This is a genomic window from Acinetobacter sp. GG23 (assembly GCF_057766365.1).
Map to the genome: position 1 here is coordinate 574,199 of NZ_JBYMDJ010000002.1, position 44,706 is coordinate 618,904.

Here is a 44,706-nt window from a genome sequence, read left to right on the forward strand (position 1 = left end):
CGGTTTGGTCAATTTGGGCTTCGGTTAAAGTACCGCAGTAATGAGTTCGCATCATAGCGTAAAAAATCCAACTATATGGGTTAAGGTCAGCGTATACGTAAACAGCGCACCGCTTTTGAATAGTGAATTATGCCTCTTTGAGGATTTTGTCACAAGAACAAGATCAAGAATCATCACAATTTCAATGCTGAGATTGCTTGATCTGGATAATATTCTTTAACTTCTCATCGTTTATTTATCTAGATGGTGGTTTCTGTCTAAAAATAGAAAGAGCACACAACCTAAGCTAAAAGTAATTAAAAATACGCTTGAAAATTGATTTACCGAGCGACCGATAAATGAATAGAGGTCGGTTGACCAAGGATTTGATCCCAGTGTCTTTAAAAATTGCAGATAATAAAAACCAGCAGCGAGCAATGAGGTCAGCAGAATAAAGAAGCTAGAGATCTTGATTTTAGTTCCAACAAAATCCGCCTGTTTATGTTTTAGATAATAATGCCTGCCCATCCATGCCATAAACGGTAAAGCCAGGATGGAGGTGCCAATCTGCAACACACGATGCATTGGATAGATATGATCAAACAATGAAACCGGTCGATTTAAAAATTGATCAAAAGCAAAGGTCCTAAAGTCTGAATGGGTCAGACCATCCCAAATTAAATGGCTAGAAATTCCAACGAGCAAAGCAAGGATGACACAGAGAATAAATCCCGTCATTTTATCGAAGGAACCATAATCGATTGGCTTGACTAGCCCAATCCATCGAAAAATCACCGGTCGATAAAGACCATACCACAGCAAGCAAAAACTTAAACCAATCAATAGATTTGGAACTATTAAGCCTTGCCATTGGTGTGATATATCGTAAGTTTCTGAAGTAAACAGGCGGTAAAGGTCAGGCGTCATAGTGCCAATGGCAAGTGCCGAGATGGGCAAACGATAGCCTGTGAGTTTGGCAAGGGGAGGGGCTAAAACAGCATGTGAGATCGTAAAGGGCATCTAAAAACTTTAAAATTTACTTATCTGTGAGCAAAACTGAAATCCAGTCTATCTGAAGATAGAGAAAGGAAATGTTTTTTATTGCAAAAATAATGAAATGTTATATTATAACATTATTCAAAAATCAAAGCCTTGAGCCAGTTCCATGTCTTTTCATAAAAATTTAATTCCCCTCTCTATTTTTGCCGTTATTGCACCTGCTGTCTTTGCAGAGAACCCGAGCCAAGACCAACAATTAGAAACGATTAAATTGCAGGCTCATCCCTTGGTGCAGTCGGCAGCCGATTTTGCAGTTGCAGATCAGGTGATTGATCATAAAAAGCTTGCACAAGGTGGCGTCACCATTGGGGATGCATTGGCGGGTGAGCTTGGCGTATCTTCAAACCAGTATGGTGCAGGCTCAAGCCGTCCAGTGATTCGTGGGCAAGATGGGCCACGTGTTAAAGTTTTACAACATGCTTCTGAAACTGCTGATGTCTCAACACTTTCACCAGACCATGCAGTAACAGTTGATCCTATTTTAGCCAAACAAGTTGAAATTATTCGTGGTCCATCGACCTTGCTGTATAGCGCAGGTACAGTGGGCGGATTGGTCAATGTTACCGACAATAAAATTCCGACCCAAATGCCGGAAAAAGGTTATGAAGGGCAAGTCGGCTTACGCTACAACTCGGGCAGTGATGAAAAATTAGCCAGTGCAGGGGCGACCGTTGCTTTAACTGATCAGGTGGCTTTACGTGTTGAAGGTTCGAAACGTGATGCCAACAGCTATATTGCGCCTGATTATGTTCATGAAGGTGAAAAAGAGCGTCGTGTAGACAATACCTTTGCAAAAGGCGAAACGGTAAATGTCGGTTTATCCTGGATTCACGACCGAGGCTTCAGCGGTATTTCATATAGTAATCGTCAAGATCAGTATGGTTTACCCGGACATAGCCATGAATATGAAGACTGTCATCCGCATGACAATGAACTTTTTTGTGGCGATCATACAGGTCATGCGTTGAACCATGATGGACATGATCATGATGAAGAGCATGATCACGTTGCTGGGCCGTGGGTCGATTTAAAATCAGAGCGCTATGATTTCCGTACCGAACTCAGCGATCCTTTTTCTGGTTTTCAAAAGCTGCGTGCTCATGCCAGTTATACTGACTATAAGCATGATGAAATTGAAGAAAATTCAGTCATGACCAATTTTAAAAGTCAGGGTTATGATGCACGCTTGGAATTGGTTCATAACCCTGTTGCGAATTGGGAAGGGGTAATCGGTGCTCAATATAACCAGCAAAAGCTGAATATTACGGGCGAAGAATCTTTATTGGATCCGACCAAAACACAAAAGTGGAGCCTGTTTGCTTTAGAACATAAACAGTTTAATGATGTTCATGTTGAACTGGGCGCACGTTTAGATCAGCAGAAAATTCAGATTGATTCCAATAAAAAAGATTTTGATGATTACGGTTTTTCCTATTCTGGCGCTGTGAACTGGGCATTTGCACCGAGTTATAAATTATCGCTGGTTGGCTCTCATCAAGAACGTTTACCTTTGGCGCAAGAACTATATGCCAATGGTAAACATTTCGCGACCAATACTTATGAACGCGGAAATGAAAATTTAAGCGCAGAAAAATCCAATAATCTGGAGCTTGGCTTGCATTATGAAAATGGCCCACTGGACTATCATGTGCATGTCTATCACAACTGGTTTGACAACTACATTTATGCGGCAACGACAGATCGCTATGAAAACTTTCGTCTGGTCGATTACACCCAAGATAAAGCCAAGTTTTATGGTACAGAAGCACAAGTCTCTTATGCTTTAAACGATACTTATAAAGTGGGGCTATTTGGTGATTATGTACGTGGCAAGATTGAGGGTGAAAATGCACCCCGTGTCCCAGCCGGTCGTTTAGGAACCAAAGTGGATGCAAGTTTTGATGACCATTGGTCAGGTCTGGCCGAATATTACCATGTGTTTAATCAGGACAAAATCACAAGTTATGAGCAGGAAACTGATGGTTATAACATGCTGAATGTTGGTGTCTCTTATGCTGGAAAATATGCCAAGAATAATGATTATCGGGTGTATTTTAAAGCCAATAACTTGCTGGATGAACAGGTTTATTCACATGCTTCATTCCTGTCGAATATTCCGCAAGTCGGACGTAATTTTAGTGTCGGTTTAGAATTCGGTTTCTAGGCAAAAGTTGGATTAGATGAATTTGTTCAGGATAGAGTCACAGAAATCCTCTTGAAAAATAAAGCAAAAAAACCTAGTCTGATGCCATTGGACTAGGTTTTTTGTTATGCGTATTTTTCAACGAATTCATCAGAAATTGAATTGGTCACGCCGTCGTTATGTGGGCGTGATGATCAGTTTATTGGCTTTGGGATATCTCTCATCTGCAATTTATCACACTTATAAACCCCTGCCGGAGGGTTTGTATTTCACAGGTAAGTTGCGTCATGCCGAGGTGAAGTTTTTAGCAGATCAAACCTATATTGATGCCAGTGGCAAACAACAACAAAATCAGGTCATTTTTAATGAAATGTTAAAAATGATTGATGAGGCACAAACGACCATTGTGCTGGATATGTTTTTATTCAATAAGGAAGTGGGGGAATCGACCTTAGCGCATCGTCCACTCGCGCAACAGTTAACCGATGCCTTAATTGCAAAACGTGGCGTTCAGCCAAATATTGATATTAAAGTCATTACTGACCCGATTAATTCAGTCTATGGCGGTGTTGCACCCGAACATTATCGCCAGCTACGTTCAGCCGGTATTGATGTCATTGAAACCGATTTAAGACCGTTACGCGCATCCAATCCTTTATGGTCAGGCCTTTGGTATATCTGTTGTCAGGATGCAGGCAATAATCCTGAAAGAGGCTGGCTTTCTAATCCATTTGGTCATGAAAAAATCACCCTGCGTAGTTATTTCAGCCTGTTTAATTTCAAAGCCAATCACCGTAAAACTTTGGTGGTCGATACGGCTCAGGGTTGGAAAGCTTTAGTCACTTCTGCAAATCCTCATGATGGCAGCTCACGTCATTCCAACGTGGCATTGGTCGTTTCAGGCAATACCGCAGTCGATGTGTTAAAAACCGAACAGGCTGTGGGACGAATGTCCAAAGGTGATATTCCGATGGTGATTGTCGGTGAGTTTGAAGAGGAAAAGTCTTTACCTCAAGTGCAGGTACTGACTGAAAAAGCCATTTTTGATGAAACATTAAAATTAATTGAAACTGCAAAACCGCAAGAGCAGATTGATCTGGCGATGTTCTATTTGTCTGAACGGCATATTGTGAAGGCCTTAATTGCCGCGCATGAACGTGGGGTAAGACTTCGTGTATTGCTTGATCCAAATAAAGATGCTTTTGGTCGCCAGAAGAATGGTATTCCCAATCGTCAAGTGGCCTCTGAATTGAATGCTGCGGGTGTGCCTGTGCGCTGGTGCAATACCCAAGGGGAGCAGTGTCACAGCAAGATGATTGTGAAACGTAATACACAGAACTCGGAATTGATTTTAGGTTCTGCGAATTTCACTGCACGTAATATTAAAAATTATAATTTGGAAACCAATTTACGCGTGCTGGGTGCATCACAGGCTCAAGTCTTTACAGAGGCCAATCAATATTTTGATACCGCCTGGTCAAACCTGGATGGCAAAAATATGAGTGTGGATTACAGTCAATATGCAGATGAATCGAAACTCAAATATGGCATTTACCGCTTTATGGAATGGAGTGGGTTGTCTACTTTCTAATGCTCCTCCCTTTTTTAAAGGGTGAGAAACATTGTTTTGCAAGGGAGGTATTTATCTCTTCCTAACAGAGTAGTGCTTCTCATCTCTTTGCGTGTTAGGGAAATTAAATCTGTTAAAGATAAAAAAGCGCATAATGCGCTTTTTTTTGACTCAAGATATTATTGTGGATTCGGCGGAACTAATTTATCCAGATCGGCATCTTTCATTTTATCCAGTTCTTTTAAATCGGTTTTAATTATCCACTGGCTTTCATCTTCAACCGGTTGCGGTAAACGCGCTTCTAACCAGTCGCAAACCACATCGGGTGAGAAGTCAGGATGATTGCATTGAATTACCCAAGCCAAAAATTCTTTCGCTTCACCATTCATATAGGGCGGTGGTGAAACAGGTAAGAACTGGGTTGGAAGACGTTCATTTTTGGAAATGTAATTCAGTACATGACCCAATTCCTGAACAGTTTGCCATGCCAGAGGGTGTTCGACATTAATTTGAAATTTAAACCACCATGCATGTTGACCATCTGAACCATAAGCATCAATCAATGCTTCTTGTACGCTCGGTACTTTACAAAAAAATTGATGTAGGCGGTCAAAACTTAAATCAGTCACTCTGTTTGATCCAGTAACAAAAAAGAATATCTTAGCATAAACATAACAACTGCCTAGATGCACTAAAGCATCAAATTAACCGGCTATTTAATTTACAAAACATTGCATTAGATGGTTTTTTATTCATTTTTTAGCCTAAACTAGGGACTAAAATAGGCTTTATAAACTATATACGATGAATGTCGTTCGGAGGCTCTGATGAAAGTGGCAGTTATTTGTACTCTGGGTGGCATGGTGCTTTTGGGAGCTGCTGCAACTACGCAAGCAGAAAACAAGTGGTCTAATTATCGTGGAGTAGATACCAGCAAGTATCAGCATCGGCCTAGTTACCCTCAAACTAGCTATCCACAAAATAATTATCCACAGCAGCATCCTGGCTATTCACAAAATAACCATCCATATAATCGTTATCCGCAAAATAATTACCCGCAAAATCACCCCAATTACCAGCATTATTCATCACGTCCGCCACATGGCGGATATCCGCCGATACAAAATGGCATTAGTATTCAGTATCAGGCACCAACGACCATTACCCAGAATTCACGAAGTTATAGTTGGGTAAATGGCGATCCAAATACAGCAAGAATTGAAAGTTCAAACTATACTTTAATCACCGATTGGCACCGTATAGGATTACCTGCTCCGCCGAATGGAACGTACTGGATCTTTGAAAATGGGCGCTATGTGTTAGTACCGAATCGCTAGAATAAAGATTAAAAAAGCAGGCATAGGCCTGCTTTTATTTTGCCTTTATATTCAAATTGGAATTTGGCCTCTCCCGGATGAAGCATAGATATATTCAGAAAATCCGCATTTCATGGAAGCAGGGTGAATAAAGAATATTAAGCCAACTCATCATCTTGCGGACGTGGCGTTTTACCTTCTGGCAAGGAGTTTTCACTATGTTTGTCACGAATGACAGAAGGATAAGTCCAGGAGGCATAACGCACCACCAAGATTGCAAAAGCTAAAATCAAAATCGAACCAGTAATAATCACTAAGTCCATATCTGCTTTATGGTCATGTTGAATGTCAGATATAAGCAGGCGGGTCAGGGCAGTGATGGCAATATAAATTAGAAAGCGCACCGGCATATGATTGGTCTTGAAATAAATGCCCACCATCGCACCCAGTTCAAGATAGATAAATAACAGAAGAATATCATCAATGGTGGCGAATTGTTTCACGGTAAGAATGTGAAATACGGTATGACCCGCAGACCAGATCACCATACAGCCAATAATAAATAGCGCAATATAATGAAAACTTTCTACGGCAAGATTTCCAAAACGGTCGAGGAGGGTTTCAATTTTTTCAACTTTGGCATCAGGTTTTGGCATGTTTTTCCTCCTTGTATATTAGATGAGTATTTGCATGAAACTGGTATTAAAAACTATGCAAGTTTCATGCACATTAACACTCAAGACAGTTGAATGTTATAAATAATTCAATGGGCTGTATTTTTTTTATACTGAATTGATATATTGTGTAGGTGGTTATTTCATTAATCAAGGAAACGAAAATGTTAGAAACAATTCAAACAAAAATTAATAGTTTACAAAATGGTAAAAAACTCATTTTAGGTTCGGGTATTAAAGGTGATGAAATGCAGAAGCTGATTGCCTTATGTGAAAATTTACAATCTGAAGGGATAATTAAGATTTTGAAACATCAGCAAGATGCCCAAAGCAGTAAAAAAATCTCAGATTCTATTATTATTGAAAAGATTTAATTAATTCTAGATGAAAAAAACGCCTGACAATGCAGGCGTTTTTTAAATTTGATTTAAATTAAGATTGGCTGGTAAAGTAATCTGCACTAAAGTTCATGATCACTTCAGAACCTGCTTTTACTTTGGTGATACGCAGTGCAAGTTCAGGCAAAATGCGTTGCACGAAGTATTGAGCCAGTGCCAATTTGTTTTGATAGAACTCGCCATCTTTCGCTTTCGCCGCATTGGCAATTTTTGCGAACATGTAAGAGAAGCTTAAAAGACCGACAGCATGCAGGTAATCTACCGCAGCAGAGTTCGAAAATTCAACATTTTCACGTGCAGCTTCAATCACGTATTGAGTCACAGATTCAACTTCAGTAGCTGCATCTAGGGTTGCATCTTTAATGAAGTTAAGATCAGCATCTAAATTGTTGGCAAAGTCACGAATTTCCTGAATATATTCAGCAATAAACTCGCCGTTACATTTAATGGTTTTACGACCAATCAAATCTTGAGATTGAACACCGTTAGTGCCTTCATAAATTTGTGCAATACGTAAGTCACGTACGCACTGTTCCATACCCCATTCACGAATGAAGCCATGTCCACCAAACACCATTTGCGCATCAATCACTGCATCAAAAGCAGTATCTGTTAAATATGCTTTCGCAACTGGAGTGAGCAGTGCCACGCGATTATTGGCTGCTTTTACAGCTTCAGGATCGGTAGAGAACTTGGTAATATCCAGTTGTTGCCCCACGTAAACTGCAAATGCGCGCGAAGCTTCGTTATTTGCACGTGCATTGAGTAGCATACGACGTACATCACCATGTACCAAAATGCTGTCCGCAGCTTTGGCAGGCGATTGAATGCCAGAAGCGCTACGTCCTTGAATACGGTCAGTCGCATATTGCGCCGCATTTTGATAAGCAAATTCAGATGCACCCAAGCCTTGTAGACCCATGGATAAACGTTCGTAATTCATCATCACAAACATGGCTGCAAGACCTTCGTTTTCTTTGCCCACCAGATAACCTTTGGCACCGTCGAAGTTCATCACGCAAGTTGCAGAGGCTTTAATCCCCATTTTATGTTCAATTGAACCTGGGCCTGCGGCATTACGTTCACCTACAGTACCATCTTCATTCACCACGAATTTAGGCACGATGAATAATGAAATACCCCGTGAACCTGCCGGTGCATCTGGGGTTTTAGCTAAAACTAAATGGATGATATTTTCTGCTAAGTCGTGGTCACCGCCAGTAATAAAGATTTTAGTACCAGTAATATTATAGGTACCATCTTCATTGCGTTCAGCTTTGGTTTTAATAATACCTAAGTCTGTACCTGCATGTGGCTCAGTTAAGCACATGGTACCTGACCATTCGCCAGAGTAAATTTTAGGTAAATACGTTTCTTTTTGCTCTTGAGATGCGTAACTGTTTAACGCCATACCCGCACCCACAGAAAGCAACGGATAAAGCAGGAATGATGGATTGGTGGCGAATAGCATTTCATCCGCAAGCACCGTCAGCATTTTTGGCATGCCTTGACCGCCCCATTCCTCGTCTGCACCTAAACCAATCCAGCCGCCATCTGCATATTGTTTGAAGGCTTCTTTGAAGCCAGCAGGTGTAGTTACCTTGCCATTTTCATACTTTGCGCCTTCTTCATCACCCGTGCGGTTGAGCGGATGCGTAACGTTTTGCGCAAATTTTGCCATTTCTTCAAGAATGGCTTCTGCAGTTGCAGCATCAACGTGGGCAAGATTTTCATTGGCTTGCCAGAATTGCTCGGCATTAAAAACATCATTCAGGATGAATTTCATATCTGCAAGTGGGGCATTATAAATTGGCATGTTCGTTCACCTGTTTATTGTTTGAATCTCTGTAGACTTAGGGCAGCTTAATTACCAACAAAGAATGTTGTCAGATGACCCAAGCGAAATAACGCTCTATTTATAAAGAAAAAGGACTGTCAAAGCTATGACCGTCCTTTCTCTATTTCTGTACTCAGGAGTACAACTTTTCAAATATCGAATTAGATATTCAGCTTAGAATGCAAAGTGCTCTGCATCTAATGCCAGTAACGGTTCTACGCCGCCGGCAATCACGTCTACGTGTGAACGTACGCGTGGCAGGATTTTTTTAAAGTAGAAACGTGCAGTCGTTACTTTGGCATTGTAGAAATCAACGTCAGTTGTACCGGCAGCCAATGTTTCTTGAGCGAGAAGCGCCATACGTGCCCATAAGTAAGCAAGAGTGACATAACCAGAGAAGTAGAGGTAGTCAACCGCAGCTGCACCGACTTCATCCGGGTTTTGCATTGCACGCATACCAATCTGCATCGTTAAATCACCCCACTCTTTATTCAGAGCAGCAAGCGGTTCAACGAACTCTTTCATTGCAGCATTATCTTTGTTTGCTTCAGTAAATTTGTGAATGATCTTGGTGAAGTCTTTCAACATTGCACCTTGAGTACCCAAAACTTTACGACCTAACAAGTCAAGTGCCTGAATTTCAGTGGTTCCTTCGTACAAGCAAGCAATACGTGTATCACGAACAATCTGTTCCATACCATGTTCAGAAATGAAGCCATGACCACCGAACACCTGAACACCATGTTTCGCAGATTCAGAACCGGTTTCAGTCAAGAATGCTTTTGCGATAGGGGTAAGAAGAGACAACATGTTGTCCGCAGATTTGCGTTCTTCTTCAGTTGTAGCGTGTTCAACTACATCGGCGTATTGAGCCAATAAGTAAACCAGTGCACGACCACTTTCTGCATATGCTTTTTGAGTTAAAAGCATGTTACGTACAGCAGGATGAACAATAATCGGATCAGCTTCTTTTTCTGGCGCTTTAACACCTGAAAGAGAACGCATCGCTAAACGATCTTTGGCATAGGCAAGTGCACCTTGGAAAGACGCTTCAGAAGCTGCAAGACCTTGTACAGCGGTACCAATACGTGCAGTGTTCATGAATGTGAACATGCAGTTTAGACCACGGTTTTCAGGACCAATCAAGAAACCTTGTGCTTTATCAAAGTTAATTACACACGTTGCGTTACCGTGGATCCCCATTTTGTGTTCAATTGAACCACAACGTACTGCATTACGTTCACCCACTGAACCGTCAGTATTGACATTGAATTTAGGGACAATAAATAACGAGATGCCTTTAGTGCCTTTTGGTGCGCCAGGAAGACGAGCAAGAACGATATGAATGATGTTGTCCGCCATGTCGTGTTCACCAGCAGAGATAAAGATTTTCTCGCCAGAGATTGCATAGCTGCCATCAGCATTTGGTTCAGCTTTGGTACGGATAATGCCTAAGTCAGAACCTGCATGAGATTCAGTCAAGCACATAGTGCCTGTCCATTCACCTGAAACAAGTTTAGGCAGGTAAGTGTCTTTTTGTTCTTGAGAACCATGGTGTTCCAAAGTACGTACCGCACCATGAGAAAGACCCGGATACATGCCCCAAGACCAGTTTGCAGTACCGACCATTTCAGAAATGGTAATGCCTAAAGAATTTGGTAAAGCTTGACCGCCATATTGTTCTTCAGCAGAAAGAGACGGGAAGCCCAGTTCGATATATTTTTTGTATGCTTCTTTAAAGCCAGTTGGTGTTGTTACTACACCGTCATTCCAAGTACAACCTTCACGGTCGCCGACTTGGTTAAGAGGAGAAAGTTCATTTTCACAGAAGTCAGCAGCGGCTTCCAAATATTGATCAACCAACTCACGGCTTACGGTTTCCTGAAATGCAGGGAGTTTTGCATAATGTTGTTCAGCATTTAATAATTCATGTAGAACGAATTGCATATCACGTAAGGGCGCTTTGTATTGTGGCATATCGTTTTCCTCAATACTGGTTTAACCAGCTTATAATCCTAATAAACATTGAAACGTGCCTTTTATGACACATATTTCTATGGCTTAATCCTGCAACATCTTCTTGCTGGGTACAAGCGTTTACATGCTTTTTCTTGGTGACTGTAAAGTCAAAGATTTCTGGCTTGAAATTGCTAAGTGTCTTGCGTGTAAATACTTTTAGAGTTTATTTGATGGCATAAATAGTCAAATTGGTCATTTTTTATCATCCATAAAAAAGACGCCCGAAAGCGCCTTTTTAAATTTTGAACAGGGTTTTATGCAGCAGATTTTACCGGTGCTGGAGTCACAGTAACTGGCGCTTTAGGCTGGAAGCGAATTTCACACTTGCCATCGATACTTTGAGCACCAACTTTAAGCTGAACTGCCTTACCATTGGCTTGACCTTGGCAGGCTTTTAACATGGCTTGCTGCTTGGCTTGACGTTCAGCCAGGCGTTGATCGAATTGTCTGGTCAATTCTGCACGTTTGACATCTGTCAGCAGTTCACCGTGTTGCATATGCATGCCTTTCATTTCACCACGCAGTGGGCGATGTTCACCTTTCATTTGCTGCTGTTCAGCACGCATTTTTTTCATTGCTTGATGGTCAGCTTTAAAGGTCATGACGCAAGTACCATCAATGGTTTTATCGTTTGCCTTAATTTGCACTGCTGTACCGGCCGCTTTGCTATCACACGCTTTTTGAATTTGTTCAACCAGTTGTTTACGTTCAGTACGTGCTTGCTGGAACTGCTGACGTTGTTCTGGTGTCATTTTACGCTCATGCTTTTGATGATGGCCGTGCATCATGCGAGCTTGGTCGTTATCTTTATCTTTTACTGTATTGTTCGATTGACAGGCGCTCAATGCACCCATGCTCAGAATACTTGCACTTACTAAAGCTATTTTTGCCATGGAATTCATTGTTGTTATCTCCAATGAAAAATAATATAAATTTGATGGTTTAAGAATAAATAATAATGATGAAGAAACAATGGAGAGTTTTTTGAGACAGTGTTGGTTACAATCATAAATTGAGAAGAAAATATTGAGACTTTGCTTTTGAATATTCGCCGCGTTCCGATCGCCTTACGCTTATTTTTGACCGTATTACTCACGACTTTAGTGATTACGACTGTCAGCCTGGGTGTTTTGCACTGGACCATGCAAAAGAATTTTGCCAGATATGTGGCGGATGTCGAAATGCAGAAACTCGATCATGTCATCAGCAATTTGGCAGGGGTATATACGGTTTATCATGACTGGGGCAACGCGATTCAGGCGCAAATTTTGCAGATTGAGGGCAAGGCCGATCCCGATGATTATGACAAGTTGTCACGCTGGTGGTTACGTCGTCAGTATGACATTGCCTTGCAACAGCGCTATTTTCAGGAAAATACCTTAATCAATACTTCATCCAGTTTAGAAAAACCGGGGCAAAGCAAACCGATTATAGATGAAGAAGAACTACGCATGATGGAACAGAATTTACCTTCTGAATATCAGCCTTTTGAAGGGCTTAAATTTCCCCTGAGTTCTAATCAAAATATATTTCGCACGGATAAAAAGAAAGAAGAGGCACAGACAGATTCAAGCCAAAATCAAACCAAGAAAAAGCAGTTTATTTCAATGCCCGACCGTTTGGGTTTAAGTTCCCGATTATCCTTATATGATGCCAACAAACAGTTTGTGGTCGGTGAACCCTCTGATATTCCTGTTTCATATCGCCCGATTATGGTAAATGATAAAGTTGTCGGCTATTTGGGTTTGAAACCGGTGCTGGATCAGGATGATGCTTTAAGTATCAATTTCTTTAGTAATCAAAAACGCTATTTATTACTGGTGTATGGCTTAACTTTCCTGAGCAGTTTAATTGCCGCTTTATTATTGGCAACCTATTTTAAAAAGCCGATTCAACGCTTGCTCAATGCAACCCGTGAATTGACCAAAGGACATTACCAGCATCAGGTGAAAATCAACCGCAATGACGAGTTGGGTGATTTATCGAATGAGATTAACCAATTGGCGGTGATTTTAGATCAGCATGAACAGTCGCGCCGTCAGTGGGTGGCAGATACTTCACATGAATTAAAAACACCATTGGCGGTACTGCAAGCGCAAATTGAGGCGATGCAGGACGGGATTCGTAAACCGACGCCGGAACATTTTGAATCCATGCTTCGCCAGGTTAACAGCTTGAAAAAACTGACTCAGGATCTAGCCGATTTGGCTCAAGCTGAAGCACAGCAGCTAACCTGCTATATGGCTGAGGTGAACCCTTGGCATGTAGTACTGCAAGAAGTTGAAAACTTCAAACCTAAATTTGCCCAAGCTGATCTGTCTATTTCGGTACAAGGTGAAGGGGCGAATTTACAATTAGATATAGATCGTTTTAAACAAATTATGGTCAACTTACTCGGCAACAGTATTCGCTATACTGAAGCTGGTGGTGAAGTTCGTGTGCATACTGAACAATCGGCGACGCATTGGAGCGTGATTGTGGATGACAGCCCGCTTGGATTAAATGATGAACAATTGGCACGTTTGGGTGAGCGGTTTTATCGTGTTGATGATTCGCGTACCCGTAGTACTGGCGGTACAGGTTTAGGTTTGGCATTATCTGGTAAAATTGCGCAGGCATTGGGTGGGAAGTTGAGTTTTGAACATTCTCCATTAGGTGGGTTGCGTTGCAAATTAACTTTTCCAAAACAGTTAAATAAATAAAGGATGAGATTCATGAAACATGTCATGCTGGTTGAAGATGAAGTTGAACTTGCACAACTGGTGCGAGACTATCTGGAAGCGGCTGGTTTTGAAGTCAGTATGTTTCATGATGGGCAAGAAGCGTATGACAGCTTTACTCAGCGTAAACCAAGTTTGATGATTTTGGACTTGATGGTTCCACGCATGGATGGTTTGACCATTTGCCGTAAAGTACGTGAACAGTCTGATTTGCCGATTATTATGGTGACTGCACGAACCGAAGAAATCGACCGTGTTCTGGGTTTAAACATGGGCGCAGATGACTATATTTGTAAACCTTTTAGTCCGAAAGAACTGGTGGCTCGTGTACAAGCAGTGTTGCGTCGTTTGGAGCGTCATGCAGAACCTGAACAGAACAGCTTGTTCCGTATGGATAAAGCACAGCAAAGAATCTGGTATCAACAAAAAACCTTGAACTTGACGCCTACTGAATTCCGTTTGTTGGAGTTATTTTTGGAGCATGTAGGACAGGTTTACTCACGTGCGCAATTACTCGATCATATTAACCCTGACAGTTTTGATGTAGCAGACCGCGTGATTGACAGCCATATTAAAAACCTGCGCCGTAAGATTTCGGATGCTGCTGAAACGGGTAACCGTCATGAGTGGATTCAAGCGGTGTATGGGATAGGATACCGTTTTGAATATCCTGAAGATTAACTTGGGTAGAAGCAAAAAAGCGAATCAGAGATGGTTCGCTTTTTCATATGCTAAAAACAATAAATTAAAAAATAAATTTTAATCTAAATTAATCAAAAGCTTATATGTTTATTTAAGTATAAGCAGAAAAATACTTTAAATAAAAGCGTATGGATTTAATTCGGCAGGCTAGGTCATAGCGCACGAAGCATTTACAATTCAGTTTTTATTGATGATGAGAGTGTGTTTTGGACAGCGAGACGCCTAAACTTCAGCGCCGTTTAAAGAATCGTCATATCCAATTGATCGCTATGGGCGGGGCAATTGGTACAGGATTATTCTTGGGTTCAGCACATATTATTCAATCAGCAGGCCCATCGATTATTTTGGGCTACCTGATTGGTGGTTTGATTGCGTTCCTGATTATGCGCCAATTGGGTGAGATGATTGTGCATGAACCTGTAACAGGGTCATTCAGTTATTTTGCCTTTAAATATTGGGGTAAATTTCCAGGATTTTTAACTGGTTGGAATTATTGGATTTTATATATTTTAGTGGCGATGACTGAGCTGACCGCCATTGGAAAATATGTGAATTATTGGTGGCCAGACATTCCAGCATGGGTTTCGGTTTTATTCTTCTTTGTTCTTGTCACTGTCATGAATCTTGCCAATGTGAAGATTTATGGTGAATCTGAATTTTGGCTGTCGATGATTAAAGTCCTTGCAATTATCGCAATGATCATCTTTGGCGTGTATTTGCTGTTTACCGCAGATGCAGCTTCTACGGTATCCATCAGCAACTTGTGGATGCATGGTGGATTTTTCCCACATGGATTTGAAGGCCTATTTTATATGTTAGCCTTTATGATGTTTGCGTTTGGTGGGATTGAGCTGATCAGTATGGCGGCGGCTGAAACTGAAGATCCGGAAAAGAATATACCTAAAGCGGTGAATCAGACAGTTATTCGCATATTTCTGTTCTATATCTGTTCTTTAGCCATCCTTTTGTCTTTGGTGCCTTGGAATCAACTAGATTTGGGTGGGCTGGATAAAAGCCCTTTTGTGATTATTTTTAAACAAATCGGCATAGATTGGGCGGCACATTTACTGAATTTTATTATTCTGACAGCATCATTATCTGTTTGTAATAGCGGGATGTATGCCAATAGTCGAATGTTGTTGGGGCTAGCAGAGCAGGGTAATGCACCGAAAGTATTTCAACAGGTCAATCAACACGGGATTCCAGTTCCTGCAGTGCTGTTTTCTGCTTTACTGATTTTTAGCTGTGTCTTGCTGAACTACTTCGTGCCTGAAAAAGCTCTGAGTTATCTGATTTATATTGTGGTCAGTGCAGCGGTATTAAATTGGATGATGATCAGTCTGATTCATCTAAAATTTAAGAAAGCCATGAGAAAAGAAGGCATTCATACTAAGTTTCCGGCTTTATTTGCACCGTTTACGAATTATTTTGTTTTAGCGTTTATGTTGATAATCCTGTATGTGATGTGGAATCAAGGCCTTATATTATCCGTATTGATGCTTCCAGTGTGGATTGCGGTGCTGTTCGGATTGTTTAAAATGCTGCATAAAAAGAATGTATAAAATTTGAAATGGACTCGAGAGAGTCCATTTTTTGTATAAATCTTTAGTGGAATTAGTCATGTCCGAGAGGCTTATTTCACGACTTTAAGCAGCTCAATCCGTTGCTGTTGCAGTTTATTTAATTTACCTACCACTAATTGATAAGAATTCTTTATCAAATCCTGAACCAAGGATTCATCCAAATTTTCATCTTCAAACACCGAAATCCAGTGCTGTTTATTCATATGCCAGCCGGCACGGATATAGGAATAAATATCCCGTAACATTGCACCATCATCCGGGATAACTTTTAAGTTAATAGCTGCTTTACCTTCTAAATGAAAACTTAACATAAAGACTTTATCTATGACTTTAAATACATCACAGCCATCGCCAAAAGGCTGGGTACAGGTCACTTCAGGCAATTGAAGGGCAGTTTGGCTGGCAAGACGATGTAAGGACATAGTCGATCTCTTGATTTTATAATTTTATTTTTAAATAACACTGTGGATAATGCTGAAATTATCCACAGTTCGCAAGTCATCTGTTGATCAATCTTAAGATGAACAACTCACCATCACTTCCGGCACGTCACTAGGTAACGGTGCTAAATCTTCAGGTTTTTCTATGTCTGTTTGCTTGGTATAAGGCTGACTGAGTAATTTAAACAGGCGATCTACTTCGGAAAAATCATCCCTTTCCGCCAACTCAATCGCTTTTTGTGCCATGTGATTACGTAAAATATATTGAGGATTGGCTTTGGCCATTTCAGCATCCAATTCATCAGTATTTTGATATGCCCGAATATTTTCATATTGAGTCAAGAAGCTTTCAAACTGACGACGGTCTAAGCAATCATCTTTAATCACTTCAAATTCTTTGTTCTGAAGTCGAATAAAGCTTTGGGTGTAGTCGAGCTGTTCGCTTTGCAGAACTCGAAGGAAAGCCATACCGCAATCAAAACCATCTTTATGAAAACTTGGCAAGCCCATTTTCTGGTTTAAACCATGTTTATAGTGCTCTAAGAATGTTGGCTCATAGTGCTCTAAACATGCTACCAAATCCTGTTTCCATTGCTCTTTACCATAGTCTGTAGGGCAGAGCGGAACCAGGTTATTCAGCCAGTTCCATAAATTCCAATGACCAATACTCGGTTGCTGCTGATAGGTATAACGTCCTTGATAATCCGAGTGGTTGTTAATCCAGTTCGGACGGAAACGCTCCATAAAACCATAAGGGCCGAAGTCCAAAGTTGAACCGGTGATATTCAGATTATCCGTATTCATCACACCATGGGCAAATCCGACCAGTTGCCATTTTGCGATCATTACCGCAGTACGTTGGATAACTTGGGTAGCAAAAGCCAAAACAGGCTGTTCAGCCTCGAGACATTCTGGATAATGCCACTCGATACATTTCTGTACAAAGTCGGGTAAAAGCTCAGGCTGATACTGGTTGATCCATTCAAAATGACCAAAACGGATATGGCAGTCTGAAGTACGCAACATCATGGCACCAGGTTCCATTGTTTCGCGCTGTATGCCTTGCGTTGAGGAAGTAAACCCAACAGCATTACTTGAAGTAATACCCAAAGCATTAAGTGCATGACCTGCCAGATATTCACGAATCACGGAGCGTAAAACTGCACGACCATCACCCATACGGGAGTAAGGTGTTGAACCTGCACCCTTTAAATGCAGGTCAATGGTTTGATTTGTTTTATCTAAAATTTGTGCAATCAGTAAACCGCGCCCATCACCCAATTGTCCTGCCCATTGTCCAAACTGATGTCCTGCATAAACCATCGCCAGAGGTTCAAATTCAGCAAAAGTTTTTTGCCCACTACAGATTTCAACCCATCGAGCTTTATCTTCATCTGACCATTGTAAGTCATTAGCGAGTGCTTCGTTAAAATGACCCGCTTTGGCTCCTTTTAATGGAACAGGCATTTGATGGTGAAAAAGCTTGGGATTAAGCGAGGGATAACGCGGATTAAATTGCATAGGACAATCTAAATAATGGGGAGAGATGATATCACTATAGCAAATTTAAACGACCAAAATAAATAAAGCCCCAAGAATGGGGCTTTATATTGAATCCGATTTTACTCGGAAATAGTGTTCTTTTTAATATTCCGCATCAGAATTTTTAAGGTATTGCGATGATGGGAAAGACGCTGTTCAACCAATTGAAAATCAACTTTAAGTTTGCTGTCGATTTGGTGAATCTTTTCAGCTACAGAGGCTTTTTTTGCTTGAATCTCTTGTTCTTTCAGTTTTGCCCAGTCATTTAATGTGTGGGTAAACGCTTCATACTCCTGTGCAATACGGAGTTTTGCAGTCGCCATATCTTCGTTGACATTATGGCCATAAACTGCCAAATCCTGTTCAGCATATTTAAAGCGCATCGCCAATTCTGCTTTTTTAATATTAAAGCTTGGAATACGACGCAAGTTTTTGGCTAAACCAAGTTTTGAACATGACCAGATCAGCCATTTCGTTGGATCATACTGCCACCATTTCACGCCATTTCGGTAGTCATACTGGAAGATGTGATGATAGTTATGATAACCCTCACCCCAAGTTGCAATCGCTAAAATGAAATTGTCACGTGCAGTGTTTTCGTCAGTATACGGACGTTTGCCCCACATGTGGCAGAGTGAGTTAATGAAGAAAGTGACGTGATGGCTCAAGATCAGGCGAAGTAAACCACCCAATAACAATACGCCCCACATATCACCCACTGCCCAACCTACCGTAGTAAGGATCACGGCATGTACAGCAATAACCAGAGGAATGTAATACTTGTCCTGAAACATCACCACTTTGTCATTTAACAAATCCGGTGCATTTTTATAGTTTGCTTCTGCTGCTGGATAGTTGCGAAGCATCCATCCAATATGCGCATACCAAAAGCCGTTATTAATTGAGTATGGGTCTTGTTCGATATCATCAACATGACGGTGATGGGTACGGTGACCTGAAGCCCAGAACAAAATACTATTTTGAACCGCAAAAGTACCCATAAGCATTAAAATAATTTTTAATGGCAAGGTTGCTTCATAAGCACGATGTGCCCATAAGCGGTGATAACCCGCAGTAATCCCTAAACTACTCACACCGAGCAGTACAAATAAGCTGATCCATGCGCCTAAGCTAAAATCATGATGATAAGCATATAAAGGGATAGCGATTACAGCCACAATGGGTAAAAGTACCAGTGCGAACACTGCAATCCAGTTAATTGGGGCTTTGGGTAAGGGAGCATTCATCTCCAACAGCACTCCTAGAACCTTTTAAAAGGTAAAGGTAAGGTATAAATGAATCCTTATTCAATACAATTTATAAGGATTAAGACGTTATCAATATTAGCATGAGCGAACAAATCTTCACTAGCATTATTCTACATGTGTATTGTACTAAACAGTAACAGAATACTTGGTAGTCTTTATTGATTTTATCGAAGGCTTGGACATCTTATTTATATATGGACGATAGGACTTAAAAAAACATATGTAAACAATAGAATAAGGGTTTGTTCTGACCAAAATTATTAAATTTATTCATTCTTTTTAACCTATTAAATGACGCCATATCTCAATATTTTTTATATGATCAGGATAAGTGTTGAAGCATCATTTTAGGAAAATCAGTAATCAATCCGTCAATGCCTAAGCTTTGCAGATGCTTCGCTCGTTCAATGTCATTCACCGTCCAGACACTGATTTCTAAATGGGCTTGTTGTGTTGCACGAATGATTTCATCTGTTGCCAGTGAGTTCATCCAGCCTATTTGGCAACAACCGAGTTCTAAAGCCTGTTCAATCGCTTTATGTTGAATGTCATCTTCAACCAGTAAGCCGCGTTTAAAGATCGAGTACTGCTGTTTTAAGGCCTGATGGATTTTTAAATCGAAACTGGTGATCACGGCGGTTTGTTCAAAACTGTGTAATTGTTTTTGTAATTCTAAAACCAGTTTCTCAGCTTCAGCCATAGTTGTAACAGCTTTAACTTCAACTTCAAGATGCTCGAAGTCATGAATAATGCTCAGGGTCTGACGAAGTGTCGGGGTAAGCTGTTTTTTCCAGTCCAGCCAGATATGCGCCTGATTATAGGCTTGAAGCTGATGACTGCTTAATTCATAAAGTTGTTGATCGGTGCCCGTGGTTCTTAAGAAGTTGTCATCGTGCATGATGATGAGTTCACCATCTTTCAGCTGACGGACATCAAACTCGACTGCTCGAATGCCGAGGTCATGAATGTATTGAAAGCCACCAAGTGTATTTTCGGGAGCTTCACCACGTGCGCCACGATGTCCGATGATTCTCATTTCATATTCTCGATATACTTTATTTTAACCAAAGATATTACAGCGGAGTCTTACAGTTTGTAATAGTAGGGAGGGAGCTCATATGTTACTTTTCTTTTGGGAAAAGTAACCAAAACCATTGTCATCCGCAAAACTCGACAACTACTGTCATTTATTACAATCATCGCAGCAACAATTACTTTTTAATGAAGTCTCGCCTCAAACACTTGCGGATGACATTTTCGCGTGTCAAATCTCGCTCTAAGTCCTATTTCTGAATATCAATTTATTATCAAATCGTTTGATTAATATTCTTTTGCCAAAGCACTTCAGATCCACCTTCAGCACGTTGCAAGGTACGAGATGCCACAAATAGCCAGTCGGAAAGGCGGTTGAGGAGTTGCAGTGAAGGAGCTTGAATATTTTGATCTCGAGTATGCACCGACATTAAGCTGCGTTCAGCACGGCGACATACCGAACGAGCTTGATGTGCATAGCTGCATGAAAGTGTCCCTGCAGGTAAAATGAAGTCTTTTAGCATCGGCAGTGCTTCATTCATACGGTCAATTTCATTCTCCAAAAATTCAATTGAAACAGGCAGCACCATATTGTAGTTAGGAATACAGACTTCACCGCCTAAGTCAAATAACCAATGTTGAATCAGGCTAAGCGATTTATCCCAATGAGCTTTTTCTTCTATTGAGCTAATTGCAATTTGTGAACGTAAAATACCGATGCAAGAGTTCAGTTCATCGACATCGCCTAAAGCGGCAATACGTAAATCATCTTTGGCTACACGGGAACCGTCGCCTAGTCCAGTTGTGCCTGAATCGCCTGTACGGGTGTAAATTTTACTTAAACGGTGGCCCATTTGAATTCCTTAAATTTTTGATCTCTGAATGTAAAAAGGATAATGCCATAGGCATGACATTATCCTCAAAGATTTAATCGGGATTAAGTTTGCGATTTAGTATTTCAATGTCACACCAGCAGAAGCTAAACGGCCACCGTTGATGTAGTAACTTCCACTACCAGAAGCTGTACGATATTTTGAATCGCTTACATTTTGGATATTTGCAAAGATATCTATATTTTTATTAACTTTGTATTGTCCATGCATATCTACACGGAAATGTCCTGGGATTTGAACATTGTCAAAGGCACTATTGTCATAATCACCATTTGCCAGCAAAGTCGTCGAGAATGTATAGCGTTCATCTGCCCAACCTGTTGTTAAAGAAACATTTTGGCGAGGGCGACGACTTAGGTCTTCATCAGTCTTTTTATCTTTAGCACGGACATAGTTATAGCTTAAATTTGTAAATAGATTTTCACCTTGCCATTTTACATAAAGCTCACTACCTTCTATTTTGGCTTTTTCAAGATTTGTCATTTGGTTTAGAGCATTATCAAAATCAATTAGATTGTCGACTTCTGTTGTATACAGTGATAAACCCGTTGAAATGTTATAAGCCAGTTTCTGGTCTATACCAACTTCGTATGAAATGCTTTTCTCTGGTTTAAGCTCAGTGTTACCACCATAACCGTACATATCATTCAGTGTCGGTGCTTTGAAGGCAGAACCAACGTTTGCATAAATACTTGTTAATGGTAAAACCTGATAACGAACAGAGCCTTGAGCAACAGTATGTGTATCGAACTTTTCATTATCTTCAACGCGGATACCGATTTGGGTATTTAATCCAGATTGATTGTATTTGTGTTGAATATAATAGCCTGTTGAATCAATATCTTCTTGGTAAGGTGAACCAAATGAAAGGATATCACCATCAATATTTCGCTGGGTCACGCCGACTAAGACATTTTGATGTGGTGTAAAGTCCCATTGGCCATAAATTTCGGATTCTTGGGTTTTGCTATGTACAAAATCGGGTGAATTATTTTGATCTATTTCGTCTTTAAATTGAGAAAAACGAGCATGTAACTCTAGATTTTCAAGAACACTTAAACGCCCTTTGACATTCATGATTTCATTCTTGAAGTCTTGAGAAACGAGAGCACCATAGTTATCGTAATCGCTATAACCTTTATTTTCACTATAATCAGCTGAAGCAGCAAAGCTTTCTTTATCCACACCTACTTTTGCACTATAGCCTTTTTGATCAAATGAGGCATTAGGTGCATTTTTGACATCTTTTACAGGTGTGCCGTCAGTTTCTAAGCGTTGACCCCGAATTTGTGCGTAGAAACCGTTTTCTGCTAAGTCTGCACCAATAACTGATTTATAAGTCTTATCTTCGCCGATTTCAGTAGTGACAAAAGCTGAAGTTTTTTCAGGCGTTTTTGAAATGAGTTGTACAACGCCAGAAATCGCATCAGTACCATATAAGACAGATGCAGGACCTTTTAGTACTTCAATTTGTTTAATATCTGTTGTATCAATAAATGCTAGGGATGCAGTACCAGAGGTTGCTGAATTTAGTCGTACACCATCTCTTAAAACAAGAGTTTGATTTGAATTACCACCACGTAGGAAAATAGAAGCTGTTTGCCCATAACCACCGCTTTGTACCATATTGATAGAAGCATCTGTTTGTAACAGTTGTGGTAAGGAAGCAATGGGTGACTGTTCAAGAATCTTCGGCTCAATAATATTAATTCGCGCAGGAACCTCACTGATTTTTTGCTCTGAACGAGAAGCAGTCACAACCAAGGTTTCTAAAGATGCATTAACAGAAGAATTTGTATTTGCTTGTGCAGATACGGATAAACCCATAGCAATAGTGATTGCGCCCACTAAAGCTGTAGGTTGAAAAAGAGTAGACATGTTTTTAAGCTCCATACATTCACCCCCCGTGAATGATTGAGTTAAAGGAGCAACAAGCAGGTTTCCGGACTTAAATGTAATATCAAATAGTTGATATTTGCATGTCCACCTTCCCACACATTTAGTGCAGTGGCGTCAATCTTAAAAAGATCTCATTGATATGCTTTTCATTTTACCGTTGCGGGGGCAGTGTCGGATTCTCACCAACTTCCCTAAAGCCTGAGCTTAGACTCGTTGCAATTGCGCGAAGTATAAGGTTTGTGTATGCATTAGACAATCTATGTCAATATTATTCCGGATGAACTTTACTCAAGCTTTTAAAATTGCATTACAATGATTCGCCCCCATATTTATAGACTGACTATAAATCGGGCAAAGATTAAGCCAAAAATTAGAGCGAAGTGTATGCGAACCCGTGCCAAAATTTGCGGAATCACACGAATAGAAGATATACATTCAGTTGTGAATGCCGGAGCAGATGCAATTGGTTTTGTATTTTTCTCACCGAGTCCACGCAGTGTTACCCAAGAGCAAGCGAAAGAACTGATTCAGCATGTACCTGCCTATGTGCAGACTGTGGGTTTGTTTGTGAATGCATCGCTTGATGAAATTGCGCAAATTTTAAAACACGCACCAGTCGATATTTTGCAGTTCCATGGTGATGAAACACCTGAACAATGTCAGCACATTTCGAATCAGGTCGGTCGCCGCTGGTATAAAGCAATACAGGTGAAACCTGAGCTAGATGTCATTAATACTATAAAAAGCTACCAAAATGTAGGCGCAAGCGCAGTATTATTGGATGCTTGGCATCCTGAACTGAAGGGCGGAACAGGGCACAGCTTTGACTGGTCAAAATTCCCCAAACTCGATATTCCTTTAATTTTGGCGGGCGGCTTAAAGCCTGACAATATTGAAGACGCTATAAAGACGACCAATGCTTATGCAGTCGATGTCAGCGGAGGCGTAGAGTCCGCAAAAGGTATAAAAGACCAACAACTCATTGAACAGTTTATGCAAGGAGTCCAACGTGGATCAGCAAAATAAAGGTCATAACAGTCAAGTTGACTATACCCAATTCCCCGACGAACGCGGGCATTTCGGTATTCATGGCGGACGTTTTGTCTCAGAAACACTGATGGCGGCTTTAGAAGACTTGGAAAAGCTCTATTTCCGCATGAAAGATGATAAACAGTTTCTGGCAGAATTCGACCGTGATTTAGCCTACTATGTAGGTCGTCCGAGTCCACTTTATCATGCTGAACGATGGTCAAAAGAGTTGGGTGGTGCGCAAATTTACTTAAAACGTGAAGACTTGAATCACACCGGTTCGCACAAAGTCAACAACACTATTGGCCAGGCACTACTTGCTAAACTTTCAGGTAAAAAACGGATTATTGCAGAAACTGGCGCAGGTCAGCATGGCGTAGCAACAGCTACGATCGCTGCACGTTTAGGACTTGAATGTGTGGTGTTCATGGGTGCAGACGATGTTAAACGTCAAGCCATGAATGTATACCGTATGCGTTTACTCGGTGCTACAGTTGTACCGGTAGAAAGCGGTTCAAAAACATTGAAAGATGCCATGAACGAAGCGATGCGTGACTGGGTAACTAATGTTGATTCAACTTATTACGTGATTGGGACAGTTGCAGGTCCGCACCCATATCCGCAACTGGTTCGTGACTTCCAGTCGATTATTGGTCGTGAAGCACGTAAACAGATTCAGGAGCAGGCAGGGCGTTTACCTGATGCCCTGGTTGCCTGTGTCGGCGGTGGTTCAAATGCGATGGGCTTATTCTATCCGTTCCTGAATGATGAAGATGTGAAAATGTACGGTGTTGAAGCAGCAGGTCATGGTATTGAGACTGGTAAGCACTCCGCGCCGCTAAACGCAGGTCATGTTGGTGTACTGCATGGTAACCGTACTTATTTGATGTCGGATGAGCAAGGCCAAATCATTGAAACGCATTCAATTTCTGCCGGTCTGGATTATCCGGGGGTAGGTCCTGAACACAGTTTCTTAAAAGATATGGATCGCGTCAAATATGTGCCAATCAATGATCAGGAAGCGCTGCAAGGCTTCCGCGATTTAACCCAGATTGAAGGGATTATTCCCGCGCTTGAAAGTGCACATGCCATGGCTTATGTGACCAAACTTGCGCCAACGATGTCTAAAGATCAAATTATTATTGCCACTGTTTCAGGTCGTGGTGATAAGGACTTGATGACGGTTGCCCGTATTGATGGCGTGGAAATGGTTGAGATGTAATTTCGCTCTTAAGCCTGTCCCTCTGGGAGAGGTTTGGAGAGGGTGGATATTGAAAAAGATCGTGCCGAAGCAATTCAGCACGATTTTTTTATTACTTAAATCGGTGCTAAATTTAGAATACTTGCTTTAATTTGCAGTTCGGCAAGGCGACATAGATGTAATGTCTGCTCAACAAGATGGTTTTGTTAATTTTTCCGAAACAAAAGTAAGATATTTCCTAACAATGAAAACTCTAGTCAAATTCAATTTTGTGGTTATGAAGATATCTACATTTTGACGGAGTCTTATGGTTTATAACTCAAATGTAAGGAACTCGTAATGTTACTTTAAATAAGCTCAAAGTAACCAAAGGCATTGTCATTCGCAAAACTCGTCTTATACTTTCATGTGATTAATATAGTTGCAAAAACGTCTCTATCGAAATGTGGTCTGCCTCGAACAATTGCGAATGACGTTTCCGTGAATCGCATGATTGCTGTAAAAAATGTGTCAAAAAAGGAAATAGAATGCCCAGTCTTTTTATGGTCATGCTCGGTGGTCGTCATGTACGTGCCAATACAGAAGTTCATGATGTAGTACTTGCAGTGGGAGATTCATTAGAAGAGACCTATCCTCAACTAAAAAATGCCTGGTTTGGTGAACAGAAAGGCTTGCATGTTGATGCTTGGGCACAAATTAATGGCGTGGAATTTGAGGGTGAAAAATATCAAATCCAATTTAGTAACGCCCAGCCGAATTCATCCGAACAAAAGCTATTTTTAATTAATTTGGGTGGTTATGATGCTCGTGAATTTGGTGAATTGCATCGCTATATTTTAGTGGTGGCACAAAATGCTATGCTGGCAAAACAACGTGGTAAAGCTTACTTTGCACAACATTGGCAAAAACAGCATACCGACCGTGTGTTAGAGGTAGATGATTGTATTGCGATCGATCAGGTACATGGTCGTTATGTGCAATTGGTGAAAGGTGAATTTAGCGAAAATAACTGGGAAAATACTTATTTGCTGCTCTCTGGAAACTGATTTATATCTCTTTGATTAATAAATTATATTTATTAAATAACAAACATCTGGGAATAATATACTTTTTTGTATATTTTCGATGAAAAGATGCTTTTTGATACTTTTAAGTTAGATTTATATAGGCATAATAAGATTAAGGATTTGTGATCTCTTAGCTAGATGGAATTTGATAAATGGATTTGATTCAATCAAATGGACAACCGCATTATGGACGTTTTAGTACTCTCCCAAAGACCATCGATTTAAATAAGTACCAGTATAAAACACCTTATGGAAAGGTTTTAACGGGTTGGCGCAAGCGATTAAAATATAAAAAATTTAAATTTTGCTGCATTCAACATGAACATTACACCATTGGTCTGGCAATCGCAGATATTGCATGGGCAGGGCATGGTTTTTTCTATATCTATAATCATCAGCGTGCTGAAGTTTTAGAATGGAACGCAATTAATTTTTTGTCACGCCATACCACTGTTGATGAGCAACCACTTTATAACCAGAGTTTTTTCTCAAAATCACCTTTTCAAATTGATATTCAGCATGCCAATGGCGTGCGTTATATCCATGTGACTAAACATGGGGAAATCAAGCTGAGTGCACGAATCTTTTGCGCGGGGACAGATCCACTGAGTATGTGTAGCCCAACCGGGATTAATGGCTGGACTTATACTCAAAAGCTCACGACTTTGGGTTGTGAAGGTTTCTTTATCAATAAGCAGGGTCAAACCATACAGTTTCATGAAAAAACTTTTGCTTCACTCGATGATACCTGTGGTTTCTTACGCCCAGAAACAGCCTGGTTCTGGTTATCCTGTAATTTTTGGGATTCGCATAATAATCGAATAGGTTTGAATTTGGCTTCAGGCGTGAATGAGAGTTTTGGCAACGAAAACTGTTTGTGGGTGAATGGAGTTTTATATCCAGTAAGTGATGTTTTATTCCAGCATCAGGGTGAAGATCATTGGACCATTCGATCGCTAGATGAAAAACTTCATTTGGATGTCAAAACGGGCTGGCGACGCTATGAAAATCTGAATTTAAGATTGGTCGGCAGTCAGTTCAGTCAATGGCAAGCCAAAATTAGCGGCACCATTCAGCAAGATGACCAGGAAATTGTTTTGTTAAACGAATATGGTTTGTTGGAACAGCACTATGCCAAATGGTAATACATACCGAGCAGAAATAATAAAACCAAGTTCAGATTGATCTGAACTTGGTGAGTCTGAACTGAATAGATATTTAATATTTAGTCTTTCGCTGCCCGCCAAAAAGCCTCTCCAGCCTGAATTGGATCACCTGTATCTTCTAAAGTTTTTACCCACACATCATATTGGGCAATTACCGGATGTTGGCTAGGGTGAAAGTCTTTGTTAAACCAGTCACGATATTGCTTGCTCATTTTGCTCAGCTTGCCGTTTTTACCAAAAAACCAGGGTAAGCCGCGAATGTTCATTTGCAGACGCTGCAAAGGCGTAAAACCATCATATTTTAACATTATGTTGGCGCGGTAAAGGGTAAAACCAAACATTAATGTGGTGGTCCATGCCAGGGTGAATTTGCGTGTGGTTTCAGGCACATTACCCACCTGTTTCATGACATCAAATGCCACATCACGATGTTCCATTTCCTCAATCGCATGCCATGCCAACAGAGCACGGACATAGGGATGTGCATCACGCAAGGTTTCTTGATGACTGTAAAAAGTTTCTGCCATCAGCGCAGTTAAATGCTCAGCTGCCGCCGTCATGGCAATGTTGTATTGAGGTGAGCGTTTTTCCAGTTCGAATTTAAAAATTTTATTTAAACGCTGAATAAATTTCTCCACCGGCATGCCTTGTGCTTTCATAACCTGGTTCATTTTTTCATGCGCGATGCCGTGCTGGGCTTCTTGACGAATAAAGTCTGCGACCCGAAGCTTTAAATCTGGATCGGTAATTTGATCGCGAAACAGACGCACAGACTGAATAAAGTAACGTTCTCCATCGGGAAAGGTCAGGCTGAGAGCATCAAATACCCGAGTGATAAAGGGATCACCTCCAAACCAGAAACGCGGTACTTCATGCAGTTTAAAATCAAGATTGCTGCGAACCACGGGTTCGACTTGGTATTGGGCAATAGCATTCATTTTATTTTACTTAAATCGCCTTGGATAACTACAGTATGTCGGGCTTTTTTAATTTTGTTTTGACAGGACTTGCCATTTTTTATACATTTTACGCCAAAGTGAAAATTTAAAATGTCAAAAAAGCAAGGATAAATTGTGCAAGAACTGCAGATTCCCAATGGTTATTTTCAGCTGCTAAATATGTATTTGCTGCAACAAGGGATGGATATTTTTGCCTTACCATTTCTGGCGCAGCATCAAACCCAATTGCGTCATGTCTTGTCCTTGCCGATTGATTCGCAATCGACCTATTCATTTTTTTTAGAGGTGATAGAACTTACCCGTCAACATTTACATTGCCCAGAACTGGTTCTGGAAATGGCTCGGTTGATTCGTCCTGAACATTTTGGTGTGTTGGGCTATATGGCCTCGCGGAGTAATAGCGTGGCCGAAGCCTTGCACAACATTATTCGTTTTAGCCGTCTGGTGATTGATGGCGCAGCTGTTATTCCTATGCAAATGCTGCATCAGGATAAAAAGATTTATCTCTCTTGGCCGTTACATGATGCACGATATGCAATGATTAATGAGCTGACTTCAGCATGTATGGCACATTTGGCCAAGCAAATTTTCCCCGCATCTTTGCAATTGCTGAGTATGCAGTTTGCACATATACCTCAGATGGCGCGCTATCATTATGAAAAGTTTTTTGGCTGTGAAATTGGCTTTGGTCATGCCCAATATTCTTTTGTAATTAGTTCGGACAGCCTGGATTTAAAATCGGAACTGGCTGACCCTTCTTTAATGCAACTTTTACTGCGCCAGGCAGAAGAAGCCATTGCTTGCAAACCCCGATATGAAAATTTAGATCAGCACATTCATATGAGAGTAGCGGAGTATTTACGTGTGCAAAAGAGTGTGCCCAAAATTGAGCAGATTGCGAATGAATTGCATGTCTCTGCGCGGACATTGCAACGGCAATTGAATGACCTCAACTCCTCTTTTAAGAAGATTGTTGAGATGGAGCGTATGAAGCGCTGTGAACAGTTGCTGCAGCAGGACATACCACTGACCGATATTGCCATGCAATTGGGCTATTCGGATCAGTCTGCCTTGGCACGGGCCTATAAAGCCTATAGCGGACAAACCTTATTGCGCAGAAAGCAACAGTTGAAAGCATCAGCGGAGCCATAAAAAAAGCGACCCGCTCAGGCCGCTTTTAAAATGTCTATTGAAATTAAGCAGGTTTGAATCGGGGGAAGCGAAATGCGATGGCCAAGATCGCCACAATTGCCAATACCCAGCAATAGTAAATGTTCCCGATCAACTCGATAGGTGACAGTTTTGCAATAGAGCAGGCCAGCAGTAATTGCGCACCATATGGAATTATGCCTTGAACTACACAGGAAAAAATATCCAGTAATGCTGCGGCGCGTTTAGGATCTACGCCGTATTCTTTCGCCACTTCACGTGCCATGTCACCAGATAAAATAATCGCAACGGTATTGTTAGCAACGAACAGATTAGCGAATACCACCAGAAAACTCACCCCCAGTTCACCGGCACGCTGGCGTCCAACTTTAAATAAACGGGTAATGCTGTAAATACGTTGGATAAGCCATTGCAGTCCGCCTTCTTTTTGCATAATGGCAGACAGACCGCCTAGGAACATCGAAAGAAGCGCAACCTCGAACATGCCGACAAAACCGTCGTAGATTGCAGTATTTAACTTTAATATGCCAAAATCAGGGCTTACCATAATGCCAGTCAAGCCTGAAAGCAGAACGCCAATAGTTAAAACTGCCAGTACATGTAAACGTGAGAATGCCAAAAAGAATACCGCCACATAAGGCAAAATCAGCCACAGGTTATAAGTTTTGTATGCAATAGTTTGTGAATCATGGCTAACAAATGCATAAATCAGAATAGCGAGCACAGCGGCAGGAACCGCAATCCAGACATTGACTTTAAATTTATCGCGTAGCTGAACTTTTTGACTGCTGGTTGCGGCAATGGTGGTGTCTGAAATCATGGATAAGTTGTCGCCAAACATGGCACCCCCCACCACTGCACCGATGGCATAGACTGCTTCAATATTGGTGACTTGGGAAAAACCAAAAGCAATCGGGGCACAGGCAGCAATGGTACCCATGGAAGTCCCCATCGCTGTTGCAATAAATGCCGAAATAATAAACAGCATCGGAAGCACAAAGGACGGCGGGATAATTGAAAGCCCCAATTGCACCGTCGCATCAACACTGCCAATGGCACTTGTAGTACTGGCAAATGCCCCGGCCAGCATAAACACCATAAACATCAGAATTAAATTGGGATGACTGGCACCTTTTAAAAATTCATCAATGGCGGTATTTAATTTTCCACGGTAAATCAGTACGGCAAGAATAATGGCCGGCAGAGCCGCCACCGGTGCTTTAACCTGATAAAAAGCAAACTCGGTACCAATGATGGAATGATAGAGACCACTGCCTAAAAAAATGGCTAAAAATACAATAAGAGGGAGCAGTGCCAGCGCGCGAGCGTGCACCTCACCTTGGGAGTCGGGAGTCATATAAAATAGGAAAAAGAAAAATCGTGCGTAGTATAGAGCAGGTTTTGCTATTAGATAAAACATTAAACGTAAAAGCTAACTCAATTATTTTTATCAATTTTTTACTAATAAAAATAAGTTTATCTTAACGTTGGATATTTTTTTAAATAGCAAAATTAGGCATCTTTGATCATTGAGAAAAAATCGTAAATATCAGTAAATGGTGTTCTCGGATTGTTCTGAAAAAATGAGATTGTCAGTCTAATGTATCGCGAAATATTTGGACTCTGTTCAATGGGTAAAAAATAGCGTTACAATGCGTTGTCTTGTATTTCTACAAAGCCAACTCCTCAGTTTTTTAATAATTCAAGGAAAGCATAGCCTTATGTCACGTTTAGCCACTCGTTTTGGACAGCTTAAATCTCAGCAGCGTAAAGCGCTGGTTTCTTATGTAATGGCTGGTGACCCTCATCCAGAAGTAACTGTTCCATTGTTACATCAAATGGTTGAGGCAGGGGTAGATGTGATTGAACTTGGTCTTCCATTTTCAGACCCTATGGCAGATGGTCCGGTGATTGCCCTTGCAGCAGAACGTGCATTGGCAGGTGGGACCAATACCCTAGACGCTTTGAACATGGTCAAAGAGTTCCGTCAGAAAGATACAGAAACACCAGTGGTTTTGATGGGGTATTTAAACCCGGTCGAAGTGATTGGTTATGAAAAGTTTGTTTCAGTTGCGAATGAATGTGGTGTAGATGGTGTACTGCTGGTGGATTTACCACCAGAAGAAGCAAAAGATTTAGATGATGTGTTGAAAAAATTCGACATGGATCAAATTTTCTTGCTTGCGCCTACCTCTACTGATCAACGTATTCAGCATGTGGCGAAACAAGCCAGTGGCTTTATCTACTATGTGTCCTTGAAAGGAGTAACTGGTGCAGCAACTTTAGATGTATCTGAAGCTGCAGCCCGTATCCAGAAAATTAAAGCTGTGACTGACGTTCCTGTAGGTGTCGGTTTTGGTATTAGTGATGCTGCCTCTGCGAAAGCCATGGGTGTAGCGGCTGATGCAGTCATTGTCGGCAGTGCTTTTGTTAAACAATTTGCCAACTTAGCGCCAGAACAAGCTGTTTTTGAAACGGTTAATAAAGTCAAGGAGCTTCGAGCCGCGCTCGATGAGTTAGTATGAATCAAGAAGTGAAAATAGGCAAAATTCTAAGCCCAGCGACGCCGTGGACGGAACGTCATGTTCCGGGTATTCACACTCCGGATGAGCAAACAGCCCTTAAGGCAACTTTTACAGAGCCAACCATTGAGTGTCCTGAATGTCACGCACTGGTTACTCGTACAGCCATGTCATTTAACGCTTATGTTTGCCCACAATGCGACGAACATTTGCGTATGAAGGCACGTGATCGCCTAAACTGGTTCTTTGATCAGGTTCAAAATGAACTGGGTCAGGAATTTGTGGCCAAAGACCCACTCAAATTTGTCGACAGCAAGGCATATCCAGACCGTATGTCTGAAGCACAAAAGAAAACCGGGGAAACTGAAGCCTTGGTGGTTATGCAAGGTTTACTGAAAGGCATTCCTTTAATCGCATGTGCATTTGAATTCGACTTTATGGGCGGTTCAATGGGTACTGTGGTCGGTGACCGTTTTGTGCAAGCGGCTGAACGTGCAATTAAAGAGAAACAACCTTTAATTTGCTTCGCGGCATCGGGTGGTGCGCGTATGCAGGAAGGCATGTTGTCGCTTATGCAAATGGCGCGTACTTCAGCAGCGATTCAACGCATGAAAGATGCAGGTTTACCGTACTTAGTGGTATTAACCCATCCAGTATATGGTGGTGTAACCGCTTCGCTTGCAATGTTGGGTGATGTGCATATTGCTGAACCTAAAGCCATGATTGGTTTTGCAGGTAAACGTGTAATTGAGCAAACTGTACGTGAAAAACTGGAAGAACCGTTCCAACGTGCCGAATATTTGCTTGATCATGGTGTAGTCGATCAAATTGTTCATCGTCACGCATTACGTGATACAGTCTCTCGTATTGTCGCGAAACTGATGAATTTGCCTTGAACACAGCACCATTTGCAACAGACTCTTTAACCACATGGCTCGATTATTGGAGCCATGTTCACGTTACGGGGATTGATTTAGGTCTGGAACGCGTCATTCCAGTGGCTGAAAAGTTGGGTGTGACACGTCCACAGGCGAAAGTTATAACCGTAGCGGGAACCAATGGTAAAGGCTCCACCACCACCACTTTAGCTGCCATTTTAAATGCGCAGGGTTATCAAGTGGGATTATATCAATCACCGCATATTTACCGTTTTAACGAGCGGGTGAAATTGTCGGGTATTGAAGTGGATGACCAGACGTTAGTAGATGCGTTTGTGCAAGTGGATCACGCCCGTCGAGCATGTGATTTAAGCCTTTCTTTCTTTGAAGCCACCACACTTGCCGCTTTTGTTATTTTCAAAGCTAAACAATGTGATGTCTGGGTACTTGAAGTCGGACTGGGTGGCCGCTTAGACGTGGTCAATGTGATTGAGCCAGATGTCGCAGTGATTACCAATATTGGCTTAGATCATACCGATTGGCTGGGCGACACAATTGAAAAAATTGCTTTTGAAAAAGCCGGAATTATTCGCCCGAATATTCCTGTAATTTTTGCTGGTGCGCAACACCTTCCACACGCTATCCAAAATAAAGTTAATGAATGTCAGGCCCAATTATTTGCAGTCAATCGTGATTATTTCTACCAATATACGGATGATGGTAAAGCCTGGATGTTTGCTTCTTCAGGTACGACTTTAAAATTACCGACAGGTTTTTTGGCGTTAGAAAATATTTCCACAGCAGTTGCAGCGATTTTGATCAGTGGCCTAAAAGTGACTCAAGATGCCATTGCACAAGGCATTCAAAATGCAAAATTGCCAGGTCGCTTTGAAATTCGCCAGATTCAGGGCAAAACGGTAATCTTTGATGCCGGCCATAACCCGCACGGCGTAGATTTTTTGTTAAATCAGTTGCGAAAATTCCTGGAATACAATAAACAGTACACAGAAGTGATCAGTGTTTTTTCCATGTTAGCAGATAAAGACATCAATTCTGTCACAGAGTTGTTGAAAGATACTGTTTTAACATGGAAAATTGCTCCATTAGCGGTTCCGCGAGCAGCAGCAATCGAACAGCTCGATGAAGCGCTACAGGGCGAAACAGTACAGCATTTCGAAAGTGTTCAATTGGCTTTTAAATCAGCGCTGAATGAAACTAAAAATAATCAGCTGATCTTGGTATGTGGTTCATTTCATACCTTAGAAGCGGTATGGGAGTATTTGGAAGAATGTCAATGAATAGCAAACAACGCTGGATGGGTGGCGTTGTTTTATTAGGGGGTGGTGTTTTATTGGCAGCATTGCTCCTAAAAGGCAAAGAAGAAATATATCAAAACGAACTGAAAACTCCTGAGCTTGCAGCTCAAGTCACGCAGCAAAAGCCTGCTCCAGAAGGCGAAATGGTTCAGCTACAGGCTTTGACGGTCGATGTTGAAACAGAAAAGCGTTTGCTTGAAGAGCAACGTCGCGGGCGTGAAAAAGCAGTCGCAGAACAAGAAGCACGTGCTGCTGAATTTTTAGTGATGCAGCAACAGGCTGAAGCAGATGCTGCACGTAAAGCGGCAGAAGAATATGCGGCTTTAAATGCCCATCGTACTGGTGCACAGCAGAGCTCAGACAATATTCCTCCTGAACTGATTGAGGATGAAAAGGTTAAACAAAAGCGTTTAGCTGAAGAAAAGGTGCTTGCGCAAAAAAAGTTAGATCAGCAGAAAGCTCAACAACAGAGAACTGATGCTGATAAAAAAGCACTTGAAGATCACCGTAAAGTCGAAGCGGATAAAAAATTAGCAGATATCAAAGCGGCTGAAAAGAAAGCGGCAGAGAAAAAAGCAGCTGATGAGAAAGCCAAACAGGCTGCTGAAGTAAAACGTAAGGCAGCTGAAAAGCAGGAAGCAGAGAAGAAAGCCGAGGCTGAACAGAAAGCGCTAGCAGAAAAGAAAAAAGCAGAAGAAAAACGTGAGGCGGATGCCAAAAAAAAGGCAGAGGCTGAAAAAGCACGTGATCTGCTGGAAAATGGCGATAAACAATGGATGGTACAAGTAGCTTTGGCTGCAAATGAAGCCAATGCAGATGCCGTGGCATCTAAGCTACGAGCTAAAGGCTACAAAGTCACCAAAAGCCCAACATCGAAAGGGATTCGCATTATGGTCGGACCCTCTAAAGACCGAGATTCTGCAGATGCTGCACGCAAGAAAATCAACAATGATGCCAGCTTGGGAATGAAGTCTGCATGGGTGATTGAATGGGTGCCTTTAGACAAGCGCTAAATCGAGCCTAAGCTAAAAATTAAGATGGATTCGACAGTTGCTGTTGAATCCATCTTACATTTTCAGGGCTGAATATTTTTTCGATATGCATCCAAACAGGATGAAAGCCATAGCCGCCATATTTCATCTCACTCAATGCATCTTCAATTTTCCAGTTTTCAAAAATAATCCGATACATTGCAATGCTCGCACCGGTGCGGTCTGAACCATGATAACAATGAATCAGTACCTTTTGATTGAGTGCTTTGGCTTGCTGGACCTGTCGCATGACTTGCAATAAGTCTTCACGCGACATGGCCCAAGTATGAATGGGTAAATGAACCAATTTAAAACCGGAAGATGCCAATACATCCAGGTCAGCATTTCTGGATCTTAAATTAATCACCACATTAATGTGATGGGCTTTTAATTGCGGAATCAGTTCAGCCGTGGGTTGTTCACTACGAAACACATGCTCGCTAATCTGATAAAAATTATCTGTTGGATTAAGTACTGTTCCCCAGTGTTGTGGACGCTGTTCCGATGAAAGTGCGGGTGAGGTGATACATCCCCCCAGACTTGAACTAATCATTAAAAGGACAATCACTATTCTTTTATTCATGCAAGATAACGTGCCAATTCAATAGGATCATGGGCACAAATGATTTCAATATTTTTTTTCGTTTGTGCCAGCTGTTGAATCTTATGTAGGTTGTCTAAGCGCATTGAATTATTTTCGGCGAATATGCGCTCCAGTTTATCCAGAGTTCGAAGTTTATTTTTGGGGTCGAGCTGTAAATGTGAATAGTAAGCATCGCCACAGAAGAACAACCAGCCCTCTTTTTGTTTAATGGCAATTCCGCAATGACCTTTGCTATGACCCAAGAGCGGAATCAATAAAATTTCATCTTGAAATAAACGGAAGTCCTGCACCTGATGCAGGTTAAACCAGCCTTCACCTTGTCTGGGTTCGATGAAGTTCCAGTAACGATGCTGGTTAAATTGCTGGGTTTTATAGCGTGCTTTATTTTTCAGTGAGAGTAAGTTTTGCGTTGCATTATATTCACTGGATAACACATGTACGGTGGCATGTGGGAAATCTGAAATTCCCCCGGCATGATCAAAGTCCAGATGTGAAACTAGTATATGCCTGACATCTTGAGGGCTAAAACCTAAGCGCTGGATTTGTGCGATCGCAGTCAGCTCTAAATTGTTTTCGATGCGACCCAGTCGTGAAACCAAATTGCCCAAGCGGGCTTTGGTATGCAGATAATCCTGTATGCCTAATCCTGTATCTACCAGTACCAAGCCTTGATCGGTTTCAAGCAGTAGGCAATGACAAACCACTTTAGCATGTAGGCCTTTTTGCCCAAACAGAGGGCCGCAAACAGGACACATGGTGCCGCAGTGCAAATGGTGAATATTATAAATCACAATATTTATTCTTAAGATGATTAGCCGTATTTATAAACTGCCCGTGAAATAAACACCAACTTGATTGTGTAATTCATAAGTTTAATAGAATAAAAAAAGCCTGTCATAAGACAGGCGCTTGCAGAATCAGGATCAGGCTCGTCATTCTGGTCGTAATTCGCATATTGTGGTTCATCTGATATTGGAACCAAGTATTGCTCGATGATTTCCTCGCACTCGAAGCATAGCTTCTGATCTTTTTGCAGAATATATTCCTCGGAGTGGAACCGTACTCCAATTCTGAAACTACGTGCTTTGCTTGTCTTGAGACAAAATAAGACAGTGTTTTAGTTTTAGCTCGAAGCGTAGCTTCTCCTCCTGCGTTCGGGCAAGGCAGTGCCTTGCTGATCCTCACTCAGGCTGTGGCGTTAAACGCAAATAAGGTTTAACGGCGGTATAACCTTTAGGAAAACGCTGTTTAATTTCTTCTTCATCTTGAAGAGAAGGTACGATCACTACATCTTCACCTTGTTGCCAGTTGGCAGGAGTCGCCACTTTATGGTTATCGGTCAGTTGTAGTGAGTCTACGACACGTAAGATTTCATGAAAATTACGTCCTGTTGAAGCCGGATAGGTAATAATCAAGCGAACCTTTTTGTTTGGGTCAATAATCACCAAAGAACGAACCGTTAACGTTTCGCTCGCATTTGGATGAATGAAATCATAAAGTTTGGACACTTTACGGTCTTTGTCAGCAATGATCGGGAAATTGACCGTAGTATTTTGAGTGTCATTAATGTCGTTAATCCAACCTTTATGTGATTCGACATCATCAACTGATAGGGCAATCGCTTTTACACCGCGTTTATCAAATTCATCTTTCAGCTTTGCAGTATAGCCCAGTTCAGTGGTGCATACCGGAGTGTAGTCGGCAGGATGGGAAAATAAGATTCCCCAACTGTCACCCAGATAATCGTAGAAATTAATTGTGCCTTCACTTGAATCCTGCTCAAAATTCGGTGCAGTGTCGCCTAAACGTAATGTCATTTTTATAGCCTCATATTCTTTGTTATAAACTTTGATGGGATCTAATATGGCGCAATTTTTTTTCCAAGGAAAATAGCCTTTTTGTATTTCTTTATGAGCAAATGGAATATACGTGAGTGATTTGATTTGTAAAATCTGGATAAATGACGGATTTTATGACTATATTGGCTGTTTAAAATTTGTTACATTAATTTTCCTTAGCGGTCATGTGCTAGAACGAATGATCAGAATTTTTTTATCGGTTTTGTGCAAAACCCTTGTACTTCAAATTTCTAGCACCATAATAACGACTGAGAAAAAATTTATTCATTCGACAAGCAAGATTTAGAGAGTCTATTCATGTTGGCAAGTCTGATCGGAGGCATCTTCGGTACCAAAAATGAGCGCGAACTCAAACGCATGTGTAAAATCGTAGATAAGATTAATGCGCTCGAGCCGACGATATCTGCACTAAGCGATGCAGACTTATCTGCAAAAACTGAAGAATTCAAACAACGATATAACAAAGGCGATGGCCTGGATAAATTATTGCCTGAAGCATTTGCGGTTTGTCGTGAGGCGGCAAAACGAATCATGGGGATGCGTCATTACGATGTACAGCTGATTGGTGGTATTACGCTTCACGAAGGTAAAATTGCAGAAATGCGTACCGGTGAAGGTAAGACCCTGATGGGTACCTTGGCATGTTATCTCAATGCCATTAGTGGACAGGGTGTGCATGTCATCACCGTGAACGATTATTTGGCACAACGTGATGCCGAATTAAACCGTCCATTATTTGAATTTTTGGGTTTAAGCATTGGTATTATTTATTCAATGCAAAATCCGACCGAAAAAGCAGAAGCTTATCGTGCCGATATTACGTACGGTACCAACAACGAATTCGGTTTTGACTATCTTCGTGACAACATGGTGTTCTCACTGGCTGAGAAAAAACAGCGTGGTTTAACTTATGCCATTATCGATGAGGTCGATTCGATCTTGATCGATGAAGCACGTACACCATTGATCATTTCTGGTCAAAGCGATGACTCTTCACAATTGTATGCTGCAATCAATAGCATTCCACCAAAACTAACCCCGCAAAAAGAAGAAAAAGTAGCCGATGGTGGGCACTTCTGGATTGATGAAAAACAACGCTCTGTCGAAATGACAGAAATTGGTTATGAAACAGTAGAAGATGAACTGATTCGTATGGGCTTGCTTGCAGAAGGCGAGAGCTTGTATTCATCGGCTAACTTGAACTTGGTTCATCATGTTTCAGCTGCCATTCGTGCGCATTATCTTTATCAACGTAACGTTCAGTACATCATCAATGATGGCGAAGTGATTATTGTGGATGAAAATACCGGTCGTACCATGCCGGGTCGTCGCTGGTCAGAAGGTTTACACCAGGCAGTTGAAGCAAAAGAAGGTCTGGAAATTCAACCAGAAAACCAAACCCTTGCAACAACTACTTTCCAGAACTATTTCCGTTTATACAAAAAGCTTTCAGGTATGACCGGTACTGCTGATACTGAAGCGGCGGAAATGAAAGAAATTTATGGTCTAGATGTGGTGCTGATTCCAACCCACCGTCCAATGATTCGTAATGACCAAAATGATTTAATTTATTTAAACCGTAATGGTAAATACAACGCAATTATTCAGGAAATTCAAAATATTCATGAAGCAGGCGTTGCACCTATCCTGATTGGTACAGCAACCATTGAAGCTTCAGAAATTCTTTCTGATAAATTGAAAGAAGCCGGTATTGCCCATGAAGTCTTGAATGCCAAACAACATGAACGCGAAGCGGACATTATTGCGCAAGCCGGTTCACCAAATGCGGTGACTATTGCCACCAATATGGCCGGCCGTGGTACCGATATTTTGCTCGGTGGTAACTGGAAAGCCAAACTTGCGAAAATTGAAAACCATACCGCTGAAGATGAAGCACGCTTAAAAGCCGAATGGGAACAAAACCATGAAATGGTATTAAGTTCTGGCGGCTTGCATATTATTGGTTCAGAACGTCACGAATCGCGTCGTATCGACAACCAGTTGCGTGGTCGTGCCGGTCGTCAAGGTGACCCCGGTGTTTCACGTTTCTACTTGTCGCTTGAAGATGATTTGATGCGGATTTTTGCGGGTGACCGTGTTGTCGGCATGATGCGTGCGATGGGCTTGCAAGAAGATGAAGCCATTGAACACAAAATGGTGTCACGTTCGATCGAAAATGCACAACGTAAAGTAGAAGCTCGTAACTTCGATATTCGTAAGAACTTGTTGAAATATGATGACGTCAATAACGAACAACGTAAGATCATTTATTCTCAGCGTGATGAAGTTCTGACTGAAAGTACCTTGCAAGAATACATCGAAGAAATGCATCATGAAGTGATTAAAGGTGTGATTGCAAATTATATTCCACCTGAATCCATTCATGATCAATGGGATATTGATGGTTTAGAGCGCGCATTAAGTGATGATTTGGGTATTAATTTACCGGTTAATCAATGGCTGGAACAAGATCGCCGTTTGGATGAAGAAGCTTTGGTTGAGCGTATTTCTGATGAAATCGTGAATCGTTACCGTGATCGCCGTGAACAAATGGGTGATGAGTCTGCAGCAATGTTAGAACGTCACTTTATGCTCAGTGCTTTGGATCGTCATTGGAAAGAGCATTTGGCAGCGATGGATTACTTGCGTCAAGGCATTCACTTGCGTGGTTATGCACAAAAGAATCCAGAGCAGGAGTATAAGAAAGAAGCATTTAACTTATTCGTAAATATGTTGGCGGTGATTAAGTCGGATGTAATTACTGATCTTTCACGCGTTCATGTACCTACAGCTGAAGAGTTAGCTGAAATGGAAGCACAGAAACAGGCTCAAGCTGAAGCGATGCAGCTGAATCTTTCTCATGCGGAAGTAGATGGTCTAACAGGTGATCTGACTGAAGATAGCGATTCACAATATACCCCGGTCGATGAGCAAAATATTATTCCACCTGCGAATCGTAATGCTCCTTGTCCATGTGGTTCAGGTTTAAAATATAAACAATGTCACGGTAAAATTTAATTTTACCCAGACTGCCAAGCCACTTTAAAAATTCCTCTTATTTGTGAAGATGGGTATTTAAAGTGGCTTTTTTAATTCCTTTTAAATAGAGTATTTAGTTTTTTAAAAGGTGAATACGTTTGCAGAGAACTAAATTAAGTGTTATTTAGTTGCATATCGAACACTGAAAAGCGGAAAAGACAATGAAAAAAGTATTACAACCATTGATGATTGCAGCTTTAGCTATTCCTACTTTAACTTTTGCAAATAATGCAGCTCAAACAACAACCATAGATAAAGTTCAAGCTGCTCGTGGCGCAACCACAGCTCCAGCAGTTGCTCAAGACGGTAACATTACAGTTGCCAGCCCACGCACTGGTATTCGTTATACTTTTGCCAATCCGAATCAACGTCCGGTTGTATTGAAAACTGCAGCAGTGACTGCAGCCAATGCTGCTAATGCAGATCGTATTGTGGCTTCAAATCCTGCTTTATCTACAGCAAGTCAGGAAAAAGCCAAGCGAGTATTATTGTCAGAAGCTAGCCAGTTGGCCTCTAATTAAGCCGATGTCGTGATTTAAACCAGTCTGTGGACTGGTTTTTTTATGCCTGAAAATATCAATTAAATAAAAAATAAATCAAACAAAGTGTTCTGCTCGATTTTTTAGTTAATTTCTACTAAGCTGTCTTTTTATCACGAACTTATTTGGAAGTTTAAAAATGGCAGTCGGCGACGTAACAATGCCACAGATGCATGTGGTTAAAGGTGTAAAAATTGGTTCAGCTGAAGCATATGTGCGCTATCCGAACCGACGCGACCTGGTCATTTTTGAATTTGCTGAAGGTTCCAATGCAGCTGGCGTATTTACCCAAAATGCATTTTGTGCCGCGCCCGTGCATATTTGCAAAACCCATCTTCAGGTAGGTAATCCACGTTATTTAGTCATTAATACCGGTAACGCCAATGCAGGTACCGGCAAAATTGGTATGGCGAATGCTGAAGCAACTTGTGTGAAATTAGCTGAACTTGCTGGTGTATCTGCGAGTGAAATTTTACCTTTTTCAACGGGTGTGATTGGTGAGCAGCTTCCACTTGAACGTTTAATATCAGGTTTGCAACCTGCACTGGACTCATTACGCGATGATGCCTGGTTAGATGCAGCGACCGGTATTATGACCACAGACACTTTGCCTAAAGGCGCATCTGAACAATTTGAGCTAGACGGTGTCATATATACCATGACCGGTATTTCTAAAGGTGCAGGCATGATTCGTCCAAACATGGCGACCATGTTGAGTTATGTCGCAACAGATGCACCGATCAGCCGTGAATTGGTACAGCAACTATTAAAAACAACGGTTAATGTTTCTTTTAACCGTATTACGGTCGATGGCGATACCTCAACCAATGATTCCTGTATTTTTGTGGCCACAGGTCAAGCAGGCGGTGCAAAAATCACCTCAACTGATGATCCACGTTATGCAGCAGTTCTTGATGTTTTAACACGAGTGATGAAACGCCTGGCACAACTGATTGTTCGCGATGGTGAGGGTGCAACCAAATTTATTACAGTTGCAGTAGAAGGTGGTGCAGATATCCAAGAATGTTGCGATATTGCTTATAGCATTGCCCATTCACCACTGGTGAAAACTGCAATTTTTGCATCCGATCCAAACTGGGGGCGTATCCTTGCAGCCATCGGTTATGCAGGGGTAAAAAATTTAGATGTTGAAAAAATCCAGGTTTGGTTAGATGATGTACAAATCTGCAAAGATGGTGGTGCGGCAGCAGACTATACGGAGGAAGCTGGCGCGCGCGTGATGTCTCAAGCTGAAATGACCATTCGTGTTGATTTAGGACGAGGTCAGGCAAAAGACACGATCTATACTTGCGATCTGTCTTATGACTATGTCAAGATTAATGCAGATTACCGTTCTTAAATTAAGTTGAATGAAAAAGCCTCCGTAGTGAGGCTTTTTTATAATGGAAAGTTTTTAATGACTGGTCAAAAAAGCATAATGCCATTCTGATCAGTGAATTGAGTGTACGGCTTGTAGTCTTACAAGCACTAAGGATAGAGAAGACGTTTATGAGTAATGCGACCAATTTAATTGCCAATGAGGCTAAATCGATTGTGCAGGCGCATTTAGATCGTTTAGGTGAACCTAAAGATATTCATTTGAGTGATGAGGTCAAACAGGAAAAGTTTGCGCAAATTCTAGCAGAACTCAAAAAACGCGATGCTGTCCTTGTGGCTCATTATTATTGCGATCCCGAAGTTCAAGAGATAGCGGAGCTCTCAGGCGGTTGTGTTTCAGACTCATTAGAAATGGCCCGTTTTGGTCGTGACCATCTAGCTTCAACCTTGGTCGTGGCGGGTGTAAAATTTATGGGCGAAACAGCGAAAATTCTTTCTCCTGAAAAAACAGTGTTGATGCCAACCTTAGAAGCGACTTGTTCTTTAGATTTGGGTTGTCCTGTCGATGAGTTTACTGCGTTCTGTAATGCACATCCTGACTATACCGTTGTGGTGTATGCCAATACTTCTGCGGCAGTCAAAGCGAGAGCTGATTGGGTGGTGACATCAAGTTGTGCAGTTGAAATTATTGAACATCTAGATAGTCTGGGTGAAAAGATTATTTGGGCACCAGATCAGCATCTCGGTCGTTATATCCAGAAAAAAACTGGTGCAGATATGTTGCTTTGGGATGGTGCTTGCATTGTACATGAAGAATTTCGTGCACGTGGTATTGCCAACATGAAAGCATTGTATCCAGATGCGGCTGTTTTGGTACATCCAGAATCACCAGAATCTGTTGTGGATATTGCAGATGCGGTAGGAAGTACCTCGCAACTGATTAAAGCGGCACAAACGCTACCAAATGAACGTTTGATTGTAGCAACGGATCGCGGCATCTTTTATAAAATGCAACAAGCAGTGCCAAATAAGATTCTAATTGAAGCCCCGACAGCGGGTGAGGGTGCAACGTGTCGCTCTTGTGCGCATTGTCCATGGATGGCCATGAATGAGTTGGATGGAATTTTAGCGGTTTTACAAAAGGGTGATCAAGAAATACACGTCGATCCAGCGCTTGCGGAACGGGCAAAATTACCTCTTGATCGTATGTTGAACTTCAGTGCGAATTTAAAACGCTGATAATTGTATATAAAATGGCTAAAATGCTTGATAAATATACATTTGAAGCTGTTTTTTAATTTTTTTTGAATATAGGTGTTGACGTTATTCAACGTCACGCCTAGAATGCACACCGTACCGCATGAAGTGCAGTATGAAGCTAAGATGAATCGGAGCATGGCGCAGCTTGGTAGCGCACCTGGTTTGGGACCAGGGGGTCGTAGGTTCGAATCCTACTGCTCCGACCAATTCTTCAAGGCAAAGGTTTCATGGTATTTGATATCATAGGTCATGCGCCTGTAGCTCAGTAGGATAGAGCATCCGCCTTCTAAGCGGATGGTCACAGGTTCGAATCCTGTCAGGCGCACCATTTATGGTAGCTTGATATTTTAGAATCTGAAATGTTGTAACGGTGGATGTAGCTCAGTTGGTAGAGCCCCGGATTGTGATTCCGGTTGTCGTGGGTTCGAGCCCCATCATTCACCCCAATTCGGAGCATGGCGCAGCTTGGTAGCGCACCTGGTTTGGGACCAGGGGGTCGTAGGTTCGAATCCTACTGCTCCGACCATCTTTCTAAAAGATGATATAAATAATCCGCTTAAATGCGGTTTTTTTATGCCTGAAATTTAATAATAACATTCAACATTCAACATTCAACATTCAACATTCAACATTCAACATTCAACATTCAACATT

At 41.4% G+C, this 44,706-nt stretch carries 38 protein-coding genes, 4 tRNA genes and 1 riboswitch (1 of these 43 running past the window's edge); of the genes, 24 read left to right on the plus strand and 18 right to left on the minus strand.

The window, feature by feature from the left end; all coding sequences use genetic code 11:
• Positions 1-55: the 5' end (the start) of an aspartate--tRNA ligase gene (aspS, locus tag AC3CAU_RS05915; protein ID WP_131216654.1), read on the minus strand. 1,736 nt of this gene lie to the left of the window's left edge; 55 of the gene's 1,791 nt are visible here — the first part of the coding sequence; it begins with the start codon at positions 53-55; its stop codon lies off the left edge, out of view.
• Positions 56-231: 176 nt separating this feature from the next.
• Positions 232-999 carry a DUF4184 family protein gene (locus AC3CAU_RS05920; protein WP_131216652.1) on the minus strand — a complete coding sequence of 256 codons (768 nt, stop codon included), beginning with the start codon at positions 997-999 and terminating at the stop codon, positions 232-234.
• A gap of 145 nt (positions 1,000-1,144) precedes the next feature.
• Here AC3CAU_RS05920 and znuD point away from each other — a divergent pair, with 145 nt between their 5' ends.
• On the plus strand, positions 1,145-3,202 hold the full coding sequence (gene znuD / locus AC3CAU_RS05925) for a zinc piracy TonB-dependent receptor ZnuD (RefSeq protein ID WP_131216650.1): 2,058 nt from the start codon (positions 1,145-1,147) through the stop codon (positions 3,200-3,202).
• A 106-nt stretch (positions 3,203-3,308) separates the two neighbouring features.
• A complete protein-coding gene (locus AC3CAU_RS05930) occupies positions 3,309-4,772 on the plus strand; it encodes a phospholipase D family protein (RefSeq protein WP_424621968.1) in 1,464 nt (487 codons plus the stop codon).
• Positions 4,773-4,930: 158 nt separating this feature from the next.
• Here the strand turns inward: AC3CAU_RS05930 and AC3CAU_RS05935 are convergent, their stop codons facing one another.
• Positions 4,931-5,380 (minus strand): hypothetical protein, encoded by a 450-nt coding sequence (locus tag AC3CAU_RS05935; RefSeq protein ID WP_424621970.1) that lies wholly within the window; start codon positions 5,378-5,380, stop codon positions 4,931-4,933.
• A gap of 198 nt (positions 5,381-5,578) precedes the next feature.
• On the opposite strand from AC3CAU_RS05935, the gene AC3CAU_RS05940 reads away from it, so the two are divergent.
• Entirely contained in the window at positions 5,579-6,088 is a 510-nt protein-coding gene (locus AC3CAU_RS05940) for an RcnB family protein (protein WP_447053617.1), read from the plus strand.
• Between the two features lie 137 nt (positions 6,089-6,225).
• Here the strand turns inward: AC3CAU_RS05940 and AC3CAU_RS05945 are convergent, their stop codons facing one another.
• On the minus strand, positions 6,226-6,723 hold the full coding sequence (locus AC3CAU_RS05945; protein ID WP_131216643.1) for a phosphate-starvation-inducible protein PsiE: 498 nt from the start codon (positions 6,721-6,723) through the stop codon (positions 6,226-6,228).
• A gap of 182 nt (positions 6,724-6,905) precedes the next feature.
• Here AC3CAU_RS05945 and AC3CAU_RS05950 point away from each other — a divergent pair, with 182 nt between their 5' ends.
• Complete coding sequence (locus tag AC3CAU_RS05950; protein WP_131216641.1) at positions 6,906-7,115, plus strand: hypothetical protein; 210 nt, start codon at positions 6,906-6,908, stop codon at positions 7,113-7,115.
• A gap of 58 nt (positions 7,116-7,173) precedes the next feature.
• On the opposite strand, the gene AC3CAU_RS05955 is transcribed toward AC3CAU_RS05950, so the two are convergent.
• From AC3CAU_RS05955 to AC3CAU_RS05965, 3 genes are all read right to left on the minus strand, one after another.
• Complete coding sequence (locus AC3CAU_RS05955) at positions 7,174-8,955, minus strand: acyl-CoA dehydrogenase C-terminal domain-containing protein (RefSeq protein ID WP_447053616.1); 1,782 nt, start codon at positions 8,953-8,955, stop codon at positions 7,174-7,176.
• A gap of 195 nt (positions 8,956-9,150) precedes the next feature.
• On the minus strand, positions 9,151-10,953 hold the full coding sequence (locus tag AC3CAU_RS05960) for an acyl-CoA dehydrogenase C-terminal domain-containing protein (protein WP_447053615.1): 1,803 nt from the start codon (positions 10,951-10,953) through the stop codon (positions 9,151-9,153).
• A gap of 296 nt (positions 10,954-11,249) precedes the next feature.
• Positions 11,250-11,897 carry a hypothetical protein gene (locus tag AC3CAU_RS05965; RefSeq protein ID WP_447053614.1) on the minus strand — a complete coding sequence of 216 codons (648 nt, stop codon included), beginning with the start codon at positions 11,895-11,897 and terminating at the stop codon, positions 11,250-11,252.
• Between the two features lie 138 nt (positions 11,898-12,035).
• Here AC3CAU_RS05965 and baeS point away from each other — a divergent pair, with 138 nt between their 5' ends.
• From baeS to AC3CAU_RS05980, 3 genes are all read left to right on the plus strand, one after another.
• A complete protein-coding gene (gene baeS / locus AC3CAU_RS05970; RefSeq protein ID WP_131216633.1) occupies positions 12,036-13,697 on the plus strand; it encodes a sensor histidine kinase efflux regulator BaeS in 1,662 nt (553 codons plus the stop codon).
• Positions 13,698-13,709: 12 nt separating this feature from the next.
• Positions 13,710-14,396 (plus strand): response regulator, encoded by a 687-nt coding sequence (locus tag AC3CAU_RS05975; protein WP_131216632.1) that lies wholly within the window; start codon positions 13,710-13,712, stop codon positions 14,394-14,396.
• Between the two features lie 227 nt (positions 14,397-14,623).
• Entirely contained in the window at positions 14,624-15,979 is a 1,356-nt protein-coding gene (locus AC3CAU_RS05980; protein WP_447053613.1) for an amino acid permease, read from the plus strand.
• 71 nt (positions 15,980-16,050) lie between these two features.
• Here the strand turns inward: AC3CAU_RS05980 and AC3CAU_RS05985 are convergent, their stop codons facing one another.
• The 6 genes from AC3CAU_RS05985 to AC3CAU_RS06010 all read right to left on the minus strand — a co-directional run bounded on the left by AC3CAU_RS05985 (position 16,051) and on the right by AC3CAU_RS06010 (position 23,053).
• The gene (locus tag AC3CAU_RS05985) at positions 16,051-16,422 is read right to left on the minus strand and encodes an MmcQ/YjbR family DNA-binding protein (RefSeq protein ID WP_131216629.1); all 372 of its coding nucleotides are present in this window, start codon (positions 16,420-16,422) and stop codon (positions 16,051-16,053) included.
• Positions 16,423-16,515: 93 nt separating this feature from the next.
• On the minus strand, positions 16,516-17,961 hold the full coding sequence (locus AC3CAU_RS05990; RefSeq protein WP_424621982.1) for a protein adenylyltransferase SelO: 1,446 nt from the start codon (positions 17,959-17,961) through the stop codon (positions 16,516-16,518).
• A 101-nt stretch (positions 17,962-18,062) separates the two neighbouring features.
• Positions 18,063-19,229 (minus strand): acyl-CoA desaturase, encoded by a 1,167-nt coding sequence (locus AC3CAU_RS05995; protein ID WP_424621984.1) that lies wholly within the window; start codon positions 19,227-19,229, stop codon positions 18,063-18,065.
• Between the two features lie 343 nt (positions 19,230-19,572).
• Positions 19,573-20,286: a glycerophosphodiester phosphodiesterase gene (locus AC3CAU_RS06000; RefSeq protein WP_447053612.1), complete on the minus strand. Its 714-nt coding sequence runs from the start codon at positions 20,284-20,286 to the stop codon at positions 19,573-19,575.
• A gap of 271 nt (positions 20,287-20,557) precedes the next feature.
• A complete protein-coding gene (locus AC3CAU_RS06005; protein WP_447053611.1) occupies positions 20,558-21,136 on the minus strand; it encodes a cob(I)yrinic acid a,c-diamide adenosyltransferase in 579 nt (192 codons plus the stop codon).
• A gap of 96 nt (positions 21,137-21,232) precedes the next feature.
• Positions 21,233-23,053 carry a TonB-dependent receptor plug domain-containing protein gene (locus AC3CAU_RS06010; protein ID WP_447053610.1) on the minus strand — a complete coding sequence of 607 codons (1,821 nt, stop codon included), beginning with the start codon at positions 23,051-23,053 and terminating at the stop codon, positions 21,233-21,235.
• 38 nt (positions 23,054-23,091) lie between these two features.
• Positions 23,092-23,303, minus strand: a riboswitch (cobalamin riboswitch).
• 155 nt (positions 23,304-23,458) lie between these two features.
• Here AC3CAU_RS06010 and AC3CAU_RS06015 point away from each other — a divergent pair.
• The 4 genes from AC3CAU_RS06015 (at position 23,459) to AC3CAU_RS06030 (ending at position 27,516) form a co-directional block, all read left to right on the plus strand.
• The gene (locus tag AC3CAU_RS06015) at positions 23,459-24,100 is read left to right on the plus strand and encodes a phosphoribosylanthranilate isomerase (protein ID WP_131216617.1); all 642 of its coding nucleotides are present in this window, start codon (positions 23,459-23,461) and stop codon (positions 24,098-24,100) included.
• Positions 24,084-25,325 carry a tryptophan synthase subunit beta gene (gene trpB / locus AC3CAU_RS06020; protein ID WP_131216615.1) on the plus strand — a complete coding sequence of 414 codons (1,242 nt, stop codon included), beginning with the start codon at positions 24,084-24,086 and terminating at the stop codon, positions 25,323-25,325. The genes AC3CAU_RS06015 and trpB overlap by 17 nt, the downstream gene beginning before the upstream one ends.
• 506 nt (positions 25,326-25,831) lie before the next feature.
• The gene (locus AC3CAU_RS06025; protein ID WP_447053609.1) at positions 25,832-26,350 is read left to right on the plus strand and encodes a DUF1543 domain-containing protein; all 519 of its coding nucleotides are present in this window, start codon (positions 25,832-25,834) and stop codon (positions 26,348-26,350) included.
• A 173-nt stretch (positions 26,351-26,523) separates the two neighbouring features.
• Complete coding sequence (locus AC3CAU_RS06030; protein WP_131216611.1) at positions 26,524-27,516, plus strand: DUF2804 domain-containing protein; 993 nt, start codon at positions 26,524-26,526, stop codon at positions 27,514-27,516.
• A gap of 80 nt (positions 27,517-27,596) precedes the next feature.
• On the opposite strand, the gene AC3CAU_RS06035 is transcribed toward AC3CAU_RS06030, so the two are convergent.
• Positions 27,597-28,475 (minus strand): metal-dependent hydrolase, encoded by an 879-nt coding sequence (locus tag AC3CAU_RS06035; RefSeq protein WP_447053608.1) that lies wholly within the window; start codon positions 28,473-28,475, stop codon positions 27,597-27,599.
• Positions 28,476-28,610: 135 nt separating this feature from the next.
• On the opposite strand from AC3CAU_RS06035, the gene AC3CAU_RS06040 reads away from it, so the two are divergent.
• The gene (locus AC3CAU_RS06040) at positions 28,611-29,648 is read left to right on the plus strand and encodes an AraC family transcriptional regulator (protein ID WP_447053607.1); all 1,038 of its coding nucleotides are present in this window, start codon (positions 28,611-28,613) and stop codon (positions 29,646-29,648) included.
• 43 nt (positions 29,649-29,691) lie between these two features.
• On the opposite strand, the gene AC3CAU_RS06045 is transcribed toward AC3CAU_RS06040, so the two are convergent.
• Entirely contained in the window at positions 29,692-31,023 is a 1,332-nt protein-coding gene (locus tag AC3CAU_RS06045; RefSeq protein ID WP_447053606.1) for a Na+/H+ antiporter NhaC family protein, read from the minus strand.
• Between the two features lie 364 nt (positions 31,024-31,387).
• Here AC3CAU_RS06045 and trpA point away from each other — a divergent pair, with 364 nt between their 5' ends.
• From trpA to AC3CAU_RS06065, 4 genes are read left to right on the plus strand one after another with little or no spacing between them, the layout of a single operon-like run.
• Complete coding sequence (gene trpA, locus AC3CAU_RS06050; protein WP_424621992.1) at positions 31,388-32,191, plus strand: tryptophan synthase subunit alpha; 804 nt, start codon at positions 31,388-31,390, stop codon at positions 32,189-32,191.
• The gene (accD, locus tag AC3CAU_RS06055) at positions 32,188-33,084 is read left to right on the plus strand and encodes an acetyl-CoA carboxylase, carboxyltransferase subunit beta (protein WP_131216601.1); all 897 of its coding nucleotides are present in this window, start codon (positions 32,188-32,190) and stop codon (positions 33,082-33,084) included. The genes trpA and accD overlap by 4 nt, the downstream gene beginning before the upstream one ends.
• Positions 33,081-34,364 carry a bifunctional tetrahydrofolate synthase/dihydrofolate synthase gene (gene folC, locus AC3CAU_RS06060; RefSeq protein WP_447053604.1) on the plus strand — a complete coding sequence of 428 codons (1,284 nt, stop codon included), beginning with the start codon at positions 33,081-33,083 and terminating at the stop codon, positions 34,362-34,364. The genes accD and folC overlap by 4 nt, the downstream gene beginning before the upstream one ends.
• A complete protein-coding gene (locus AC3CAU_RS06065) occupies positions 34,355-35,395 on the plus strand; it encodes an SPOR domain-containing protein (RefSeq protein ID WP_447053603.1) in 1,041 nt (346 codons plus the stop codon). The genes folC and AC3CAU_RS06065 overlap by 10 nt, the downstream gene beginning before the upstream one ends.
• 19 nt (positions 35,396-35,414) lie before the next feature.
• Here the strand turns inward: AC3CAU_RS06065 and AC3CAU_RS06070 are convergent, their stop codons facing one another.
• The 3 genes from AC3CAU_RS06070 to AC3CAU_RS06080 all read right to left on the minus strand — a co-directional run bounded on the left by AC3CAU_RS06070 (position 35,415) and on the right by AC3CAU_RS06080 (position 37,834).
• A complete protein-coding gene (locus AC3CAU_RS06070) occupies positions 35,415-35,996 on the minus strand; it encodes a dual specificity protein phosphatase family protein (protein ID WP_447053602.1) in 582 nt (193 codons plus the stop codon).
• Positions 35,993-36,808, minus strand: a complete 816-nt coding sequence (locus AC3CAU_RS06075; RefSeq protein WP_447053601.1) for an MBL fold metallo-hydrolase — start codon at positions 36,806-36,808, stop codon at positions 35,993-35,995. Before AC3CAU_RS06075 ends, AC3CAU_RS06070 begins: the two co-directional genes overlap by 4 nt.
• A gap of 390 nt (positions 36,809-37,198) precedes the next feature.
• The gene (locus AC3CAU_RS06080) at positions 37,199-37,834 is read right to left on the minus strand and encodes a peroxiredoxin (protein ID WP_447053600.1); all 636 of its coding nucleotides are present in this window, start codon (positions 37,832-37,834) and stop codon (positions 37,199-37,201) included.
• 339 nt (positions 37,835-38,173) lie between these two features.
• Between AC3CAU_RS06080 and secA the strand changes: the two genes are divergently transcribed.
• From secA to AC3CAU_RS06120, 8 genes are all read left to right on the plus strand, one after another.
• Positions 38,174-40,894: a preprotein translocase subunit SecA gene (gene secA / locus AC3CAU_RS06085; protein WP_447053599.1), complete on the plus strand. Its 2,721-nt coding sequence runs from the start codon at positions 38,174-38,176 to the stop codon at positions 40,892-40,894.
• A 182-nt stretch (positions 40,895-41,076) separates the two neighbouring features.
• Positions 41,077-41,436: a hypothetical protein gene (locus AC3CAU_RS06090; RefSeq protein WP_447053598.1), complete on the plus strand. Its 360-nt coding sequence runs from the start codon at positions 41,077-41,079 to the stop codon at positions 41,434-41,436.
• A gap of 157 nt (positions 41,437-41,593) precedes the next feature.
• Positions 41,594-42,814 carry a bifunctional glutamate N-acetyltransferase/amino-acid acetyltransferase ArgJ gene (gene argJ / locus AC3CAU_RS06095; protein WP_424619758.1) on the plus strand — a complete coding sequence of 407 codons (1,221 nt, stop codon included), beginning with the start codon at positions 41,594-41,596 and terminating at the stop codon, positions 42,812-42,814.
• Between the two features lie 149 nt (positions 42,815-42,963).
• Positions 42,964-44,031, plus strand: coding sequence for a quinolinate synthase NadA (nadA, locus tag AC3CAU_RS06100; RefSeq protein WP_424619756.1), 1,068 nt, complete (start codon positions 42,964-42,966; stop codon positions 44,029-44,031).
• Positions 44,032-44,181: 150 nt separating this feature from the next.
• A tRNA-Pro gene (locus tag AC3CAU_RS06105) sits at positions 44,182-44,258 on the plus strand.
• A gap of 45 nt (positions 44,259-44,303) precedes the next feature.
• Positions 44,304-44,380 (plus strand) — tRNA-Arg (locus AC3CAU_RS06110).
• Between the two features lie 42 nt (positions 44,381-44,422).
• Positions 44,423-44,498 (plus strand) — tRNA-His (locus AC3CAU_RS06115).
• Positions 44,499-44,501: 3 nt separating this feature from the next.
• Positions 44,502-44,578 (plus strand) — tRNA-Pro (locus AC3CAU_RS06120).
• Positions 44,579-44,706: the final 128 nt, after the last annotated feature.

Coding starts and splice junctions, on each gene's coding strand:
- AC3CAU_RS05920 (WP_131216652.1), bottom strand. CDS start 999: ATGCCCTTTACGATCTCACATGCTGTTTTAGCCCCTCCCCTTGCCAAA.
- znuD (WP_131216650.1), top strand. CDS start 1,145: ATGTCTTTTCATAAAAATTTAATTCCCCTCTCTATTTTTGCCGTTATT.
- AC3CAU_RS05930 (WP_424621968.1), top strand. CDS start 3,309: ATGCGTATTTTTCAACGAATTCATCAGAAATTGAATTGGTCACGCCGT.
- AC3CAU_RS05940 (WP_447053617.1), top strand. CDS start 5,579: ATGAAAGTGGCAGTTATTTGTACTCTGGGTGGCATGGTGCTTTTGGGA.
- AC3CAU_RS05945 (WP_131216643.1), bottom strand. CDS start 6,723: ATGCCAAAACCTGATGCCAAAGTTGAAAAAATTGAAACCCTCCTCGAC.
- AC3CAU_RS05950 (WP_131216641.1), top strand. CDS start 6,906: ATGTTAGAAACAATTCAAACAAAAATTAATAGTTTACAAAATGGTAAA.
- AC3CAU_RS05955 (WP_447053616.1), bottom strand. CDS start 8,955: ATGCCAATTTATAATGCCCCACTTGCAGATATGAAATTCATCCTGAAT.
- AC3CAU_RS05960 (WP_447053615.1), bottom strand. CDS start 10,953: ATGCCACAATACAAAGCGCCCTTACGTGATATGCAATTCGTTCTACAT.
- AC3CAU_RS05965 (WP_447053614.1), bottom strand. CDS start 11,897: ATGAATTCCATGGCAAAAATAGCTTTAGTAAGTGCAAGTATTCTGAGC.
- AC3CAU_RS05975 (WP_131216632.1), top strand. CDS start 13,710: ATGAAACATGTCATGCTGGTTGAAGATGAAGTTGAACTTGCACAACTG.
- AC3CAU_RS05985 (WP_131216629.1), bottom strand. CDS start 16,422: ATGTCCTTACATCGTCTTGCCAGCCAAACTGCCCTTCAATTGCCTGAA.
- AC3CAU_RS05990 (WP_424621982.1), bottom strand. CDS start 17,961: ATGCAATTTAATCCGCGTTATCCCTCGCTTAATCCCAAGCTTTTTCAC.
- AC3CAU_RS05995 (WP_424621984.1), bottom strand. CDS start 19,229: ATGAATGCTCCCTTACCCAAAGCCCCAATTAACTGGATTGCAGTGTTC.
- AC3CAU_RS06000 (WP_447053612.1), bottom strand. CDS start 20,286: ATGAGAATCATCGGACATCGTGGCGCACGTGGTGAAGCTCCCGAAAAT.
- AC3CAU_RS06005 (WP_447053611.1), bottom strand. CDS start 21,136: ATGGGCCACCGTTTAAGTAAAATTTACACCCGTACAGGCGATTCAGGC.
- AC3CAU_RS06010 (WP_447053610.1), bottom strand. CDS start 23,053: ATGTCTACTCTTTTTCAACCTACAGCTTTAGTGGGCGCAATCACTATT.
- AC3CAU_RS06015 (WP_131216617.1), top strand. CDS start 23,459: ATGCGAACCCGTGCCAAAATTTGCGGAATCACACGAATAGAAGATATA.
- AC3CAU_RS06025 (WP_447053609.1), top strand. CDS start 25,832: ATGCCCAGTCTTTTTATGGTCATGCTCGGTGGTCGTCATGTACGTGCC.
- AC3CAU_RS06030 (WP_131216611.1), top strand. CDS start 26,524: ATGGATTTGATTCAATCAAATGGACAACCGCATTATGGACGTTTTAGT.
- AC3CAU_RS06035 (WP_447053608.1), bottom strand. CDS start 28,475: ATGAATGCTATTGCCCAATACCAAGTCGAACCCGTGGTTCGCAGCAAT.
- AC3CAU_RS06045 (WP_447053606.1), bottom strand. CDS start 31,023: ATGACTCCCGACTCCCAAGGTGAGGTGCACGCTCGCGCGCTGGCACTG.
- trpA (WP_424621992.1), top strand. CDS start 31,388: ATGTCACGTTTAGCCACTCGTTTTGGACAGCTTAAATCTCAGCAGCGT.
- accD (WP_131216601.1), top strand. CDS start 32,188: ATGAATCAAGAAGTGAAAATAGGCAAAATTCTAAGCCCAGCGACGCCG.
- AC3CAU_RS06065 (WP_447053603.1), top strand. CDS start 34,355: ATGTCAATGAATAGCAAACAACGCTGGATGGGTGGCGTTGTTTTATTA.
- AC3CAU_RS06070 (WP_447053602.1), bottom strand. CDS start 35,996: ATGAATAAAAGAATAGTGATTGTCCTTTTAATGATTAGTTCAAGTCTG.
- AC3CAU_RS06080 (WP_447053600.1), bottom strand. CDS start 37,834: ATGACATTACGTTTAGGCGACACTGCACCGAATTTTGAGCAGGATTCA.
- secA (WP_447053599.1), top strand. CDS start 38,174: ATGTTGGCAAGTCTGATCGGAGGCATCTTCGGTACCAAAAATGAGCGC.
- AC3CAU_RS06090 (WP_447053598.1), top strand. CDS start 41,077: ATGAAAAAAGTATTACAACCATTGATGATTGCAGCTTTAGCTATTCCT.
- argJ (WP_424619758.1), top strand. CDS start 41,594: ATGGCAGTCGGCGACGTAACAATGCCACAGATGCATGTGGTTAAAGGT.
- nadA (WP_424619756.1), top strand. CDS start 42,964: ATGAGTAATGCGACCAATTTAATTGCCAATGAGGCTAAATCGATTGTG.